The sequence below is a fragment of the Paenibacillus sp. 7516 genome (genome assembly GCF_002272715.1).
GTDB classification, from domain to species: Bacteria; Bacillota; Bacilli; order Paenibacillales; family Paenibacillaceae; genus Paenibacillus; species Paenibacillus illinoisensis_A.
Map to the genome: position 1 here is coordinate 57,672 of NZ_NPBI01000040.1, position 57,671 is coordinate 115,342.

The 57,671-nt window shown below is 49.4% G+C and carries 46 protein-coding genes (2 of these 46 cut by a window edge); 38 read left to right on the forward strand and 8 right to left on the reverse strand.

Annotated elements, in window-relative coordinates:
• Positions 1-364 carry the 3' portion of a mechanosensitive ion channel family protein gene (locus tag CHI14_RS26900; protein ID WP_095293048.1) on the forward strand. 890 nt of this gene lie to the left of the window's left edge, so 364 of the gene's 1,254 nt are visible here — the last part of the coding sequence; its start codon lies beyond the left edge, outside the window; it ends in the stop codon at positions 362-364.
• A 164-nt stretch (positions 365-528) separates the two neighbouring features.
• Positions 529-1,383, forward strand: coding sequence for an aldo/keto reductase (locus tag CHI14_RS26905; RefSeq protein ID WP_095293050.1), 855 nt, complete (start codon positions 529-531; stop codon positions 1,381-1,383).
• A gap of 184 nt (positions 1,384-1,567) precedes the next feature.
• Here CHI14_RS26905 and CHI14_RS26910 read toward each other — a convergent pair whose 3' ends face one another.
• The 5 genes from CHI14_RS26910 to CHI14_RS26930 form a co-directional block, all read right to left on the reverse strand.
• Positions 1,568-2,719: a glycosyltransferase family 2 protein gene (locus tag CHI14_RS26910; RefSeq protein WP_095293052.1), complete on the reverse strand. Its 1,152-nt coding sequence runs from the start codon at positions 2,717-2,719 to the stop codon at positions 1,568-1,570.
• 232 nt (positions 2,720-2,951) lie between these two features.
• Positions 2,952-3,947: a 4-hydroxythreonine-4-phosphate dehydrogenase PdxA gene (gene pdxA / locus CHI14_RS26915; RefSeq protein ID WP_095293054.1), complete on the reverse strand. Its 996-nt coding sequence runs from the start codon at positions 3,945-3,947 to the stop codon at positions 2,952-2,954.
• Positions 3,944-5,239, reverse strand: a complete 1,296-nt coding sequence (locus CHI14_RS26920) for a four-carbon acid sugar kinase family protein (protein ID WP_095293057.1) — start codon at positions 5,237-5,239, stop codon at positions 3,944-3,946. Before CHI14_RS26920 ends, pdxA begins: the two co-directional genes overlap by 4 nt.
• 60 nt (positions 5,240-5,299) lie before the next feature.
• Positions 5,300-6,286, reverse strand: a complete 987-nt coding sequence (locus CHI14_RS26925) for a 2-keto-3-deoxygluconate permease (RefSeq protein ID WP_095293059.1) — start codon at positions 6,284-6,286, stop codon at positions 5,300-5,302.
• A 168-nt stretch (positions 6,287-6,454) separates the two neighbouring features.
• Positions 6,455-8,137, reverse strand: a complete 1,683-nt coding sequence (locus tag CHI14_RS26930; protein ID WP_095293062.1) for a sigma-54-dependent Fis family transcriptional regulator — start codon at positions 8,135-8,137, stop codon at positions 6,455-6,457.
• Between the two features lie 233 nt (positions 8,138-8,370).
• Between CHI14_RS26930 and CHI14_RS26935 the strand changes: the two genes are divergently transcribed.
• The 11 genes from CHI14_RS26935 to CHI14_RS26985 all read left to right on the forward strand — a co-directional run bounded on the left by CHI14_RS26935 (position 8,371) and on the right by CHI14_RS26985 (position 19,762).
• Complete coding sequence (locus CHI14_RS26935; protein ID WP_095293064.1) at positions 8,371-8,583, forward strand: hypothetical protein; 213 nt, start codon at positions 8,371-8,373, stop codon at positions 8,581-8,583.
• Positions 8,584-8,754: 171 nt separating this feature from the next.
• On the forward strand, positions 8,755-9,459 hold the full coding sequence (locus CHI14_RS26940) for a PspA/IM30 family protein (protein ID WP_095293066.1): 705 nt from the start codon (positions 8,755-8,757) through the stop codon (positions 9,457-9,459).
• A 40-nt stretch (positions 9,460-9,499) separates the two neighbouring features.
• Complete coding sequence (locus tag CHI14_RS26945; RefSeq protein ID WP_095293068.1) at positions 9,500-10,531, forward strand: TFIIB-type zinc ribbon-containing protein; 1,032 nt, start codon at positions 9,500-9,502, stop codon at positions 10,529-10,531.
• Positions 10,532-10,572: 41 nt separating this feature from the next.
• The gene (locus tag CHI14_RS26950) at positions 10,573-11,331 is read left to right on the forward strand and encodes a TPM domain-containing protein (protein WP_249281259.1); all 759 of its coding nucleotides are present in this window, start codon (positions 10,573-10,575) and stop codon (positions 11,329-11,331) included.
• Positions 11,332-11,370: 39 nt separating this feature from the next.
• Positions 11,371-12,393 (forward strand): SPFH domain-containing protein, encoded by a 1,023-nt coding sequence (locus CHI14_RS26955; protein ID WP_095293070.1) that lies wholly within the window; start codon positions 11,371-11,373, stop codon positions 12,391-12,393.
• Between the two features lie 197 nt (positions 12,394-12,590).
• On the forward strand, positions 12,591-12,818 hold the full coding sequence (locus CHI14_RS26960) for a DUF896 domain-containing protein (RefSeq protein WP_095293145.1): 228 nt from the start codon (positions 12,591-12,593) through the stop codon (positions 12,816-12,818).
• 103 nt (positions 12,819-12,921) lie between these two features.
• Positions 12,922-13,878, forward strand: a complete 957-nt coding sequence (locus tag CHI14_RS26965) for a ring-cleaving dioxygenase (RefSeq protein ID WP_095293072.1) — start codon at positions 12,922-12,924, stop codon at positions 13,876-13,878.
• 102 nt (positions 13,879-13,980) lie between these two features.
• The gene (locus tag CHI14_RS26970) at positions 13,981-15,069 is read left to right on the forward strand and encodes a low temperature requirement protein A (protein WP_095293075.1); all 1,089 of its coding nucleotides are present in this window, start codon (positions 13,981-13,983) and stop codon (positions 15,067-15,069) included.
• A gap of 424 nt (positions 15,070-15,493) precedes the next feature.
• A complete protein-coding gene (locus tag CHI14_RS26975; protein WP_095293077.1) occupies positions 15,494-18,277 on the forward strand; it encodes a glycoside hydrolase family 3 C-terminal domain-containing protein in 2,784 nt (927 codons plus the stop codon).
• 114 nt (positions 18,278-18,391) lie between these two features.
• Positions 18,392-18,583 (forward strand): hypothetical protein, encoded by a 192-nt coding sequence (locus CHI14_RS26980; protein ID WP_095293079.1) that lies wholly within the window; start codon positions 18,392-18,394, stop codon positions 18,581-18,583.
• A 168-nt stretch (positions 18,584-18,751) separates the two neighbouring features.
• Positions 18,752-19,762, forward strand: a complete 1,011-nt coding sequence (locus tag CHI14_RS26985) for a sialidase family protein (RefSeq protein WP_095293081.1) — start codon at positions 18,752-18,754, stop codon at positions 19,760-19,762.
• Positions 19,763-19,809: 47 nt separating this feature from the next.
• Here the strand turns inward: CHI14_RS26985 and CHI14_RS26990 are convergent, their stop codons facing one another.
• Positions 19,810-20,742 (reverse strand): AraC family transcriptional regulator, encoded by a 933-nt coding sequence (locus tag CHI14_RS26990; RefSeq protein WP_095293083.1) that lies wholly within the window; start codon positions 20,740-20,742, stop codon positions 19,810-19,812.
• A gap of 138 nt (positions 20,743-20,880) precedes the next feature.
• On the opposite strand from CHI14_RS26990, the gene CHI14_RS26995 reads away from it, so the two are divergent.
• The 16 genes from CHI14_RS26995 (at position 20,881) to CHI14_RS27070 (ending at position 43,951) form a co-directional block, all read left to right on the forward strand.
• Positions 20,881-21,612: a copper homeostasis protein CutC gene (locus CHI14_RS26995; RefSeq protein WP_170948285.1), complete on the forward strand. Its 732-nt coding sequence runs from the start codon at positions 20,881-20,883 to the stop codon at positions 21,610-21,612.
• Positions 21,612-23,072, forward strand: coding sequence for an alpha-L-fucosidase (locus CHI14_RS27000; protein ID WP_095293087.1), 1,461 nt, complete (start codon positions 21,612-21,614; stop codon positions 23,070-23,072). The genes CHI14_RS26995 and CHI14_RS27000 overlap by 1 nt, the downstream gene beginning before the upstream one ends.
• Position 23,073: 1 nt before the next feature.
• Positions 23,074-24,831 carry a glycoside hydrolase family 35 protein gene (locus CHI14_RS27005; RefSeq protein WP_095293089.1) on the forward strand — a complete coding sequence of 586 codons (1,758 nt, stop codon included), beginning with the start codon at positions 23,074-23,076 and terminating at the stop codon, positions 24,829-24,831.
• A gap of 106 nt (positions 24,832-24,937) precedes the next feature.
• Positions 24,938-25,804 (forward strand): sugar phosphate isomerase/epimerase family protein, encoded by an 867-nt coding sequence (locus tag CHI14_RS27010; protein ID WP_095293091.1) that lies wholly within the window; start codon positions 24,938-24,940, stop codon positions 25,802-25,804.
• Between the two features lie 248 nt (positions 25,805-26,052).
• Complete coding sequence (locus CHI14_RS27015) at positions 26,053-27,111, forward strand: Gfo/Idh/MocA family protein (protein ID WP_095293093.1); 1,059 nt, start codon at positions 26,053-26,055, stop codon at positions 27,109-27,111.
• A gap of 423 nt (positions 27,112-27,534) precedes the next feature.
• Complete coding sequence (locus CHI14_RS27020) at positions 27,535-28,947, forward strand: alpha-L-fucosidase (RefSeq protein WP_095293095.1); 1,413 nt, start codon at positions 27,535-27,537, stop codon at positions 28,945-28,947.
• Positions 28,948-29,260: 313 nt separating this feature from the next.
• Positions 29,261-30,238 carry an ABC transporter permease gene (locus tag CHI14_RS27025; RefSeq protein ID WP_095293097.1) on the forward strand — a complete coding sequence of 326 codons (978 nt, stop codon included), beginning with the start codon at positions 29,261-29,263 and terminating at the stop codon, positions 30,236-30,238.
• A 15-nt stretch (positions 30,239-30,253) separates the two neighbouring features.
• The gene (locus CHI14_RS27030; RefSeq protein ID WP_095293099.1) at positions 30,254-31,162 is read left to right on the forward strand and encodes a carbohydrate ABC transporter permease; all 909 of its coding nucleotides are present in this window, start codon (positions 30,254-30,256) and stop codon (positions 31,160-31,162) included.
• 128 nt (positions 31,163-31,290) lie between these two features.
• The gene (locus CHI14_RS27035; RefSeq protein WP_095293101.1) at positions 31,291-32,928 is read left to right on the forward strand and encodes a type 2 periplasmic-binding domain-containing protein; all 1,638 of its coding nucleotides are present in this window, start codon (positions 31,291-31,293) and stop codon (positions 32,926-32,928) included.
• Between the two features lie 171 nt (positions 32,929-33,099).
• Positions 33,100-35,313 (forward strand): helix-turn-helix domain-containing protein, encoded by a 2,214-nt coding sequence (locus CHI14_RS27040; RefSeq protein WP_095293103.1) that lies wholly within the window; start codon positions 33,100-33,102, stop codon positions 35,311-35,313.
• Positions 35,314-35,368: 55 nt separating this feature from the next.
• Positions 35,369-37,681: a glycoside hydrolase family 3 N-terminal domain-containing protein gene (locus CHI14_RS27045; RefSeq protein ID WP_095293105.1), complete on the forward strand. Its 2,313-nt coding sequence runs from the start codon at positions 35,369-35,371 to the stop codon at positions 37,679-37,681.
• Positions 37,678-40,776: an alpha-mannosidase gene (locus tag CHI14_RS27050; protein ID WP_095293106.1), complete on the forward strand. Its 3,099-nt coding sequence runs from the start codon at positions 37,678-37,680 to the stop codon at positions 40,774-40,776. The genes CHI14_RS27045 and CHI14_RS27050 overlap by 4 nt, the downstream gene beginning before the upstream one ends.
• Positions 40,777-40,998: 222 nt before the next feature.
• Complete coding sequence (locus CHI14_RS27055; RefSeq protein WP_095293108.1) at positions 40,999-41,874, forward strand: sugar phosphate isomerase/epimerase family protein; 876 nt, start codon at positions 40,999-41,001, stop codon at positions 41,872-41,874.
• 12 nt (positions 41,875-41,886) lie between these two features.
• The gene (locus CHI14_RS27060) at positions 41,887-42,759 is read left to right on the forward strand and encodes a sugar phosphate isomerase/epimerase family protein (protein ID WP_095293109.1); all 873 of its coding nucleotides are present in this window, start codon (positions 41,887-41,889) and stop codon (positions 42,757-42,759) included.
• Between the two features lie 223 nt (positions 42,760-42,982).
• A complete protein-coding gene (locus tag CHI14_RS27065; protein WP_095293111.1) occupies positions 42,983-43,219 on the forward strand; it encodes a DNA-binding protein in 237 nt (78 codons plus the stop codon).
• Positions 43,220-43,522: 303 nt separating this feature from the next.
• A complete protein-coding gene (locus CHI14_RS27070) occupies positions 43,523-43,951 on the forward strand; it encodes a VOC family protein (RefSeq protein ID WP_095293113.1) in 429 nt (142 codons plus the stop codon).
• A 79-nt stretch (positions 43,952-44,030) separates the two neighbouring features.
• Here the strand turns inward: CHI14_RS27070 and CHI14_RS27075 are convergent, their stop codons facing one another.
• Positions 44,031-44,879 (reverse strand): hypothetical protein, encoded by an 849-nt coding sequence (locus CHI14_RS27075; RefSeq protein ID WP_481856458.1) that lies wholly within the window; start codon positions 44,877-44,879, stop codon positions 44,031-44,033.
• 209 nt (positions 44,880-45,088) lie between these two features.
• On the opposite strand from CHI14_RS27075, the gene ytxJ reads away from it, so the two are divergent.
• From ytxJ to CHI14_RS27115, 8 genes are all read left to right on the forward strand, one after another.
• On the forward strand, positions 45,089-45,628 hold the full coding sequence (ytxJ, locus tag CHI14_RS27080; RefSeq protein ID WP_249281256.1) for a bacillithiol system redox-active protein YtxJ: 540 nt from the start codon (positions 45,089-45,091) through the stop codon (positions 45,626-45,628).
• Positions 45,629-45,918: 290 nt separating this feature from the next.
• Complete coding sequence (gene kdpF / locus CHI14_RS30865; protein ID WP_183526548.1) at positions 45,919-45,996, forward strand: K(+)-transporting ATPase subunit F; 78 nt, start codon at positions 45,919-45,921, stop codon at positions 45,994-45,996.
• Between the two features lie 36 nt (positions 45,997-46,032).
• The gene (kdpA, locus tag CHI14_RS27090) at positions 46,033-47,712 is read left to right on the forward strand and encodes a potassium-transporting ATPase subunit KdpA (protein WP_095293116.1); all 1,680 of its coding nucleotides are present in this window, start codon (positions 46,033-46,035) and stop codon (positions 47,710-47,712) included.
• Between the two features lie 186 nt (positions 47,713-47,898).
• On the forward strand, positions 47,899-49,953 hold the full coding sequence (gene kdpB, locus CHI14_RS27095; protein WP_095293147.1) for a potassium-transporting ATPase subunit KdpB: 2,055 nt from the start codon (positions 47,899-47,901) through the stop codon (positions 49,951-49,953).
• Between the two features lie 261 nt (positions 49,954-50,214).
• Positions 50,215-50,775, forward strand: a complete 561-nt coding sequence (gene kdpC, locus CHI14_RS27100) for a potassium-transporting ATPase subunit KdpC (protein ID WP_095293117.1) — start codon at positions 50,215-50,217, stop codon at positions 50,773-50,775.
• Positions 50,776-50,905: 130 nt separating this feature from the next.
• Entirely contained in the window at positions 50,906-53,245 is a 2,340-nt protein-coding gene (locus tag CHI14_RS27105) for a histidine kinase (protein WP_095293118.1), read from the forward strand.
• Positions 53,242-54,834, forward strand: coding sequence for an ATP-binding protein (locus tag CHI14_RS27110; RefSeq protein WP_249281257.1), 1,593 nt, complete (start codon positions 53,242-53,244; stop codon positions 54,832-54,834). Before CHI14_RS27105 ends, CHI14_RS27110 begins: the two co-directional genes overlap by 4 nt.
• A 1-nt stretch (position 54,835) precedes the next feature.
• A complete protein-coding gene (locus tag CHI14_RS27115; RefSeq protein WP_095293119.1) occupies positions 54,836-55,534 on the forward strand; it encodes a response regulator in 699 nt (232 codons plus the stop codon).
• Positions 55,535-55,636: 102 nt separating this feature from the next.
• Here CHI14_RS27115 and melA read toward each other — a convergent pair whose 3' ends face one another.
• On the reverse strand, positions 55,637-56,938 hold the full coding sequence (gene melA, locus CHI14_RS27120) for an alpha-glucosidase/alpha-galactosidase (protein WP_095293120.1): 1,302 nt from the start codon (positions 56,936-56,938) through the stop codon (positions 55,637-55,639).
• 195 nt (positions 56,939-57,133) lie between these two features.
• On the opposite strand from melA, the gene CHI14_RS27125 reads away from it, so the two are divergent.
• Positions 57,134-57,671: the 5' portion of an AraC family transcriptional regulator gene (locus tag CHI14_RS27125; protein ID WP_095293121.1), read on the forward strand. It continues 293 nt past the right edge of the window; 538 of the gene's 831 nt are visible here — the first part of the coding sequence; the start codon lies at positions 57,134-57,136; its stop codon lies off the right edge, out of view.

A 57,671-nucleotide genomic window follows, 5' to 3' on the forward strand; every position in this document is an offset into this window, starting at 1 on the left:
TGAAATTAATGAGTACAACATGGAACACCAGATTAATACAGAAAGCAAAGTGAACGGAAGACAACTGACCAATGTCGGGGTATTCCGGGAATACATCCATCAATATCTGAGGAATCATCCTAAGATTCATCAGGATATGACGCTGATTGTGAGACAGTTAGCGCCGGGAGATAACGGACTGCCACTTGAAATCTATGCCTTCAGCAACGATATCACCTGGGCTGTGTATGAAGCAGTTCAAGCGGATATCTTTGACCACATCTTTGCCGTGGCGCCGACGTTTGGTCTTCGTGCTTTCCAAAATCCAACGGGCCACGATATCGTTCAGCTTAAGGAAAGCCCGCAATTTTCACGTGGCTACTAAAATATGAATACCAAAGGATACTGAGTTCAGCTCATTTGCTTAATGAAGGCCTGCGCCGTCTGGAAAGAATTGATTCAATCGTGTATGGAGGGGTAGAATAAACGAGAGGGACTAGCTAATTTTCATATCGTTTTGTATACCTTTTAGCAAAGGAGAGTCTTCAGATGAATCATCAAATTCCGGAATATACGTTGAATGATGGCTTGAAAGTACCGGCAATTGGGTTTGGCACCTATAGCTTAAAAGGTGCAGAAGGCGTTAAATCCATCGTGTCTGCACTGGATGTAGGCTACCGATTGATTGACACGGCCTATAACTATGAGAACGAGGCGACAGTCGGAAAGGCCATCAAGCAGAGCTCCGTTACGAGAGAAGACCTGCTGATCTCTTCCAAACTGCCTGGGCGTTATCACGATTATAACAAGGCGATCGTAGCCATCGAGGAATCCTTATACAGAGCAGATCTGGATTACTATGACCTATACCTCATTCACTGGCCGAATCCGAAGCAGGATAAGTATGTAGAAGCCTGGCAGGCACTCATTGAGGCGAAGAAACGTGGATATATCCGTTCCATCGGAGTTAGTAACTTTCTGCCTGAACATAATGAGCGTCTGATTAAGGAGACTGGGGTCGCCCCAAGTCTGAACCAGATCGAGCTGCATCCGTTTTTTGACCAAGCTGAGCAGCGGAAGAAGGATTCAGAGCATGGTATTGTCAATGAATCCTGGAGTCCTATTGGCCGCGGTAATGATGCCGTGCAGGATGTGGTGAAGGATGAGAAGATCCTCCGCATAGCGGAAGCTCGTGGCAAAACGGGAACACAGGTCATTTTGCGCTGGCATACCCAGCTGGGTTCCATTCCAATCCCGAAAGCAGGCTCCCTTCAACACCAGAAGGAAAACATCGATATCTTCGATTTTGAGTTGAGCGAGCAGGAGATGGAAGTCATCTCGTCGTTCAATCGTCAAGATGGACGGTTATGGGGACAGGACCCGAGCGAATACGAAGAATTTTAAAGTAAATAATGAAACCGTACTATTCACCATAGAGGTGAGAAGAACGAGTATGTAGGGAAACGACGCCTCCCATCTGCAGAGATGCAGATAGGAGGCTTTTTGTTGTGTTCTTATTTGAAAAGAAGAATTAAATTTAAATTTTCAACCCATCAGTACTTTTTAAGCTTCTAACGTGAGTCCTAACCTACTCCACCAATTTTTCAGACCTTTGTACCATATCTCGTAAAACACGAGCCACTCTGCTTTTCCTGCCTGTTGCTCTTCGCTGTATTTTAGCTAATGATTTTTTGTATGCCTCTGCATCAGATTGGAGTAAGAACTGCTTGGCTGCAATTCGTAGTGTCCTTTTTAACAACCGTGCGGAAGAACGTGTTGTTCTGGACCGGAACCCTCTGCGCAAAACCCTCAGTGTATTCTTGTAGGTTTCTAGGTCAGCGGATGGAGGCACAACGCAAAATAAATTCAGTGCGGAATCATTGAACCCATAGGTTTCCAACATGATTCGCAGATTCTCCGTATTGAGCACATCCCCCCGGAAGTGGGTTGGGTGCTCCTGATGATAGCCTACGACCTCTTTGATGCAATAGAAAGGCACTTTCAAACAGTGCAGCCTGTAACCCAAATCCCAATCTTCAAGCCCATAAAGTACATATCTTTCGTTAAAACCCCCTACTCGATTCAACAGACTACGTCTAACGGCTACACACCGAGTAACAAACACCATCCAGGGAGCTACATCTGTGCTCGCAAATTGTTTGATGACACCCGGCGGCATTTTGGATGGGAAAACCACTCTTGACAAAGCATCTGTATGATGAATGATATCTGCGGGTGTTACCAACGGAATAATTTCATTCGCAGTTTCTAGTTCGGGACGCCATGAGTTTGATGCTGCGAGGACCGCATGACAATGTTCTTTCTCTTCTGGGGAAAAGTCCGGATAGTAGTGGGTATATGAACCATCGAAAGAATGCGGAAAGCCAGAAACCACAGCTCTTGGATTTTTACGATGATACTGCCGCACGGTTCGAATAAACTCGGGTAGTGCCAGAAAGTCAGCATCGCAAAAGATAACATACGACCCTTGGGCATGCTGGAGCCCCAAATTACGGATCGCAGATCTGCCGCGCTGTTCTGTTTGGGATACATAGGTCAACGAATATGAAGCACGATAAGCTTCAACCAGTTCTTTCGTTCCATCCGTTGAACCATCATCAGCGACGATAACTTCAAAAAGATGTTTTGGGTAGGTCTGCGCCTCAAAAGCCGCCAGTGTAAGCGGTAACTGATGGGCCCGGTTATAGGTTGCAATAATGATACTGTAGCGGATCTTCATGCTAATTTCCCCCTCAGGTTTGTTGATGTTTTTTTATGGATAACCGAACAAGATCAAAGAAGTGATATTAGTGTATTCCTGGATTCTGGCGGGGACTGGTCAAACACCCTAAGGTTTCGGAAACAGGCTTGGTCGATCAAAAAAGAAAAAGCAGCGATTCTTCCCGACTGGGGAGAATCGCTGCTTTATTTAACTTCAATAAAGGAATACGTTTGAATACGTTCGGTTACATTTACATTTTTGGGGCAAGCTCAATGGCAGAGCGAATGGCTGCCAGCATGCTTTTGTCATCGGCGATGTTTTTACCAGCGATATCGAAGGCTGTACCGTGGTCAACGGAAGTGCGGATGATTCCGCCTTTTAAGCCAACGGTGATGTTCACGCCTTCTTCGATGCCCATAACTTTAATCGGTGCATGTCCCTGATCATGGTAGCAAGCAACTACGATATCGAAGTCGCCGCGGCCTGCACGGAAGAACAGTGTATCTGCAGGGAGAGGACCAACCACGTTAATGCCTTCCTGCTGCGCACGCTCGATACCTGGCTGAAGTTTTTCTTCTTCTTCACCATTACCGAACAAGCCGTTCTCACCTGCGTGAGGGTTAATGCCGCATACCGCTACACGTGGATTCTCGAAGCCTGCTTTTTTGAGTGTATCGTGTGCCAGCTTAACCACCGTGTAGGTTCTTTCGGGATTGATGCTGGCAATCGCATCGATCAAGCCCATGTGTGTTGTCAGGTGAATAACCCGTAGGTTAGGCGTCGTAAGCATCATGGAGAAATCCTGTGTATCGGTCAGATCGGCCAGAATTTCGGTATGTCCCGGATACAGGTGTCCACCTTGGTGCAAGGCCTCCTTGTTCAGAGGGGCAGTGCAGATGGAGTTGATCTGCTGTTTTTTGGCCAGATCAATGGACTTGGCCAGGAATTGAAAGGCTGCATCTCCCGCTATAGGAGACACCTTTCCATATTCGAGATCGGCAGGGATGAGATCCAGATTAATGACATCCACGGTGCCGAATTCATATTTGGCTTCCGAAGGCTCCTGAATGGCATTGACGTTCAAGCTTGATCCGATGACGGGCAGAACGCGTTTCAATATTTTTGCATCACCAATAACGAGTGGGTTGCAGTTGTCGTAGACCTCCTGATGGCCTAGTGCCTTCATAATAATCTCGGGTCCGATACCTGCTGCATCGCCCATTGTAATTCCAACTGTGGGTTTCATACTGGAATCCCTCCTTTTAATTTTTCAATCGCATGGATGAAGACTTCTGGTGTGCCGAAGCCTCCTGCTTTGGTAATGACATGTAAGTCTTCTATTCCGATAAACTTGGATATTGGAACACCAATCTCAAGTTCGTCCAGCAGCTCGAAGCCGCTAATATTCCACTTCATGCAAATTTGCTTGGCGGTGTCCCCACCGGTCATGGATACACCCTTGAAATTCCCCTCTTCAAGCAATCTGGCACAAATCTCACCCATGGCCCGTACGATTTCGTTGCTGACCTCGGTATGATCCAGACCGCGGGCTTCACCCGTGGCACGTGCCAGTTCAATATCAACCTGCTCTGCCGTGGAATACAAGACAACGTCATGGCCTGCAAGGGACTTGGCTTTTACTTCTTTATATACACGCTCCATTTCCTCTGTCCGATCAGCTGCAGCGGATACGGCTTTGAAGGAGTGGAATGCAACAGAGGAAACGCTGGTCTGATCCAGCAGTTTCTTCAACTGGGCACGCGAGTTTTTATTAACACTGCCTACGACAGTAAGAATGGGCCCGGAATTTCCCGGTATAGTCAGTTCCGTTGATTTACCCTCCAGACTGAAATGTCCGGGAAGATAGTTGGCAATTCCTGCAGAGCCTGCCCATGCAAAGGAATATTCCAGCTCGCTGGTCATTTGCAGGATTTGCTCCAGATGCAGTTCCTCCGTCGAATCCACAAGTACGTAGGGAATGCCGTTTTCTTTGAACTGGGTTAACTTCTTCTGGATATGCTCCTTGCCTGCCTCCAGATCCGATACGCTGATTTCTCCTACTTCATACTTCGTCTGAAGCTTAAGCAGTTCCGGAAGATACGAAACAGTCACAGGTGTTTTGGGATCGTTCGCGATCTCGGTGTCTGCCAGTGGAATTCCGTTCAGGTAGTGTACTCCGCTTAGGATCGTACGATTATTCTTCGGATAACCGGGTGCAATCATCATGAAATCCGGTTTAATCACGTCGTACAGCGCATCAATCTCAATTCCAATGTTACCACGCATGGTGGAATCCATTTTTTTGAAAATGGTATCGAATCCATTTCTCGTCAGAAACTCGGCTGCATTACGAACGCGCTGGTAAGCTTCATCCGAGGCAATGGAACGGCTGTCCGTGTCGAAAACAACAGCATCGTAATGACGAATATTATTCTCGTCCATGTTAAATAATACACTGGTTTTCAAGCCATGACGGGCAAGCTGAACCCCGCTGTCATTGGCACCAGTCAGATCATCTGCAATAATGGCTAATTTCATGCTGTTCTCGCCTCCTTGAGAAAAAGTGAATTCATGTCCGCTCTGGATAAGTTCGTTGCTTTATGTGGTCGGTCTTTGATTGTATTTCTCGACCCCGCCTGATTTCTCCAACCGTTTGGATAGGAAACCGATGAAGATCGGCAATAGAATAGCGGTGGTTACGACACTGGCTGCAATCTGTACGGTAGCAATTTCAGCAATTGGGGCAAATGAAGCATTAGCAGCCACGATAGCAGCAGGTGTACCTACAGCGTTACCGGCTGTTGAACCTTCCGAAGCTCCGACAATAGGATTCCAGCCGATGGCTTTGAAGAGCAGGTAGCCAACCCCGCCAGTGATCAATACTGTAATTACACCCAGCATGATGCCGCTTAGTCCACCTTGAATGATAGACGAGAAGTTGATTCCCATACCGAGTGAAAAGGCGAAGAATGGAACGAGCTTGTCACTGCCTTTATGCAGCCATTCAGCCAAGCTGCGATCCAGGTTACCAATAACCACTCCGACGATCAGTGGAAGCAGTACCGCTACAAAAGCCATCGGGGAGAACATACCATTGGCGAAGCCCATTGCACCGAAAATAGAGAGTGCAACCATGGTAAGAAAAGGTCCGTCGCTGAGTGCGAGGAATGGATAAGCTGCCTTGTCATCCTCTTTGCCGTATTGTCCGGCCAGGGCGATGTACAGTCCGCCGTTGGAATTCGTCATCGCAGCAATAATGGCAAGCGGTGCCAGACCAAGGAATAATCCATTGGAATCCGCGAAGAAAATGGCGATCAAACCTAATATTGCACCAACAGCCCACTTGAACACAAGCAGTGTAATACCTTTACCGACAGATGAACCGGCTGTCTTGAACGTAATTTGTGTTCCGGCAATTAGGAGGAACAAAGCGATCAGCGTGCTTGAACTGTTAACGAACAGGGCTTCGGTAAATCCGCCAATCCGCAAGGCATTGGGGAAGAATGTGTTAATCGTTGCACCAAGTAACAGCGGGACAACCATCATACCGCCAGGAATACGATCTAATGTCGCTTTAATGTTCATAGTAGTAGCTCCTTTAAGTGAGTAATCGTTTTCATGAAGCGCTTGCAGGGACTATCTTAACGCAGATTGTTTATTTTAGCAACAATAATTTGCTGTAAATTTTAAGTAATCATTAAAGTGTTTAATAATGCAACACAATGGGCGATAAAAAAAGCACAAACTTAAAGATTATTCTTTAAGTTTGCGCCAAAGTGTGGCCCGGTTAATCCCCAGGCGATCTGCAGCCTTGGATTGATTATTGTTTTCCTCCTGCAGAACGTGTTGAATAATTTCCTTCTCGATCTCTTTCAGCGTACCGTTCAACCTCATCGTGTTCGATGCAGAATGCTGATTAAGCAGGCGGGACAACGTAGCTGTTGAGATCACATAATCCTGCTCATTCAGGGCAGCCTGTTTGATAAGATGCTTCAGCTGGCTGACTGTCATTTGTGGAACCTGCTCCCGGATTAACTGCAGAGCATCCTCTTTGATCTTCACCGCAGCGGTTCCATACTTATGATAATAGTCGGTAAGGAACTGCTGGATCAGTGGAGCCAGATCCTCCAGCCTGTCCGCAAGACTTGGCATCATCATGGTACTCAGCTCGATATCAAGCGTCCAATAGGGATTCAAGGGTTCTTCTCCCAGAATGAATACACCAATCTGCCTGTTTAGACAGATTTCAATGAATGAGGTCACCTCTTCATCATGGAGCCGCTGTTCGATATGATTTAGCTCCACGTTGCGGACCTTGGAGAGCGGTATTTTATGCAAATGACCGGCAGGTACCTGCGACAGGTCTATTTGCAGCAGAAGTCCACCGCCTGAGTACATCTGATGCATGTGTTTTACCAGAAATGATTTGCCTGAATCCGCATGTCCGAGCAGATAGATGGGTTCGTGATTTTCATATAAAGCCCGAATGTTCTTCAACATCACCTGCATGGCTGGTGATTCGGCAACAATGGGCTCGATGGTTATATCCGTGTAGGTGGTTATGCCGAATTGTGCAAACTGGTAGGGCTGTCCTTTTTCAAGCGTGTAGACTTTATAACCCTTATTATTCAGCGTCGTTTCATGGGCCGTTACCGTCAGCTGATAATCGTCGACCATGAACACATGTTGAACCTGGGATTGCTCAAACTCCAGATTGGTATTTATCAAATGAATGTAATTATCCGTCAGTGGATTCTGCTCGAAATCGGTCAGGTTTTCAAATACAATATCGTTCCGTTCATCTAAAATAAGCAGATTGGGGTGCTCCTGTGTGACCAGGTTGTTCAAAATGACTGAAATGGCTTGGTTCTTGCTCAGATAGCGAAATACCAGCTGGGCATCTTCAAGGGCGCGCAGAATGGCTTCCTTGCCAGACTGAATCAGTAACCCTTCGAGCCCATAGGTTCTGGCGGTGTCTACGGTGATCACATCTCCGACAATCTGACGGTACCCGGATGCTTTCAGCTCCAGCAGCAGCCTGGCGACATCTTCGGAACTGCGAATCGTGTATACCTTGAGGGGCAGGTCCATCAGGTCAATAATGGACTGTGCACCTGAGGTGATATTGGAAAAGCCAACGATGGCCGTTTTGCCGTTAAACTGGCTGGCCAGAGTCAAGGAACGAATCATGTCATATCCCGAGAGCTGCACATCAATGACGGGAATGGTGACGGCTTCCTTGATCAGCTGTGCAGTACCCCCACGGCTAATGATAATTTCGGCCCCGTTTCGTTCGGCTTGTGAAGCCAGTTCGGCTCCCTTTGCCAAGTCTCCCACATCGCATTGAATCGATAATTGAGGAAACCGGGGAATGCATTCTTGTATAATGGTAGTCATGGATTCGTAGGGAGCAATGATATGAACTCGTGTACGCATAGTGTTCCTGCCTTTTATAGAAATCTCATTTAATGGTTCCCTTATTATAGCCAACTTACGAGGGATTGGCATCTTTGCTCTAGAAGCTTAGGTGCAGGATGGCAGAGTAGCGATTAGCCATGCTGTTTGCTGAACTGCGACCTTGTGATAATTATCACGGAAGTTCGGAATCCATTTTTTCAAAATAATACATAAGCATCAACGATGGAAAGGGAAGAAAGGAGCGTCATTCGATGTCAGCATTTCGTGAAGCGGTAGAGCAGGATCATATCATTCAATGCGTGGTTAATGAGTTTATGTGCAGGGTGCTCTGGAGCGAAGGTCGTCCATGTCTGGAGTATCAGCACGAAGAGGACCTGAAGCATATTACGGCATATGTTGAGGCAAACTTTGGTGTAGAACTGCTGGATGTATTCTTTACCGCGGTAGAGAGTCTTCCCGCCTGATCCGGATAGCCATACTGTTAAAAATGGATAGTGCAGCGTAAGAGCAACCATCAGCAGGAGCTGATGGTTTTTCATTTGGGAAATGTCAGCCAATCCAGGGAAATGAAACCTCGTTCTTGGAATTCATGTATTATAGGGTGTATGTAAACTTTTCGGAGGAGGAACACAGGAATGGGAATCTTATCGAGGTTTAGGGACGTGATGAAGGCCAATGTGAACAGCTTGCTGGCTCGGACGGAAGATCCGGAGAAGACCGTGAATGAATATATGCGGAGTTTGAGCAGTGATCTGGGCCAGGTGAAAGCGGAGACGGCGGCAGTTCTGTCAGAGGAGAGCAGGGCGAAGCGAGCTTTGGACGAATGCAGCGCTGAGGTTAAGAAATTGCAGCGGTATGCAGAGAAGTCGGCAGAATCAGGCGATGAAGATAAGGCCCGGAGTTTTCTGGAGAAGAAAGTGAAGCAGACGGAGAAATGGAACGAATTACAGGCAGCGTATGAGCGTGCCTCCGCGAAAGCCAAAATGATGAAGCATATGAATGAGAAATTGGTAGCAGACCTGGGACAATTGGAAGCCAGACATACCGAGCTGAAGGGCAGAATGGCAGAGGCGAAATCTCAGCAGCAGGCCAATGAACGCAATGCTTCAGCAGGAAAAGCAAACGCGGCTTTTCAGGCGATGGAAGAGAAGGCCAATCAGGCTTTGAATGAAGCAGAGGCACTTGCCGAGCTCCGGGCAGGGAAGCAGGAAGATGATCTGGATGAACTTATTGCGCAGCTCGAGAGAGAAATGAACGCGGAAGCGGGTAATAGTGACAATACAGCTCCCAGTGCGGAGGAAGAACTCGCAGCAATCCAGGAGAAGCTGAAGAATAATTAGGATGGATACGATACTATTTCGTTAATATTGAGGTGAGCAGATGCCAGTTATTGAATACAAGTGTCCCAACTGTGGCAGTGGTATGGTTTTTGACAGCGCGACAGGTTCATTATCCTGCCCGAGCTGTGGGCGACAGGACAACATTGAGCAAATCCCTGATCCGCTCAAGAAACAGGTGTTCACGGAAAATGAAGTGAAGCAATATCACTGTAACAGCTGCGGCGCGGATATCGTCACAGAACCGGAGACGAGTGCAACCACGTGCAGCTTCTGCGGGGCAGCTGTTGTGCTGAGCGATCGGCTGACGGGGGATCTGGCACCCGTCAAGGTTATTCCTTTTTCCATCAGCAAGGAGCAGGCCAAGCAGGCATTCAAAAAGTGGTGCCGGAATGGCCTGCTGACTCCGAGCGGATTCATGAGTGCAGACCGGATTCAGAATATTACCGGGATGTATGTGCCGTTCTGGTTATATGAGTTACATAACAAAATCGAAGTTCACGGCCGCGGAACCAAGGTGAGAACCTACACGCAAGGCGACTACCATTATACGGAGACACAGCATTTTGATATTTACCGGAAAATCCGGCTCAACTATGTGAATCTGCCCATTGACGCTTCGGAGAAAATGAAGGATGAGCTGATGGATAAGCTGGAGCCGTTTCCCTATAACCAGCTGAAAGAGTTCAAGACCCCGTATCTTGCGGGATACATTGCAGAGAAATACAGCTATACCGATGAAGAGTTATATCCGCGGGCCAAGGAGAAGACCCGATCTTATATTGATTCGTATATCGCTTCAACCGTATCCGGTTATAACAGTGTAAGTTACACGGACAAACAAATTGATACGACACTTAAAAATGCAGACTATGTGCTGCTTCCTGTATGGATGGTCTATTACGATTTCAATCGTGCCCAATATACCTTTGCCATGAATGGTCAAACGGGAAAAGTGGTCGGCAAACCTCCCATTAGCAAAGCCAAAGTGGCCGGATGGTTCGCAGGTGTTTCCGCTGTGTCCTTGTTGTCCTTGAAACTGATCTCCTGGATGATGGGAGGTGGGTTCCTGTGAAACAGGTCAAACAGCTTGCAATGGTAACCGCCCTGGTAATGATGGTGTTTAGTTTGACATTCTCCTTTTTGACTGTTCAGACTGCCTCGGCAGCCGAGGGTAAAAATCTCATCTATGATGAGGCCAATCTGCTGAGTGAGCAGGAGAAAAGTGAATTGAACGCACTGGCGAATGAGTATGGAGCCGAGAGGCAGACGGATTTTGTTATTTTTACTTCCAATAATGAAGAGCACAAGAGTGAAGAATTGTTAACGGAGGATTTCTACGACGAGCGAGCGCCCGGTTACGATAAGGCACACGGAAACACGGTCATTTTGACACTCGACATGTACAATCGAAAAATGTATTTGGCTGGCTTTTACAAAGGAGAAGAGTATATCGACAACGGGAGGGCTGATAAAATTACAGCCAAAATTGCCCCGGATGTAACCGATGGGAATTATAGACTGGCTTTTGAGAAGTATCTGGACCTGTCCTATAAATACATGGGAATTAAACCGGGTGTGAACCCGGATAACATTCTATTCAAAACCTGGTTTCAGCTCGCTGCATCCGTGGCGATCGGAGGAATCGTAGTTGGGGTGATGGCCTTTCGTTCAGGAGGAAGAGTCACCGTCAATCGAGCGACATATGAGGATTCCAGTGCCTCCAGTGTAATTGATCGTCAGGATCGGTATATCCGCACAACGGTCACCAAACAAAAAATAGAAAGAAACAATAACAACGGCGGCGGAGGCGGCGGTGGTGGAGGTACCACCCGAGGCGGCCATTCACATAGCGGAAGCAGCAGATCGTTTTAACATTTGTATTAGTACCACATAGAAGGGATGGGAACGAATATGGGATTTTTCAAAAATCAATTTTCGAATGTAGTGGAATGGGAAGAATTCAGAGATGACATGATTTTCTGGAAGTGGAGCAACAGGGAGATCAAAAAGGGCAGTAAGCTGATTATCCGTTCGGGTCAGGATGCGATCTTTTTGAACAACGGCAAGGTTGAGGGAATCTTTGAAGATGAAGGCTCATTTAATATTGATTCCGAGATCATTCCGTTTCTGTCTACATTAAAAGGGTTTAAATTCGGGTTCAACAGCGGCATGCGGGTCGAAGTGCTGTTCGTGAATACAAAAGAATTTACCGTTCGGTGGGGAACGCAAAGCCCTGTACTGATTCCGACACCTCAGCTTCCGGGCGGAATGCCGATTCGAGCCAACGGTACGTTCAACTTCAAAGTGAGTGACTACGTCACGCTCATTGATAAAATTGCCGGCATCAAGCAGAGCTATCTGGTCGAGGATGTCAAAATCCGCATGACTTCTGTACTGGATCAGCTGCTTATGAAGTGGATCAGCCGTGAAGGCAAGGATATGTTCAACCTGCAGGCGAACGCGTCGGAGATTGCACAAGGCATACAAGAAGACCTGGATATGCAAATGATGGACATCGGAATTGGCATTACCGGATTTCAGGTGATGAGTTTCAATTACCCGCAAGAGATTCAGGATATGATCACGAAGACCGCTTCGCATGAGATGATCGGTAATCTGCAGAAATACCAGCAGGTTAGCATGACGGATGGCATCGCATCCGGCAAGGTGAAAGGCGGCGGCGCCGCATCGGATATGGCGGGCATGATGATGGGCATGAATATGGCTAACGAAATGATGAAGAACATGAACCAGAATCAAGCCCAGAATCAAAATAATAACAATAAAAGTTCAGGCCAAAATACGGATCAACCATCCGCGCCCAAGGAAGGATCTTCTTCCGAGGGGGCCAAGAAGCCGAACTTCTGTCCGAACTGTGGTGCCAAAAATGAAGGAGCCAACTTCTGTCCCAACTGTGGTCAAAAGCTGGTTTAACATATTGGAATTTAGGAAGGGCTCACATCGGAGTGGAAACTCTGCATGGAGCCTTTTTTCTTTTGCAATTTCATTTTGATAAAAGTGTTGACAATATCTCAAAAATGATTTATCTTTAATTTAAGATATTTAATTCAAAGGAACATAACACCTAAGAATAATATCTAAATCCAATTACAAGGAGAGAGATCAAGATGATGATTCCAACATTGACCAGAATAAATGAACTTTCCAGAAAAGCTAAAGAGGCAGAACTGACAGAGATGGAGAAAGCGGAACAAATTCGTCTGCGCCAGGAATACCTGCAAATCTTTCGCGGTTCGATCAATGATATTCTGCTGAATGTCACCATCTATGATCCGAACGGCGATGACGTTACTCCGGACAAATTGAAACAGGAACAAGCAAGCCAAAACAACAACTAAATTCAATCGATCATATATCTTAAAATAAAGATAATACAAATTACAATAACTATAAAAACTAAAACCACCATACCCAATTCGAAAATCCAAGGAGGAATTTTTAATGAAACTTCAAACTGCAGGTATCCACCATATTACGGCTTTTGCGGGAGATCCACAGGCCAATGTCGACTTTTACGCTGGGGTTCTGGGACTTCGTCTCGTGAAAAAAACAATCAACTTCGATGCACCAGACGTGTATCATCTGTACTTCGGGGATGAAAAAGGCAGCCCGGGCACCATTATTACCTTCTTCCCATCTGCCGGATCACCTCGAGGCAAAATTGGCGGCGGCCAAGTTGGTATTACCTCTTATGTCATTCCTCCTGGGACTATTGGCTTCTGGCAGGATCGGCTGGAACGTTATAACATTGAGGTTACCAAAACAAGTCGCTTCAATGAAGAGCTACTTCAATTCGAAGACAGCGAAGGTTTGCGGCTTGAGCTTGTTGAACGGGAAGAGGGTGCTGCCAGCACATGGGAGCATGAAGGAATTCCGGCAAACAAAGCGATCAAAGGCTTCGGCGGTGCTGTATTGTTCAGTGTGAATCCGCAGAGAACAATGGATGCGCTGGAGAACATTCTGGGATTCGTCAAAGTGGATGAAAACGAAGCGTATGCCCGTTTCCGTTCCAGCGGAGATATCGGCAACGTCGTGGACGTTCCGGTTACCCGTATACCTCTGGGTGTAGGCGGCTCTGGCACAGTACACCACATTGCGTGGCGTGCCAAAGATTTTGAAGAGCATGAGGCATGGAGAGGGGCCGTATACCAATATGGCTACCAACCAACCCCAGTCCGCGACCGTCAATATTTCAATGCTATCTACTTCAGAGAAGCAGGCGGAATCCTGTTTGAGATTGCAACAGATCCACCGGGATTTGCCAAAGATGAACCTGCTGATGCACTCGGAGAAAAATTGATGCTGCCAGAGTGGTTCGAACAGTATCGTGAACAGATCGAAGGCAATTTGCAGCCGATCGTGGTAAGAACGTTGGAACCTGCAACAGCTGCTCAGTAATGGACAATATAAACCATAGCGGCCAGAACGATGTTCCGGCCGCGAATGGATTAACTTTTACATAAGGCAAATGAAGACTTGAACCCAAAGGAGCATCGAAGGATGATGGAGAAAAAGGTTACCTGGCTGGAGCTGTTTTACGATTTGCTCTTCGTGGCAGCCGTATCCAAAGCAGGACATGTCCTGCTGCATGCCGAACACGGCGTTATTTCGTTTGAATATCTAATGAAATTTGTATTGATCTTCATCCCCGTCTGGTGGGCATGGGTGGGACAGACCCTATTCATTAATCGATACGGTCAGGATGTCCTCAGCCATCGTATCTTTCTCATCCTTCAGCTTCTGTCGGTTCTCGTGATGACGGCAAGTCTTTCGACCCACTTTGATCAATATTACCTGTCATTCTTCGTAGGATATATCGGTTCGAGGGCATTTACCGCGATTCAGTATCTTACGGTTCACAAGTCCAAAAGCACACATCAACAACAGGCCGCCCGTTATCTGGGTATCTGCTTTATCATCGGTATTCTGATCTCCTCAGGTTCTCTGTTCTTCGATTCCTGGGTGCGTTACGTCGTCCTGTATGCGGGGATTGCCGTAGATATCGTACTTCCGCTGATTGGACGCAAAAATCTGGTGAAGGTACCGATCCAGACGCATCACCTGCTCGAACGCTTTGCACTCTTTACACTTATCCTGCTCGGTGAGTCGGTAGTTAGTATTATTGCTGTACTGCAGGCCGATCACTGGGATCTGAGATCCATCCTGTTTGCCGCCTTTACTTCCATATTCGTCATTGCGATGTGGTGGCAGTATTTCGATAACGTGGAGAAAAAGGTCAGCAAGGAGATTCAGGCGGCCGGGCAAGCGATCATCTATGGCCATCTGTTCATCTACATTTCAATGAGCATGATCGCCGCTTCAATTCAGCTGTTGTACCTGAATGAACTTAACTATGTATTCATGCTGGGATTTGGCTTCGGATCTGTACTGCTCTACTTCCTGTCGACCTCGCTCGTGTTCCATCGTTACCGACATGCACACTCAAGACTTCGTCCGATTCATCTGGTAACGATGGTTGGCGTACTGGCTGCATTCGTTATTGTGGATCTGATCTATCAGGTTCCGAACTACGTTATCGTGGGTGAAGATATGTTATTCTTCCTTCTATATGCGAAGCTGACGACTTGAATAGAGGTTTGTAACGAATTTATAAGTCACGGACGGATTGCGTTCGTGGCTTTTTGGTTTAATTATTCCAAAATGTCATGTCCACAATGTGAAAAAGCGGTTTCGTGAGTTATTTTCTTCTATAGAATCTGTTAATATGGGACTATGTACAAGTGAATCTACCAAATCACTGAATATCTCATTTATAAGATGGGCTTGATGTAACAAGTACAAGAGAACGGAGAGGGCAGAAATAACCTGGAGAAGCGAAGCGTTCGCCTTTATCACCGGATTTCTCCCTTAAAAAAAGGGAGTCAGGAAATCTGGGGATAAGAGTGATCGGATGGTTGTTCTGCAATCGAAGTGGTCTAATGTAGGATGTTCTAAGTTCATTTTATACATGACGATTCATGGATTATGGGGAGAACAATCAGGAGGGAAATCATTGAGTACACATCAAATCGGAGTTCCATTGGAAGGGTTTGCAGAATTTAGCCGCACGGTTGCCGCAGAAGGCGCGGTACTATTGAGAAACGAAGGTCAGGTACTTCCTCTTCGTGACAACGAAAACGTTTCAGTTTTTGGGCGAATTCAAGTTAACTACTATCGTAGCGGCACAGGTTCAGGCGGAAGCGTGCATGTAGCATATACAACGAACCTGCTGGATGGGCTTCGCGGCAAGAAGAATATCACTGTTAATGAAGAGCTGGCAGCAGTTTATGAAAAGTGGATTGAGGAAAATCCATTTGATGATGGCGGTAAAGTATGGGCAGCTGAGCCTTGGAACCAGAAGGAAATGCCTCTGACCGATGAATTGGTTGCACAGGCAAGAAGCAAGTCCGGCAAAGCCATCGTGGTCATTGGACGTACTGCTGGGGAAGATCAGGATAATGCAGATGCACCAGGCAGCTACCAGCTGACCGAAGATGAGAAAGCCATGCTGAAGCAGGTTACAGCGCATTTTGAACATACCATTGTGGTGCTGAATGTCTCCAATATTATCGATATGAGCTGGTTGAACGAAACGTATATACATCCGATTCAGGGCGTCATCTACTCCTGGCATGGTGGTATGGAGGGTGGTAACGCGATTGCCGATGTACTGGCGGGTGACGTTACACCGAGCGGTAAACTGACGGATACGATTGCGTATTCTATCGAAGATTACCCTTCAACAAGCAACTATGGCAATGAGTTCAAGAACCTGTATCAGGAAGATATTTATGTGGGTTATCGTTATTTCGAAACGTTTCGACCTGAAAAGGTGCAATTTGAATTCGGTTACGGCCTGTCTTATACGACGTTTGCCATTCAACCGCAAGATGCTCGCACGATTTCCGCAGAAGGCCAAACCTTCATTGAAGTTCGTGTAAACGTGACCAACTCGGGCACGACATATGCGGGCAAAGAGGTTGTGCAGGTGTACTATGAAGCACCACAAGGCAAGTTGGGACAACCTGTGAAGGCTCTGGCAGCCTTCGGCAAAACAGGACTGCTCCAGCCTGGAGAATCGGAACTGCTGACAGTAAGCTTCCCGGTACATAGCATGGCATCCTACGATGATGCAGGCGTCACAGGATATGCATCGGCTTACGTTCTCGAAGAAGGCACGTATCGTTTGCATGTCGGTACAAGTGTAAAACAAGCAGACCACATCGAAATTGACGGTCAGGAAGGGTACATCGTAGAAACGATTCAAATGGTAGAGCAGCTGCAAGAGGCGATGGCCCCAACCGAAGATTTCACCCGGATGAAGCCAGGTGTTCGCAAGGCGGATGGGTCGTACGAGCTCATTTACGTGAACGTGCCGAAGCGTCAGGTTTCCATGGCAGACCGGATTGAGCAAAATCTCCCGCAAACGCTGGAGCAAACGGGTAACCAAGGTTACAAATTGAGCGATGTCAAAAACGGAAAAGTCAGTCTGGAAGCCTTCATCGCCCAATTAAGCGATCAGGATCTGGCTGCGATCGTACGAGGCGAAGGTATGAGCAGTCCGCTTGTTACCTCGGGTACAGCGTCCGCATTCGGTGGTGTCAGTGACAGCCTGTTTAACTACGGCATTCCTGTAGCGTGCACTGCGGATGGCCCGTCCGGCATTCGTATGGATAGTGGGGAGAAAGCTACACAAGTCTCGATCGGCACGCTGCTGGCAGCAACATGGAATACGGATCTGGTTGAAGAGCTGTACGTCATGGAAGGTCAGGAGCTGCTAAGAAATCAGGTGGATACCCTGCTCGGACCTGGACTTAATATTCGCCGAAGCCCGCTCAACGGTCGTAACTTCGAGTACTTCTCCGAAGACCCGCTGATCTCGGGTGTGTTTGCGGCAGCATGCACCAAAGGTATTATGAAGGGCGGATCCAATGCGACCCTGAAGCACTTTGCCTGCAACAATCAGGAGAAACACCGCAGCAAGGTTGATGCCGTAGTCTCGGAGCGTGCCCTGCGTGAGATTTACCTGAAAGGGTTCGAAATTGCCGTGAAACAAGGCGGCGCCAATTCCATCATGACCTCCTATAACCCGATCAACGGACACTGGGCTGCATCCAACTACGATCTGAACACGACCATTCTTCGCGGAGAGTGGAATTTCGACGGGATCGTTATGACAGACTGGTGGGCCATTATGAACGATGTGGTCGAAGGCGGAGAGGCTGACCGCAAATATACAAACTGGATGATCCGTGCGCAGAACGATCTGTACATGGTTGTGCCGAACTATGGCGCAGAGATCAACGGCTGGGATGATAACACGATTGAGTCCCTGGCAAATGGAACTCTGACACGCGGAGAGCTCCAGCGCTCGGCGATCAATATTTGCAAGTTCATCATGAATGCACCGGTTTCCTCGAGAAAACACGAAATCGTGGAGAACGTGGCATCCTTCCAGGCCAATGCATCTCTTGCTTCGGACCAGGCCCAGGCTCTGGCTGAGAATGCACAGGTGAAGCCTGCTGTAAGCGAGCCAGTCTATATGAAAGTGGACGAGGCAGGACAATATCGGATTATCGTACAGATCATGTCCCCTGAGCCGGAACTGGCCCAAAGTGCATGTAATGTGCTTTTGAATGACCAGTTGATGACGACCATTCAGACCAATGGTACAGAAGGCAAATGGATCAGACAGAAGCTTGTAAAAGTAGAGCTGGAAGCAGGGCTGTATGAGTTGAAGCTGGACTTCACCAAACCGGGTCTGCAGATTGACTGGATTGAGTTCAAACAGGTCTAGCACAGGCATACAGGCATCCCGTGATGGGCATGTTGTCACTGGACAGGCTGACTGTTATGATGTTGTTAGGAGATCCTGGAATTCTGAACAATCTGGTCAGGAGTGTTGCGAAGGATGAGAAGGTATAATTATTGGAGTCCAATCCTGCTGATTGCAGTAGCGTTGATTGTAAGAAGCCTGGTAACCAACCTGGGTATGCTGTTCGGCATGTCGCAGGAATCAGCAAGTAGTATCGCCATGATTGCCATGGTGATTGCCGCACTTATTATGTTTAATCGAATGACGAAGGCTCGTCGCAAAAAATAAAAAAGCCTGGATGACCGAAAAGGAAATCAAGGCAAGATAGACACCCTCCGGGGTGTCTTTTTTTGTATTGACGTGCTTAACCTAACGTTTTAGACTAGACCTAAATAGTAATAACGAGTTTAAATAACAAAAATAACAAAATGTGATCATCCAAAGGAGAAACCATTGATGAAGATCATTGCCGACAAGCAGTATGTCTTTCATGAAGGTCAGCCTTTTCAGAGCAGTCATGCTTCCACCGTTGCTGTTTTAACGGATGGGGTGATACTCGCCGCTTGGTTTGCAGGCAGTCATGAGAAGGCAAGTGATGTCGCAATCTGGATGGCAAGGCAGGAAGATGGATCATGGTCCGCTCCGCGCAAAGTTGCAGATGAGGAAGGCATTGCTCACTGGAACCCTGTGCTGTTCGTACTGGGTGATTCGCTAATGTTATTTTACAAGGTAGGGCACGAGATTACAGATTGGCATACCCGCGTCATTCGCTCGGAGGACGGTGGGCATGCGTGGAGCGTGCCCCAAGAACTGGTGCCTGGAGATCGGGGTGGACGCGGTCCGGTCCGCAACAAGCCTATTCAACTGGAGGATGGGGCGATTTTGGCTCCAGCTTCCATTGAACGACCTGACTCTGAGATTCCAGGACACCAGATCTGGGAGTCGTTTGTCGATATCTCGACAGATCATGGGAGCACATGGACGAAGAGTGCTGATGTACCGATGGATCTGTCCACCTATGTTGGGACAGAGCACTGGTTTGCCAAAGGGCTGATCCAGCCCACGTTGTGGTCTTCCGGCGAGAAACGTGTGCATATGCTGCTGCGCAGCACTGAGGGGTTTATTTATCGCAGTGATTCGGATGATGGTGGATGGACCTGGTGTGAGGCTTACCAGACGGAGCTGCCAAACAACAATAGCGGAATTGATGTCACGTTGATGGAAGACGGTTTGCTTGCGCTTGTCTACAATCCGGTCAACGGGTATGCGACGGATAGTCCGCGAACTCCTTTGGTTGTTGCTTTTTCGGTCGATAACGGCTGGACTTGGGGTGATGAATTCGTATTGGAGAACGAACCGGGGGAATATTCCTATCCGGCCATCATGTCCAAGGGGAAGGAACTGTATGTTACCTATACATGGAAAAGGGATCGGATTGCGTTTTGGAAGCTGACCGTTAATCGATAGCGAGGAATAAGGACCGCAAATGCGCAAATGATGCGCTTTGACGGTCCTTATGTCATGGGGCGTGGACGGAACTGGTTCGGTGAGAGTCCGGTACCCCGTCTGAATTGCCTGGAGAAGTGGCTGACAGAGTGATAGCCAAGTTCATCTGCGATATCCTCGATGGTCTTGTTGGTACTGACGAGCAGTTGTTTGGCATGGTTAAGCTTCTTCTCTGTGACATATTGCCGAGGGGAGATGCCGTATATTTCTTTGAATATTTTGGTGCACTGGCTGCGGCTCAGGTTCAGCTCTTCGGCCATCTGTGTGATGGAACCTTCACTCGAAATAATGGTTTGCAGCTGCTCTTCGATGCGATGTGCAGTATCAGCCTTATGCATGGTTACCTCCGGTATGGCGTCCGGGATAGAATCAGATTCTCCGGATTGCAGCAGGATGATCTCCTGAATGATCAGGAGGATGTAGGCTTGCAGTGCCATTTTCTGAACTGAGGTCAGGGTGATTCTGGTTTCTGAGCCATTTGAAGCAGATAGGGAAGTCGAGGACAGACTGTGCTGCATCTCCCGTTCAATCTTGGTTACATAGGCAGGCAGTTCAGTGGTAGCTGCCTTGCTGTGGGGAATCAGGCGATATTCCTGCTGGCTCAGCGTTCTTCGCAGCTCGGAATCATCAATGTCGAAGTGAATATTAAAAAAGTCAAAGCGTGAATGATGGATCGGTTCCATGTCTCTTGCGGGCTCGTTGGTATGGGCGTTCTCCATCTGGTGTCTGGCACCTGCACGGATGAAGAACCAGTCTCCTGGACCAAGCAGAATTTCATCCGCACCGATCAGCATTCTGCCTTCTCCGCACTGGCAATACAGAACTTCATATAAATGATGATGGTGCTTTGGATAGACCCAGCCGGGTGATTTTCTGCCAAAATGACAACCCGTAACCTGCAGTGTGCTTGTCATATTGGGAAAGATCACATCCGTATCCATGGAATCACCGCCTTGAACTTGTTGTCACAGATTATACCACTCGGCAAGTAGGCACAAAAGGTCAAAAAACCGGACGCTTTGTGAATGGTGAGAAGCCTCAAGGACTTATATATTGGAAGGAACGAAGGGAGTTATCCAATGAAGAGACAGCCCATATTGGAAGTGATTGCAGTAGATGCAGCAGACGCCAGGGCAGCCGAGCAGGGTGGAGCAGACCGAATTGAACTGGTCTCTGCCATGTCTGAAGGAGGCCTTACCCCCAGCGTTGGCATTATCGAGCAAGTGGTGTCCCAAGTTTCCATTCCGGTATATGTCATGATTCGTCCGCATAGCTGCTCGTTCTGCTATAGCGCCGAGGACATCCGTATTATGACCCAGGAGGTACGCATGGCTAGAGAACTTGGAGCATCTGGCATTGTGGTCGGTGCCTTGTCGGAAGCCGGAGAAGTTGATCTTGCAGCCATGGAGTCCTGTCTAGCCGAAGCACACGGACTTGGTGTTACATTTCATCGGGCCATAGATGTGAGCGCATGTCTGACAGGAACACTCCATTCCATCAGCACGCTGGGACCGGTAGAACGTGTACTGACATCTGGAGGAAAACGGACAGCACCTGAAGCCATTTCTGAATTGAAACAGCTCCATGAACTGGGGCAGGCGTTGGATGTAACGGTAATGGCAGGCTCAGGGGTAACCTTGGATAGGATTAGGGACTTGGTAAGGCAAACGGGTATTACGGAAATACATATGGGTTCAGGTGTCCGATATGAAGGCAGTTTTCATAAGCCCATTCATCCGCAGATGGTTGAAGAAGCCAAACGACATCTGTTAAGTGCATTCCAATCCACGAATGACGGGAGTGATACATGATGAGTCATGGACTTCAAGCAGCCGATTGGGTCAAGACTGCAGCACAAGTCAGTCCTTCCAAGCGTCAGCTGGAATGGCAGGAGATGGAGTTCTACGCCTTTATTCATTTTACGGTAAATACATTCACGGATCGCGAATGGGGGACTGGCGAAGAAAGCCCAGCAATTTTCAATCCTTCGGAACTCAGCGCAGAGCAATGGGTAGAGACGTGTAAGGCGGCAGGTATGAAGGGATTGATCCTGACATGCAAGCATCATGACGGGTTTTGTTTGTGGCCAAGTCAGTTTACCGAGCATACAGTTGCAGCCAGTCCGTGGAGAAGCGGCACAGGTGATCTGGTAAAAGAAGTGGCCGATGCCTGTCGTGAGGGCGGCTTGAAGTTCGGGGTGTATCTGTCCCCTTGGGATCGTCATGAGGCATCATACGGGGATTCAGAGAGGTATAACGAGTTTTTCCTCCATCAGCTGCGCGAGCTGCTCACCAATTATGGCGATATCTTCTGTGTGTGGTTTGACGGAGCATGCGGCGAAGGTGCGAATGGCAAAAGGCAGGTCTACGACTGGGACGCTTACTATGCGCTTATTCGGGAACTCCAGCCGGAAGCTGTGATCTCGGTATGCGGCCCGGATGTCCGCTGGTGCGGCAACGAGGCTGGTCATACACGGGATTCGGAATGGAGTGTTGTGCCGGCGCATATGCAGGATAATGAGAAGATTCAGGAGCAATCCCAGCAGGTGGATGATGGGGAGTTTGCCAGAAGGATCAATACGCAGGACAGTGATTTGGGAAGCAGAGAGGTCATCCGTGACCTAGGTGACGAGCTGACCTGGTACCCTGCCGAGGTGAATACATCCATTCGCCCAGGGTGGTTCTATCATGCAAGCGAAGATACTCAGGTCAAAACGCTAGAAGAGCTGCTTACCGTTTACTACGGCGCAGTAGGGGGCAACGCCAGTTTTCTGCTCAACCTGCCGCCGGATACGCGTGGCCTTATTCACGAACGGGATGTCGAACGGCTGCAGGAGTTGGGAGATGTTCTGCGTACCACGTTTCAGGAAAACCTGGCATGGCATGCACAGGCTGAAGCATCGGAGACGATGGATGAACAACATGAAGTCTTGCAAGTGCTGAATGAACGGCGGAATACGTATTGGTGTCCGCGCGAAGGAACGGAGCAGGCGTGGATTGAGGTGGATTTGCTGACGGAGACAGCATTTGACCGGGTTGTGCTGATGGAACATATCCAGATAGGTCAACGGATTGAGCGTTTTACACTGGAGGTTAGCAGGCCAGACGGTAGCTGGGATGAGATATATACCGGAACGGTTGTAGGGTACAAACGAATTTGTCGCTTTCCGAGGGTCACATCGAGAAGGGTTCGACTAACCATTCATCAATCCAGGTGGTACCCTACGTTGTCCAGGCTGGGTGTATATCTGAGCGAGCGGGGAGAGGTGTAGCATGGCGGTTCTGACCTATCAAGGTTCACAATTCATGTATGATAACAAGCCTGTTCAAATTTGTTCAGGAGCCATCCATTATTTCAGGGTAGTCCCCGAATATTGGGAAGATCGACTGTTGAAGCTGAAAGCTTGCGGTTTGAATACCGTGGAGACATACGTGCCATGGAATTTTCATGAACCACAGCCAGGACAATATCGTTTTGAAGGCATGGCGGATCTGGAGCGTTTTATTCAAATTGCAGGAGATGTGGGTCTGTATGTGATTGTCCGTCCGAGCCCTTATATATGTGCCGAATGGGAATTCGGAGGATTGCCTTCCTGGCTGCTGGCTGATGATGCCATCCGTCTACGATGTAATGATGAGCAGTTTCTGGCGAATGTGGACCGTTATTATGATGTGCTTTTGCCCAAATTGCAACCGTTCCTCAGCACCCAAGGCGGACCGATCATCGCGATGCAGATTGAAAACGAATACGGCAGCTTTGGAAATGATGCGGGTTATCTGAAATATTTGCGTGATGGCATGGTGCGGCGTGGTATCGATGTCCTGCTCTTTACCTCGGACGGACCGACAGACCACATGCTGCAGGCTGGATCAGTGCCGGGGCACCTGGCTACCGTCAATTTTGGCTCAGGGACGCAAGGGGCGTTTGCCAAGCTGCGCACATACCAAGCCGAAGAACCACTGATGTGTATGGAATACTGGAATGGTTGGTTTGATCATTGGGGAGAGTCACATCACACTCGTGATGCAGAGGATGTAGCTGGTGTATTCGAGGAGATGCTGCGAGAAGGTGCTTCAGTTAACTTTTATATGTTCCATGGCGGAACAAACTTCGGTTTCTACAACGGGGCCAATTGTCAGCAAAAGAATCAATACGAACCTACCATTACAAGTTATGATTACGATTCTCTGCTCAGTGAATCAGGAGAGCCGACAGCAAAATTCCATGCGGTACGTGATCTTATTGCCCGGTACAGCGGCCGCGATATGGGAGAGCTTGTACTGCCTGAATCAAAGGGTACCTTTGCCTACGGGCGAGTGAAGTTGACGGAACAGGCCGAACTGCTGAAACAGGTGGACCGAATCTCGGTCCCGGTTCAGCGAACCAATCCGGAACCGATGGAAAAGCTCGGACAGGATTATGGATTTATTTTGTACCAAACCCGAATTTCCGGGCCCAGAGAGCGACAGGAGCTGGTGGTTCAAGAGGTGCATGATCGTGCGCTGGTGTTTGTGGATGGTCAATTCCAGGGCGTGCTGGAACGCGGGAACGATGCATTGTCAGTATCCTTTGAAGTGCCTGAAGAGGGTGCGGACATTTCGATCCTTGTTGAAAACATGGGGCGAATCAACTATGGACCTTACCTGAGAGATCCGAAGGGCATTACAGAGGGAGTGCGTCATGGTTTTCAATTTCTATTCGATTGGACGATTCATTGTCTGCCACTGACGGATCTGTCCGAATTGCAATTCGGCGAAATATCTTCTGATATTGAGAATCCGGCATTTTACCGGGGGAACTTTCAAGTAAACGAAGCACAGGATACCTTTCTGCGACTAGACCAATGGACCAAGGGTGTTGTTTATGTAAACGGCTTCAATCTGGGACGATATTGGGATAAAGGGCCGCAAAAAACCTTGTACGTCCCTGCGCCGCTGCTGCGTCAAGGTATAAATGAAATCATCGTGTTTGAGCTGCATAAGACGACTGATCAGGCAGTAACTTTTGTAAATAAGGCAGATTTGGGCTAGGAAAAGGAAAAAAGCATAGCAAACGATTATTGGGAATTGTCGAGCCATCCGGAAAAAGGTATACGTTGGGTATGGTCATCGACTACAAGAGAGGATGAGGTGAAGTATGAAAGTTGGACTTAGTACCTACAGTCTGCAGCAGGCACTTGATCGCAAGGAATTGACCGTGCCGGATGCCATCCGATTTATTGCCGAGCAGGGCGGCGAGCATGTGGAGATTGTACCGATGGGATTCAGTCTGATCGACAATCCGGAGTTGATTGATGAAATTAAACATACGGCAGAAGAGGTCGGAATCGACATTTCCAATTATGCGATTGGCGCAAACTTCGCTGTACAGGAGGACGCCGATGCGCTGGAGCAAGAGATACAAAATGTGATGCGGCATGTGGATGTGGCTGCTGCGCTGGGTGTTAAGCTCATGCGTCATGATGTAGCTTTTCGTCCGGCTGAAGAAGGGACTGTAGCGCAGTTTGAGACGGACCTGCCGGTACTGGTGCAGGCCTGTCAGCGAATTGCCGATTATGCGGCAGGCTTCGGAATTACAACGAGTGTGGAGAATCACGGGTACTATGTGCAATCCAGCGAGCGGATTCAGCGGTTGCTGCATGAAACGGCACGGGGAAATTTCAAAACCACGCTGGATGTCGGCAATTTCCTCTGTGTAGATGAAGATCCGGTGAGTGCAGTGAAAAACAACATTCCCTATGCGTCGATTGTGCACGCCAAGGACTTCTACTGGAGATCTTCGTACCGCAATCCCGGTGAAGGCTGGTTCCGAACCTCGCACGGCAATTACCTGCGCGGTGCTATTGTAGGCCATGGCGATATCGACATGCCTGAGGTGTTCCGTGTACTGAAGCAATCCGGGTATGACGGATATATTTCGGTTGAATTCGAGGGTATGGAAAATTGCCAAACCGCCTCACGCATTGCGATGGATAACGTTCGCCGCCTATGGGAAGAGGCATAGGGCTGAGTACTTGTTTTAAATAAATTGATATTAAGCATGGCCTAATCGTTAAAATTTGCGGAAGTAGTGTAGGGGCGAATTCGATTCTGGAGAAGCGGAGCGTGCGCCTTTATCACCGGATTTCACCTTTGAAAGAAAGGGATTAAAGAAATCTGGGGATAAGAGCGATCGGAAGAACGAATCGCAACCGGAACGTCTACTCTGCGGAACGACAATCATTAGATTTTATTTATGGAGGGATCAGCACAATGTCCAAATTGAAAGTCGCCGTCATCGGTGCCGGATCAATATCCGATTGCCACCTGCAAGCCTATGCCAGTAACCCAGACGTTGAAATATACGCCATATGTGACCTGAATGAAGCACGTGCCGCAGACATGGCGAAAAAATATGATGCAACTCATGTATTCACCGACTACAAGGAACTGCTGGCTTTGCCCGAGATTCATTCCGTCAGCATCTGTACATGGAACGATTCACACGCAGAGATCAGCATTGCCGCACTGGACGCGGGTAAAAACGTGCTGTGTGAGAAGCCGCTATGCCAAACCGTAGAAGATGCCCTCGAAGTAGAGAAAGCCGTTCATCGCAGCGGCAAGCTGCTGCAGGTCGGTTTTGTACGCCGCTATAGCGACAATGCGCAGATTCTGAAGAAGTTCATCGATGCGGGTGAGCTGGGCGAGATCTATTATGCCAAAGCATCCAGCCTGCGTCGCCTCGGTAACCCGGGCGGCTGGTTCTCGGATATTAATCGTTCCGGCGGCGGTCCGCTGATTGATATTGGTGTGCATGTCATCGATATTTGCTGGTACCTGATGGGCAGACCAAAGGTGAAATCCGTTTCTGCCAACGTGTCCAATCGACTCGGCAATCGTGCCCATATCAAGAATCTGTCTTTTTACAAAGCCGCAGACTATGACGCTGACCAGAACACGGTTGAGGACATGGCGAATGCCCTGATTCGTTTCGAAAATGGGGCAAGTCTGCTTGTGGATGTCAGCTTCACACTTCATGCCAAAGCGGATGAAACCTCGGTTAAACTGTACGGCGACAAGGGCGGAGCCGAACTGGAGCCCGAAATCTCGATCATTGGCGAGAAATTTAATACCATTTTGAACATGACCCCACAGGTGGATTTCAAATCATTCGATTTTATGGGCTCGTTCCGTAATGAAATCAACCATTTTATTGACAGCACACAGGGCCGCAAGGAAACGCTTAGTCCGGTAGAGGACGGCGTGGAAGTGATGAAAATGCTCTGTGCCATCTACGAGTCAGCACGCGAGGGACGCGAAATTTTACTGTAACTGGCTCCGTGATCGGAAGAAGATATCACACTCCAAGTAGTTAATGTTCCCCATGTCCTCACTTGTAAAATTAAACATTTACGCCAAAGCGGAGAGGGTAGAACCAATCTGAAGAGGCACAATAAAAACCTTTCTAAAAAAAGAAGGCTGCTTCGTAATTGTAATCCGAAGATGATACCGCACTCGAAGTGACGAGACTGAACATGCCCTTATTTGTTGAACTGAACGTTTAAGCCAAAACGGAGAGGGCAGAACCAATCTGGAGAAGCGAAGCGCTCGCGTTTATCCCCGGATTTTCCCTTTGGGAAAAGGGAATCCAAAAAATCCGGGGATAACAGCGATCGGAAGATGGTTCTGCAATCGGAGTGCCAGGGCTTAACCTGTGTAGTTTATCTTATATCTAATCCAAAGGAGATGAACGGGATGAGCGAAACCAAAGACGTGGTGCTGGAACAGGAAGAACAGGTCGTTGAAGCCGGGGTACACAATTTTAGCAAAGAGGAAGAATGGGTCAAACCGGAAGATCCGCTGCTCCTTGAGCGGCTGGAGTGGTTCAAGGACCAGAAGCTGGGGCTGATGATGCACTGGGGTCCCTATTCCCAGCTTGGACTCGTGGAGTCCTGGGCACTGAGCGATGAGGATGGCGATTGGTCGCGCGATGACATCGACTGGACGGACGACATGGAGCATTTCAAGCGGGAATATTTCGATCTGAACAAAACCTTTAACCCGATCCGTTTCCAACCCGAAGAATGGGCACAGATGGCGGCAGACAATGGCTTCAAATACTTCCTGTTCACGACGAAGCACCACGACGGTTTCTGCATGTGGGACACCCATACGACCGATTATCGGATCACGGGCAAGGATACCCCGTTTCATACCCATAAATATGCGGACATCTGTAGAGCACTGTTTGACGCATTCCGGGCCAAAGGGCTGGGGATCTCGGCGTATTTCTCCAAAGCGGACTGGCATACGCCGTATTATTGGGCACCCGGAATGGAGCGCGGAAGCCACATGTGGCGTGGACCATCGTACGATCCCCACAAGTACCCTTGGCTGTGGGAGAAATTCGTGGAATTCACACATGAGCAGATCATGGAGCTGCTGACGAATTACGGGCGGATCGAATGCCTGTGGCTGGATGCCGGTTGGGTACGCGAGGGTCGCCACGGCCAGGATATCCGGCTGGGAGAAGTTGTGGAGCGGGCACGTCAAACAACGCAGCCATGGCTTCTGTCAGCAGACCGCACGGTGGGTGGACCGTACGAGAATATTGTTACCCCAGAGCAGACCATCCCGGAACACCCAATGAATATCCCTTGGGAGAGCTGCATTACGGTGGGTAATTCCTTCGCTTTTGGTTTCGATGACCAGTATAAATCGGGAAGACAGCTGGCGCATATTTTGCTGGAAGTGGTATCCAAGGGCGGCAACCTGGCGCTGAATGTTGGACCGCAGCCGGATGGTCGTCTTCCCAAAGGGGCAGTGAGGGGCATCAAGGCACTTGGTGAATGGCTCAATACCCATGGTGAAGGGATCTATGGAACCCGGATCTGCGGACCTTATTTTACGAAGGATTGGGCCTTTACGCAGAAGGAAGATATCAACACCGTGTACGCCTTCCGTTTATACAGAAACGAGAACGAAGCAGTAGAATCACAAGTCATCATCCCTTATTTGGAGAAAGTAGAGCGAGTCGAACTCGTGGGCACCAATGACGTAATTTCGTATCAGCAGACGGAGAATGGACTTGTTGTCGATCTGCCACCATCTGCTGTTTCTGGGGCAACACCGATCACGCATACGTTCAAATTGTTAACACGTGGGTAGATGGCATGTGAATTCCGGGGGAGCAATCAGGGCCTCCGGGATTTTTGTATTCAAGCATAAGGAGGTGGGATTTCGCATAATAAAGGCGCAAAAATGCTTGTGCCACAAGGGTTTATGGAATATGGAGAGGTGGGAGAAAATTACGAATTGATCAAAAAACCAGGTTCCATGTACTATCGAATTAAGAAAGCGCTACCTGATACTATTACTAACACGGTTAGCGCCAAAATATCAATTTGATCGAATAATAGGATGTTTAAGAGAAGTGAATGTAATGTATTATTACACTTGAGGTGTAGAAGGAGTGACGCAAATGAGTCGAGCTACGGAAAGCATACCCGCCAACCTGGAACTCCAGCAAAGGAACCATGTGGAGCCCAAAAGGCAGCATCCATTCATCAAAAGCCTCAAGAAGCATTGGGAGCTCTATCTGCTCGTTCTGCCTCCCGTGTTGTATCTGTTGATCTTCAAGTACATTCCCATGGTTGGGGTCCAGATCGCCTTTAAGGATTTTAGTGTAGTCAAAGGGATCTGGGGAAGTCCTTGGGTCGGATTCAAACACTTCGAAGCATTCTTCGAATCCCCCAACTTCTGGCTCCTGATCAAAAATACGATCGGCATCAGCTTTTACTCCCTGATCGCCGGATTCCCCATTCCGATCCTGCTTGCGCTGGCGCTGAATGAGATCCGAACGGGTTACTTTAAGAAGACCGTCCAGATGGTCACTTACGCTCCGCATTTTATCTCCACGGTTGTGATGGTATCCATTATTATTCTGATGCTGTCCCCGCATGTGGGCGTGGTAGACAAGCTGTTCACCCTGCTCGGCTTCCCGATGACCAACTTCATGGGCATTCCGGAATACTTCAAATCCATCTATGTCTGGTCCGGCGTATGGCAGGGCATGGGATATTCATCCATCATATACATCGCCGCTCTTGCTGGTGTTGATCCATCACTGTATGAGGCAGCGAAGATGGACGGGGCTTCAAGGCTTCGGAAAATATGGCATATCGACCTTCCAACGCTCGTTCCAGTCACCGTTATCATGCTGATTCTGAGTTTGGGCAGCATTATGGGTGTCGGCTTTGAAAAAATATATCTGATGCAGAATCCGCTCAACACAAGCGCATCGGAGGTCATCTCCACGTACGTGTACAAGGTCGGTCTGATCGGAGCAAATTTCAGCTTCTCCTCGGCAGTAGGATTGTTCAACTCCATTATCAATTTGATCCTGCTGATCATCGTCAACGGCATTTCCCGCAAAGTATCCCAGAACAGCTTGTGGTAAAGGAGGAGCTCATCCATGTTCAACCTGTTTAATCGTAACCGGATCAAGGATCCGCTCGGTGACCGCATCTTCATGACACTCAACTATATCTTTCTGTTCGCCATACTGTTAACGGTATTTTACCCCCTCTTGTATATCATCAGTTCTTCATTCAGCTCGTCACGAGCCGTTACATCCGGTCAAGTGTGGCTGTTCCCGGTAGACTTTAACATCAAAGCATACATCTCCATTTTCAAAAGCCAGCAGCTCATGCTCGGTTTCTACAACACGATCATCTACACCGTGGTCGGCACATTCATTAACGTGGCACTGACCGTCATGCTGGCTTATCCCTTGTCACGCAAGTCGTTCTATGGACGAGGAGCCATTATCATTTTCATGATGATTACAATGTTCTTCGATGGTGGTTTGATTCCGACCTACCTCCTGATGAAGGACCTGCACCTGCTCGATACACGCTGGGCGATGTGGCTGCCAGGGGCGCTCGCGGTGTTCCAGGTCATCGTAGCGAGAACCTTCTTCCAGTCTTCCATCCCGGAAGAACTCGGAGAGGCGGCGGAAATGGACGGCTGCCGGGATATCCGGTATTTGATCAGCGTCGTACTTCCGTTGTCGAAGCCCATCCTGGCTGTTATGACACTCATGTATGCCGTAGGTCACTGGAATGCGTATTTTGATGCTCTGATCTATCTGCGTTCCGAAAAGTTGTTCCCGCTGCAATACGTTCTGCGCAATCTGCTCATCCTGAATGCGGCTGATCCGGCAATGCTCGCCAATACCAGTCAACAGATGCGGGATCAGGGCTTCGAGCAGGTATTGAAATATGCACTTATCGTTGTTGCAAGTATTCCAATTTTGATCATGTATCCGTTTGTACAGAAGCATTTTGTCAAAGGGGTCATGGTTGGTTCCCTTAAGGGATAATTCACAGAAATGATGCCCGGCTGGCCTCTTGAAAGGAGGTGGAAGGAACACGCCGGCTTCCGGGATCGGTTTTATACGAGTGCAGTAAACGAGTTGTATGCCGTTTTGAACAAAAAGGAGGAGTCAGATTGAGAAAATCTTGGATTTCGATGTTGTTTCTGGTCTTTGCTTCGATGGCTTTGTTGTCCGCATGTGGTTCATCCGAAGAATCGGGTGCAGGTAGCGACGGTAGCAGCGAGAGCGGTGGCCCTGTAACGATGACTTTCTTTGCCCCGCAAGGCAAAGCGTCCATGGAAGAGAATGAGTTCACCCAATTTATCGAAGACAAGTTCGACGTTACCCTGAAATGGGATCTGGCCCCGACAGACGCATTGCAGGACCGCAGACAATTGCTGCTCGCCAGTGGTGATTATCCCGAAGTGTTCCTTCACGGCAAGTTCACCACCTCAGATCTTCAGAACTATGGAAAACAAGGGGTGTTCCTTCCGCTGCAGGATCTGATTAAGGAATATGGTCCAAATCTGACCAAGATCATGGAAGAGAAGCCATATTTCAAAGAAGCCATTACAGCTCCGGACGGCAACATCTATGCCCTGCCGATTTTCAACGAATGTTACCACTGTACGTACGCACAGAAATACTGGATCAACACGGAATGGCTCGATAACCTGGGCCTGAAAATGCCAACAACGACGGATGAACTGTACACGGTGCTGAAGGCGTTCAAGGAGCAGGACCCCAACGGTAACGGCAAGGCTGATGAGATTCCTCTCACTGGCGCACCGAACAAGTATGTATGGAACGGCAACATTGATGCCTACCTGATGAACAGCTTTATTTACAACGATAACGACAAATACCTCATCGTGAATGATGGCAAGGTTGATTTTGCAGCAAACAAGGATGAGTGGAAAAAAGGGCTGGAGTACATGCACAAGCTGTATGCAGAAGGCCTGATTGATCCGGCTTCCTTCACGCAAAACGATCAGGCGATCGGACAGCTGGGAAATAAGGAAGGCGACGAAGTGGTCGGCTCCATTACGACGGCACTGGTCAGCTATCTTGTGAACACCTATGACAAAGATATTACACGTCACCAGCACTGGGAGATCGTTCCTCCATTGAAAGGACCAGATGGCGTACAGACAACAGGTGCTACACAGAGCGTAGGCGAATTTGAGTTTGCTATCACCAACAAAGCAACAGAAGCACAGCAGATTGCGGCGATCAAAATTGTGGATTACATGTTCAGTGAAGAAGGTGCCCTGTACGCGGAATATGGCCCGACCGAAGGCAAGGGATGGAAGAAGGCTGATGCAGATGAGAAAAACATCAATGGTGAGCCTGCCAAGTACAGCTACTACAACCTGCCTGAACGTGACCCGAACGTTGTCGTTAACGAAAGCTGGTCGCAGATCGGAGCTCATGACTTGTCCAATACGTTCCGTAACCTGTTTGCCGAAGGTCAAAATCCATTAGAGGCAGAAGGCTACGGTACAAGGCTGGCTCAAGCGACCAATGTGTATGAACCATATGCACCAAAAGAAGTATATCCGTCAAATGTATTTATTCGTCCGGAGGATACCGAATCGGCAGCACAACTTACCACGGCTATTAAGGATTATGTGCAGACCAATATGGCGCAGTTCATTATCGGCAGCAAAAGCATCGATAAGGAATGGGATTCATATGTCAAAGGCTTCGATGGACTGGGACTCAGCAATTACCTTGAGATCTACCAGCGTGCAATAGAGAAGGATCAATAATAGTTGAGGAATTCAAGATCGAGACTGTCCCGAAGTCACCCGTGACCGGGACAGTTTTATCCTTTGACAACCCCACTTCCTCCGATATAATACGGATTATTTATAGGTAGTTAACGACCAGAGCGAGTGGTTGTCGTCACATGTATAAACAGTGGTGGGGGGACCTTGGGGATGAACAACAATTGGTTTAGACGTTTGCTGCTTTCGTATCTGCCTGTGTTCTTTATTGTGACAACGATTCTATTTATTATCTTCTTCCAGATTTTCAATGAACAGAACCGCAAGGAAGCGCTAAAGGCCAATGAATTTCTGGCTTCACAAGTGACGCAGTATTTGGATAATTCCCTGCGCTCGATAGACTTCAAGGTGCTGCGCGAGATTTTGACCAATCCGAATCTGAAAAATTATTACGCGGTAACCGGAAGTGATGATGTCTATGCCGGCATCCAGGCAGTTCAGGTTATCGACGAATTGAAAATAGAATATCCGCTGATCGACTCCATTTATATGGTCCGTTACAGGGATGACAAGGTATTCAGCAATGGCAAACCCCTGCCCATCGAGGAGTTCCCGGATGCGGCATTTATAGAAGACAGCCGGGCTGCAGAAACGCAGAAATGGGTCGGCGGAAGAACCTTCAGGGCCTTTCCCACAGAGGAAGGAAAACAGGTGATTACGCTGATCCGCGGCGTTGGCAATGGGAGTGGCCTGATTGTAGTGAATGTTGATCTGCAGACGCTGCAGAAGTCCATTATGCAGATGTACGATCCGGAGTTCACCTTCGTCAACATCTACAATCGGTCAGGCGGCAATCTGTGGGACAGCGGTGTGACAGAAGAGCATGCAGTCAAAGCCTCTTCCGGCGAGGTTTTCTCCGAGTTTACTTCAAGCTACAGCGGTTGGAAGGTACAAACGGGGCTGAACAACGGCAAAGTCGTTAAATTTGCCCTGAAATTCTACAATATCTGGTTTGTGTTTGCCGTGGCTGTTGTCCTCATTGGTGTAGCGTGGGTGATCTATGTAACTCGAAGGAATTATAAGCCGATTCAGCAGATCGTCACGTTAATTGAGACGGTTGCTTCACAGAAACAGCCAGGCATGGGCCATTCCAAGGAGAACGAATTCCGATTTATCCAAGCCACGCTGGAACAAATGATTGACCAGACGAAGCAGTATCAGGAGGAGTACGAAGAGAATCTGATTTTGAAGAAGAAATACTTCTTTCAGGAACTGCTGGAGGGAACGAGAGAGTTTACTGCCGATGAACTCTCGGCCGAGATGAACAGGTTCAGTCTGCCGCAATTGGACGACAGATGGACCGTAATGGTCGTTGAGATCGACCGCTATTCCCGCTTCATTGAAGAATATCATGTGCAGGACCAGTCCCTTCTGAAATTTGTATTGTCCAGCATTCTGCAGGAGAGCGCCCGCAAGGAAGATACGGAGGTATGGGCGGAGTGGATCTCCGACCATCGCCTGTATGCCATCTTATGGTTGCCGGACACACCGCAGCCGGAAGAGAGTGAACGCAGACTGTTGGAAGGCTATCTGGATCAGGTCGAGCAGTATCTGAACTTCACGGTAACCATTGGAATTGGGCGGGTGGCTGTTGATCTGCGTGGTCTCAGAGCATCCTTCAAGGAAGCGGTCCATGCACTCGATTACAAAGCGGTGCTGGGTGTGAACCGGATTATTCCATATGGTGATGTACCCGGCTCAACCAATGATGTGTATGAGTTCTTGAAGACCATATCGCTGTTGGTGCAGGCCATGCGGCTGTCTGATGACGATTGGGATAAGCATTTTGACAAACTGTTTGAGCAGATTCATGCCTCGATGCTATCCCGTCAGGAAATCATGAACACGATCCAGCTGCTGTTCCAGCATGTGAACCGGGAATTCGCAGAGCTGCCTCGTGAGTACCACGAGCTGTGGGCAGAGGTCATGGGTCATCTGCTTCGGAATTTGGAGGATTGGGAAACGTCCGAAGATCTGCAGGAATTGTGCAAGGATGGCTTCCAAAAACTTGCCGGACAGATGCAGGCGCTCCGTTGTTCCAAGAAACACCGGACGCATATTCTGGAGATTCGCAAGTATATCGAAGAGAACTATAACAATCCGGATCTGTCTTTGAATTATTTGAGTGACCTGTTCGATATTAATCCGAAATATTTAAGCAAGCTTTTCAAGGATGAGATTGGTGAGAAATTTGTGGATTTGCTGATCAGTCAGCGGATTGAGAAGGCCAAACAGTTGATGCAGGAGACGGATAAGGCCATTCAGGAGATCAGCGAGGAAGTCGGATACACGAATTACAACTCCTTCAACCGGGCCTTCAAAAATGTGGTAGGTGTCGCACCGAGTGATTACCGAAAAGCCATTTGATCGCAAGTGGAACACAACCAGCAAGCCAAGCCAAATGCATAAGGAGAATGTGCACATGGATTATAGAGATGCTTCGTTACCGATCCCCGAGCGGGTACAGAATTTGCTTGAACAGATGACTACGGAAGAGAAAATTGGCCAGCTGATCCAGCCGATGGGCTGGAAGACATACAAGAAAGAGTCGGATGGCACCGTACAAGTGACGGAGGAATTCAAAGAAAATATCGTGCAAGGTGGCGTCGGTTCTCTATACGGCGTGCTGCGTGCCGATCCGTGGACCGAGGTAACACTGGAAACCGGGCTGACCCCGGGTGAGGGAGCGGCTGCCACCAATGAAATTCAGCGCTATGCGATTGAAAACTCGCGTCTGGGTATTCCCATTTTGTTCGGGGAGGAATGTTCGCATGGCCATATGGCGATCGGGGCAACGGTATTTCCGGTGCCGCTGGCCGTAGGAAGCACGTGGAACACGGAATTGTATCGGAAGATGTGTGAGGCGATTGCGGTAGAGACTCGCAGCCAGGGCGGAGCAGCAACCTATTCGCCTGTGCTGGATGTGGTGCGGGACCCGAGATGGGGGCGGACCGAGGAGTGTTTTGCCGAAGACCCGTATCTAATTGGTGAGTTGGCTGTGGAAGCGATCAGGGGATTGCAGGGGGACCGTCTCGATTCGGACCGGACCATTATGGCGACGCTGAAGCATTTTGCGGGATATGGAAGCTCGGAAGGAGGGCGTAATGCCGCTCCTGTGCATATGGGTCCGCGCGAGCTGCACGAGGTAGACCTGCTGCCTTTCAAAAAGGCAGTGGAGGCCGGTGCCTGCTCTGTGATGACTGCGTACAACGAGATTGACGGTGTACCGTGCACTTCCAGCACGTATCTGTTGAATGATCTCCTGCGCGAGCAGTGGGGCTTTGAGGGGTTTGTCATCACCGATTTTGGTGCCATTCAGATGCTGGTTAGCGGACACAACACAGCGGAGAACGGGGAGCAGGCCGTAGCTCAGTCCCTTCAAGCGGGTGTGGACATGGAGATGTCCGGATTCATGTATCGTAAACATCTGGCGAAGGCACTGGAGCAGGGATTGATTCATCATCAGGATCTGGATACAGCGGTATGGCGAATTCTGGAGATGAAGTTTAGATTGGGGCTGTTTGAACAGCCTTATGTCGACCCAGACTTTGCGGAGCGAGTGATTGGTTGCGAAGAGCATGTGGAGCTGGCAAGGAAGGCAGCCCAGGAAGGGATTGTTTTGCTCAAAAATGAGGGGAATCTCCTTCCGCTCAGCAAGACGAATCCGAAGATCGCGGTACTGGGTCCGAATGCCAATCATACGTACAACCAGCTGGGAGACTACACCTCACCACAACCAAGTGGACAGATTGTTACGGTGCTGGAAGGTATACGCCGCAAGGTTGGTGCTCAGGCAGATCAAATCCTGTACGCGCCTGGCTGCCGGATCAAAGGCGATTCCAGGGAGGGCTTTGCACAAGCACTCGCTTGTGCTGAACAGGCCGACGTCATTGTGATGGTTATGGGCGGATCAAGCGCTCGCGACTTCGGGGAAGGCACGATTGATCTGCGGACGGGTGCATCGGTTGTAACGGATAATCCCTGGAATGATATGGAATGTGGTGAGGGTATCGACCGTTCATCGCTGAATCTGATGGGTGTGCAACTGGAGTTGGTGCAGGAGGTATATAAGCTGGGCAAACCCGTGGTTGTCGTATATATAAACGGGCGACCTATTGCAGAACCGTGGATCGACGAGCATGTGCATGCCATTTTGGAGGCCTGGTACCCGGGTCAGGAGGGCGGCAATGCGGTTGCAGACATCCTGTTTGGAGATGTGAATCCGTCCGGGCGTCTGACGATCTCCATTCCCAAACATGTCGGACAGCTTCCCGTCGTTTACAATGCCAGACGTACGCGGGGGAAGAGATATTTGGAGATGGATCTGGAGCCGCAATATCCGTTTGGCTTCGGACTCAGCTATACCGAATTCGAGTATGACCATGTGAGAGTTGTGCCTGAAATGATTGAACCGAATGGTGAGGCTGAGGTTCAGGTGGAGGTCACGAATACGGGTAAGGTAGCCGGAGCTGAGGTTGTGCAATTCTATATAACGGACGAAGCTGCTTCCGTTACACGGCCGGAAATGTCACTTAAGGGATTTCGCAAGATCCATCTGGAGCCCGGACAGACCCAAACGGTTACTTTTGCCGTGAATGCAGAGCACCTGGAGCTCATGGACTCCCGCCATCAGTGGGTGGTTGAGCCGGGCAAGTTCCGTCTGATGGTTGGCAGCAGCTCTAAGAAGTGGAAGGCATGCGATTTACAAGTGCAAAGTGAGGTGGGACCGGTATGATTCGGATAAGCCGATTTATAGAGGATATGTCACAGCAGCAATGGTTAGCGAAGGTGGAGCTGCCCGAATGGCAGATGCAGAAGGCCAGATATATTCGGCCTGGAGAATACCGGATGGAGCGGGAAGAAGCCGCTGTCCAATCTGTGGATCCCCTTCCTAGTAAACACGGAACGACTTATTTTATGAGCAAGCTCATTGAAATCCCTGGCGATTGGGAGGATCATGTCATTGCTTTGACTTTTGAAGCGGGTGGTGAAGGATTGCTGAAGGTGAACGGCAAGCCGTATCACGGACTGGATCGCAATCACTGGCTGGTCCCGCTTCCCCGAAGCCGGGTTGGGGCATCACCCCTGCTGGAGATTGAGCTGTATGATCCCATTCCGGAGCCGCATGATCCACTGAATCGCCAGGCGGTCATACAACCGCCGATTCGGGGAATACGTACAGCCCTCGTACATATCAATCGTCCTCTGCAAAGCCTCATGTACAGTGTGACAGTGCTTGCGGAATCGCTAAAGGCGTTGCCTGAAAAAGATCTGAAGCGTATCCGGCTGGTCCGGGCCATTCACCAAGTCATGGATGAGATGTACAACGAGCCGAAGCGGTGGGTTGAGCCAGCGTGGGTGCAGCGCTTCGAACAATCGCTTGCACAATCCGTACAGGAACAGGACCCGGAAGAAGAACGGGATGGATTCATGCATCTTGTAGGGCAGTCACATATTGATATCGCCTGGCTCTGGCCTGTACGGGAAACCGTGCGCAAGTCCAGTCGTACCTTCTCCACGATGTGTACCTTAATGGACGAACATCCAGGGTTCGTGTATTCACAGAGCCAGCCTCAGCTATACGCCTTCGTGAAGGAGCATTATCCGGATCTGTACGAACGGATCAAGGCTCGCATTGCCGAGGGTCGATGGGAACTCGTCGGTGGCATGTGGGTAGAGCCAGACTTGAATATCCCGAGCGGCGAGTCCCTGGTGCGACAGATTCTGTATGGACAGAACTTCTACCAGGAGGAGTTCGGCAAGCGCTCAAGCATCGAATGGCTGCCGGACACTTTCGGCTACTGTGCGTCCCTGCCGCAAATACTTCAGCTTGCGAATGTTCCCTATTTCATGACCACCAAGCTCAACTGGAATGACACCAATGCGTTTCCTTACGACCTGTTCGACTGGGTAGGCATAGACGGTACCTCAGTACTGGCGTATCTCAATCACGGGGTGAATGAGCATACGCGTCCCAAGGATGTGGATGAACACTGGCAATCCTATAAACAGAAGGATCTGCATCCGGAGCAAATGCTGCTCTATGGACATGGAGACGGTGGGGGCGGGGTTACACATGAGATGGTTGAGTTCGCGGAACGTGCCCAGTTCATGGTCGGTCAGCCAATTAGCACATTCAGCACGGCTAAGGCCTTTTTTGAAGAGATTTCAGCCAGCAATCCAGCGTTGCCGAAATGGCATGGCGACCTGTATCTGGAACTGCATCGCGGAACATATACGACTCATGCGCGAAATAAACGCAGCAATCGCAAGGCTGAGGTGCTGTATCGGGATGCAGAAATCTGGGGGCAGTTTGCAGGGACTGGAGCAGATCAGATCAAGAGAAACCTGGACGACGGATGGAAACTGATGATGCTTAATCAGTTCCATGATATTATCCCTGGCACATCCATTCCGGAAGCTTACGTTACGTCTGCAGAAGAGTACACGAGGGTGGTTGAGCTGGGCACGTCAGCTCTGAATAATTCACTCGGCAGCCTCGCAGAGCGCATTGCAACGGATGGATGGGAAGGCATACCGTATGTCATATTTAACAGTTTGGGCTGGGAGCGCGGAGAAGTGGTGACCCTTAGCGGAGGTGCTGAACTCAGCGGCATGGCAGCGTTTGACCAGAACGGTGATCGGATGGATTGTGATCTGGTGGAAAAGGAAGACGCGCGAACCCTGTCTATCGTTATCCCATCGATCCCTGCGTTTGGTTATACGACGATATGGCTTCGCCCAGACAAGCATTCTGCTCCGGCTGCATGTATGGAGGACTCTTTCCCTTCCAGCTGGGATACCCCGTTTTATATGGTTGAATTCAACGAGATCGGCGAGATTACCAGATGGTACGACAAATCTGGGGGTCGGGAGTTGTTGAAGCCAGGGGATAAGGCAAATGAGCTGCAATTTTTCCATGACAAGCCGACCTACTGGGATGCATGGGACATTGATCCGAGGTTCGAATCTCAGCCTGCAGGCAAGGTTCAGCTAATCTCAAAGGAGATTGTACAGCGGGGTGCAGCCAAGGATGTGCTGCGGATTCGCTGGAAGTTGAATGAATCTGACATCAGCCAGGATATCGTATTTTATCGTCATCAGCGCCGGGTGGATTTCCAGACAAAGGTCAGCTGGAACGAGAGTCATAAGCTGCTCAAGGTTGCCTTTCCGGTGGATCTGGTGGCTGCGAAAGCAACGTATGAAATCCCGTTTGGTGCGCTGGAACGGCCGACACATAACAACACCAGCTGGGAACAGGCACAGTTTGAGGTCTGCGGGCATCGCTGGGCGGATATCTCCGAGGGCAATAGCGGAGTAAGTCTGCTGAATGACTGCAAATATGGATACGACATCAAGGATCGGACAATTCGCCTGTCTCTGCTGCGTGCTCCGAAGTGGCCGGATGAACATGCCGATCAGGGCGAGCATGAATTTACGTATTCAGTACTGCCCCACCAGGGAGATTGGCGGGAAGCTGGGGTCGTACGTCAGGCGATGGAGCTGAATCATCCGGTTCAGGCCGTTGCCGCAGGCAGGCATGCGGGCGTCCTACCTGCGGAGCACGCCTGGATTGATTATCAGAGCAAGCATGTCATCCTGGATACCGTTAAGGCCTCGGAAGATGGTACGGGTACGATACTTCGTTTCTATGAATCGTCAGGTGGCCGGGAAACGGTACAGGCCCAGTGGAATGACCAGAATGTGGAGGCATCGATCGTCAACCTGTTGGAGGATGAAATCGGTCCACTGGCTTCTCAGAAGGGCGCATTCGAGCTGACATTTAGACCCTATGAGATCAAATCGGTGAGACTCAGTCCTATTGATTAAGGATTAGCAGGCATAGCCTGGAAAGCTTGGAACTTACACGTTAAATGACGTAAAAGGATATAAAAAAGGTGCTGGATTGATATGTGACGGCGACTCATACTTTAGTTATGATGAGGAAGAGTCGAGCAAGAGTCGCTTCTCTATCATTGACGTTCATATCATCTGATTATCGGCTCAGACAGTATCCTGTTTTGAAAATACCAATTCACGGGAGGACATGACATGACATTAACGAACAAGATCGGTGTAATCGTGGATAGCTTCGGCGTAGGTGTGCGTGAAGGGTTGAAAAAGGCCAAGGATGTGGGTGCTGAAGGGGTGCAAATCTATGCGGTCAAGGGAGAGATGGATCCGGAAAATCTGTCTCCCGCGGCACGTAAGGAGCTAAAAAGCTATATTGATTCCCTGGGTCTTGAAATTTCAGCCCTGGTCGGCGACCTGGGCGGTCACGGATTTCAGGTGAAGGAAGATAACCTATGGAAAGTCGAGAAGTCCAAGCGAATCGTGGATCTGGCACTTGATCTGGGTACCAATATTGTGACGACCCACATTGGCATTGTCCCGCATGACCCTGCCTCAGAGGTATACGCTACGCTGCACGCAGCATGCGAAGAGCTTGGTCAGTATGCCAAAAGTGCAGGGGCGTACTTTGCAATTGAGACAGGACCGGAGACGGCAGCTGATCTTAAAGGATTCTTGGATACCCTCTCAACGAACGGGGTTTCGGTCAATTTTGACCCGGCTAACATGGTGATGGTGACGGGTGATGACCCGGCTCAGGGTGTGCGTCTGCTGAAGGACTACATCGTACATACCCATGTGAAGGATGGCGTACGCCTGAAGGAAGTCGACCCAAGGGATGTATACGGTGCAGTGGGCTATGCGCCTATGGATCATGAGAAAATCGCCGAAATGGTATCCTCGGGTACCTTTTTCCGCGAGGTGCCGCTCGGAGAAGGCGGAGTGGATTTTAACAGCTATTTCGCTGCCCTTCAGGAGATTGGTTATACAGGGTACCTGACGATTGAGCGCGAAGTCGGCGATCAGCCTGAACAGGATATCCGCAAGGCGGTTGAATTTATCAAACAATACCGTTAGGGAGCTGAGAAGATGAAAGTGGGCCTGAGTACGTATAGCTTGTTGAACGATTTGAAGTCGGGCGAGATGACGGTTCTGGACGTGATCGACTGGATTGCGGCAAATGGCGGCGAGCATATGGAAATGGTCCCGTACGGCTACACGGTGGAAGATAACCCGGAGCTGGCTGATGCGATTCGGGAGCGTGCTGCTTCCGCAGGCATTGAGCTGTCCAATTATTCGATGCCAGCCAATTTTGTACAGGAGACGGAAGAGGCCTTTGAGGAAGAAATGGCCCGGGTCAAAAGGCATGTCGTTGTCGTGCACCGAATGGGTGTCAAACATATGCGTCATGACGTGACGGCCTTTACCTTGCCGAAAGAAAACATGACCATTGCCTGGTTTGAGCAGCATCTGCCGCTTATGGTTCGGGGGAGCCAGATTATCGCGGACTATGCCGCACAGTTCGGTATTACAACCACGATTGAGAACCATGGGTTCAGTGTGCAGGCAAGCGATCGTGTGCAACGAGTGCTGCAGGCTGTAGACCGCCCCAATTTCAAAACTACGCTGGACATTGGCAACTTTATGTGTGTGGATGAGCATCCGATAATCGGTGTCATGAAGAACTTGCCATACGCCTCCCTGGTTCATTTCAAGGACTTTTATTTCCGTCCATATGATGAACATCCGGGTGGTGGGGATTGGTTCACCACAACTCATGGCAATTTTCTGCGCGGTGCCATTGTGGGGCATGGAGATATCCCGATCCGGAAAATTGTGAAGCTGATCAAGGATTTTGGTTACGATGGCAACATCACGGTGGAATTCGAAGGCATGGAAGAGTGCAAGTCCGCCTCCCGAATTGCGATGGATAACCTGCGCCGATTTTGGGAAGAAGCATAAGGCAATCATGCGGTTTTATATTTCGGGCCACTTTATTTTAAAGTGGCTTTTTTGGCTCTTTTACAGAATTGTATTCGTGCAGACCGACCTGCGAGTGTCCTCTCAATATGCTAACATATATTGGTTCTGTGCAAGGATCAAGTGACGAGGATCACAAGTGTGGTATACTTAATCTATTCAGCCTGGAAATATACTGGCTATGGATAGGAGAGATCACTGATCTATGCAGGTATTTGAGGACTGGAATCAGAAAGTGAAGAAGACATTTAACGCCACCAACCCCGAGGTTGTATTGACCGTTTCTGAAGCAGGCACGTTGCTTGGTTTATCGAAAGATCAAATGAAACTGTACGTAGACAAAAATAAGTTAACCAAGGTGCCCATTATGCGAAGCGTGCATCGGTATTTGTTGCTGGAGAGCGAGATTGCCGACATCGTTAAGAAGAACAAATCCATATAGTCCTTACATCAGCCATCTTACCGACATGAGTTCGGGAGGTGGTTATTTTTGTTTATACGGGCTGAGGGGTTTCACCGGATTCGTCCTTCATGTATTCTGCTGATGATCTGTACGTTTGTACCGGGAATATTGACTGTGTTGACCCATTATATCAGAACAGTCCGGGGATAAGATCCGACCGGAAAGGGTATTGCTTTAAAGAAGGAAATACCTGCTTGTCAAAAGGACAACCTGTCCTATATACTCATGTCGCAAGCGGCAGGAATGGTTATCAAAACATGAGCTTAAGGAGATGAAGAACGCATGGCAATTAGTTTGAATGTATATCTTGTAACGGATGGAAACGGAAAGGAAGCAGTCGCGTTCTATAAAGAGGTTTTTAACGCAGAAGTGTTGGCCATTCAGACATTTGGTGAAGGTCCATCAAGTCCGGATCATCCGATTCCGTCAGAAGCCAAGGATCGCATCATGCATGCTTCTCTGCAGATCGGGGGCTCTGTGCTCATGCTGTCGGATACGTTCCCGGGCATGCCTCATGTCATTGGTAACAACATCAGTGTTACCGTGAATACGGATACCGCAGATGAAGCCAAGCACATTTTTAACAAGCTCGAAGATGGCGGAGAGGTGAAAATGCCAATCCAGGAGACATTCTGGAGCCCGGCATACGGCATGGTTACGGACAAGTATGGCGTGCAGTTCCAAATTAGCTGTACACCTGGCCAAGCATAACCATTTGTCTTCGCTCTATTCATAAAAAAGCAAAGACCCCCACTGCCTGAGTTCATCACGGGCTGGAGGTCTTTTTGGCTTAGACTTGCTTTTGAATCTTGGAAGGATTGTTGATCTTATAGGGCACCGGATTTCGAGTGAGCTTCTTCTTAATGATCTTTGCTTCAAAAGTAAGGACATCCCCGACTTCAAGCTCCTGCTTCTTCATCGTGGCACTATGGCTGGACCAGGCTTCACCAAGTTCAACGTGATCAGGCTCGGTGATGGCCACCCCTTCATAAACGATAACTTCATCATCATTGTCGGAGAAATGGTTTGGAACCGTTGTAAATTCCTTCACGACTGCCGTCATTTTCACTTTGCCTTCAGGCAGGTCAATCTTGACCGATTTCGCCTTGCTTGCCGTCTTCGCCTTCGGTTTCGCTTCACTGCTTGTCCCGCCTTGTGGGCCAACATATTCCTCTACGAGTCCATCCGGATCGCCTTTTAGTCCGGAATGGCTTTCACCGGTGTCGATGTCGATGTCCATGTCATTCAGATCAGATGGAATACCGTCCGAATCGGATATGGTATCCACGTCGACTGAAGCAGTAACAGCATGAGCTGTGTCCTCAGTCCGGGAACCGTTCAATGGCTCATTCGCCTTATCTGTTTCTGCTGCCGTCACGGGTCTCACATTGTAGCTCGACGCTTGCATCTCTTTCAGATAAGAGGGATGAATGCAGTGTTTCTGTTCATTATCCAGTTGGATGACGGCTGCCATATGATCTACATAACCAATGATGGTACAGGGCGTGTTCAGTCCGTTTCCTTTATAGTAGAACGTTTTGAGTTTGGTTGCTTTACCCGAAAGCAGGCCCCACTCCTGGCATTTTTCAATGAGTTCCTCATCGTTGTCCAGGGGAATGTAATGCTGGGGCTCTATCATAAAAGCATATGTCATTTCGTGATTCCGCCTTTCCATTGTTTCTCCATTCATCGTTTCCAATTTACAATCAGTGTATCACAAGTATATACCCGGAGATGCATTTTATAAAAGTCGACCCAAGGCATGCCTATGGTATAATTTGAGGAGAATCCAGGACTGAAAATTGTTATAGAACCTTATTATACATATCCTCTGAAAGGATGATCACCATGGAGAAAAAAGTGAACCCCCAAGCTCTATGGCTTGGATTAGGCCTAGCACTTGGAGTGAGTATTGGTACGGCAACGGATCAGCTCGCCCTCGGCATAGCTTTTGGCGTGGCCCTTGGCGTCGTGATTGGATCAGTGGTAAACAAACGGGCGATTGCCGGAACGGAAGATATGTTGAAGGAACATGTCCGTGAACTCCGCAGACAGGAAGACTGGGAAGAGGCACTTCAATCTTCGGAGGATCATCCTGTACTCATCCTGAAGCACAGCACCACCTGCCCGATCAGCGCGAGAGCGTACCGCGAGTTTATGGCATTTGTTGGCTCCAATGCGTCCGATCCCAAGCAGCAGATGGACTATCATATTGTCAAAGTCATCGAGAATCGCTCGCTCTCCCGCCGAATTGCGGAGGAAACAGAGGTACATCATGAATCACCACAGGTGCTGCTCCTGGATCAAGGGCAGGTCATCAAGCATACATCGCACGGCAAAATCACGAAGAAGAGACTGCTGCAATGGGCGCAGAATCCGTTTGGATAAAGATCAAATTACCGATAGACCCGTTTTCTTTCAGCCAATGGCGAAGGAACGGGTCTATTTTTACGTTTTTTTTACACCCTGGCAGGGATTTCTTTACCCCCTTTTTACAGCGTTCAGGTATAAGATTTTACACGTAGCAGGTTGAAAGAACGGTAGTGAGAGGGAGGAAGGGCATATGGTGAATGATGCTGCGATGATCGGATTGGTTGTGCTGCTGTTCGTGGTGTTCTGGGGTTTCATTAAGTTCTGCGAGAGAGCCTAGGGCTATAGCCAGAGAGGGGAAGGTGCATATGACCGTTATAGGAGTGATTGTGCTGGCACTGATGGTCTATCTGGGCTATGTGCTGGTGAAGCCGGAGAAATTCTGAATCATTTGGATCGCAGATTAGGGAGGAACTATGGATATGGGTAGCGGTTTATTACAAGTGGCGGTCACGCTGCTGATCATTATACTGCTGGTTAAACCGGTGGGTAGTTATCTGGTCAACGTATTCGATGGCAAGCGGACAGGACTGGACCGGATCTTTGGCGGACCTGAACGACTGCTCTATCGATTAATGGGAGTTCGGGAGAATGAGTCGATGGGCTGGAAAAAGTACCTTTCTGCTGTGCTCATTTCCAACTTCGTCATGTTGATATTGATGTTTCTGGTGCTGCGGCTGCAGCAGTTTCTGCCGCTCAACCCGGATGGCATCAGCAATATGCCTGCAGCGCAGGCGTTTAATACAGCAGCATCCTTCATGACCAACACCAACTGGCAGTCTTATACGGGCGAGAATGCCCTGTCGTATCTGTCACAGATGCTGGCCGTGACGTTCCCGATGTTTACATCGGCGGCAACGGGCTTCGCTGTAGCCATTGCGTTCATCCGCGGACTGGTTGGCCGGAGGGATGAACTGGGGAACTTCTATGTCGACCTGGTACGGTCGATTACAAGAATCTTTTTGCCGCTGAGCTTCATTGTGGCCTTATTCCTGGTCTTTCAGGGTGTGCCACAGACGCTGGCAGGGGCGGTGAACGCGACCACGCTGGAAGGCGGAGAGCAGACGATCACCCGTGGATTGGTTGCTTCGCTCGAGTCGATCAAACACATTGGTACGAATGGCGGCGGCTGGTTTGGAACCAATGCAGCTCATCCATTCGAGAATCCAACGGCACTGGCGAATCTGGTCCACATTGTCTGCATGATGCTGCTGCCCACTGCACTGGTGTATGCCTTCGGGCTGATGGTAAACAACCGGAAGCAAGGCTGGGCGTTGTTTGCAGCGATGAGCTTTCTGTTTCTTGTGATGCTCACCACTGTTTTTGTATCAGAGTACCGCGGTGTACCTGCGCTGGATGCCGCCGGCATTCAAGGGAATATGGAGGGGAAAGAGGTCAGGTTTGGGATAGCCGAATCGGCGTTATTCACGGCAGTGACTACAGCTGCGACAACGGGATCCGTCAACAATATGCATGAGTCGCTCACGCCGCTCGGCGGAATGGTGGCACTTGCTGAAATGATGCTCAATAACGTATTTGGCGGTAAAGGGGTAGGCCTGCTTAACGGATTGCTGTACGTCATTCTGGCCGTGTTTATCTCTGGACTGATGGTAGGACGGACACCTGAATTTCTGGGCAAAAAAATTGAAGGGAAAGAAGTAAAGCTCGCATCGATTGCGCTGCTGATTCATCCCTTGATTATTCTGGCTCCTACTGCACTGGCGCTTATGCGGCCCGAAGCGGTTGCCTCGATTTCGAATTCAGGCATGCATGGCCTGACCGAAGTGCTTTATGCTTTTGCATCGGGTGCTGCCAATAATGGGTCCGCCTTTGCCGGACTGAATGCCAATACGGACTTTTACAATATCGCCATTGGTGTGGTGATGCTCCTGGGAAGGTACATCTCCATGATTGCCATGCTCGCGATTGCAGGATCCCTGGCAACGAAACGAGTAGTTCCGGTAACAACGGGTACACTTCGTACTCATACCCCTTTATTTGCAGGGATTCTGGTGATGATGATTGTGGTGGTCGGAGCGCTCACCTTCTTCCCATCACTGGCGCTTGGGCCGATCGCTGAGCATTTGGCGATGCTCCGGTAACGGGCAGACAGTCTATGAAACGGAATACGGGAAGTGCAGCAAGGACGTTAAGCATGGAGGTGCACGAAATTAATGGGTGCTATAGAGCGAAAGAAGGAACACATGGTGGAAGGAACAAGTAACCAAGTAATCGCAGAAACAGACAAAGAAACGCATAGACCAAGCGGAAAGGGTGGGGGAAAAGAGATGAATCCCCGCCACCAAGGTCCAAGCAAAAGGAGATTAAGTGGGGACATCGTACGGCAGGCCTCTCTGGACGCCTTTAAGAAACTGAATCCGATGGTCATGATCAAAAATCCCGTCATGTTTATTGTGGAAGTTGGCACGTTCATCACGCTGCTCTTATGTATCGATCCGAATCTTTTTGCTGTATCGGAAGCGGGACGGGGGTACAACATGGCGGTGTTCCTCATCCTGTTGTTCACGCTGTTGTTTGCCAATTTTGCTGAAGCACTCGCCGAAGGCCGGGGCAAAGCCCAGGCAGATACCCTGCGCAAGACGAAATCGGATACGACCGCCAAATTGATGCAAAAGGATGGGACTATTCGGCAAGTATCATCGACTCAGTTGAAAAAGGGAGATATTGTCCGCGTGGAAGCAGGAGAACTGATCCCCACGGACGGCGAGATTATTGAAGGATTGGCCTCCATAGACGAATCAGCCATCACGGGTGAATCGGCACCGGTCATCAAGGAAGCAGGCGGAGATTTTTCCTCTGTAACGGGAGGTACACGAGTTACTTCCGACTATATCGTAATGCGGGTACAGACCGATCCGGGAGAATCCTTCCTTGACCGGATGATCTCTCTGGTTGAAGGTGCGCAGCGCCAGAAAACACCAAACGAAATCGCGCTGACCACGCTGCTGGCCGTATTGACCCTGATTTTCCTGATCGTCATTCTGACGATGGTTCCGATGGCGAGTTACCTGGGCATTCGTCTTGATTTGGCGACACTGATCGCTTTGCTGGTTTGCCTTATTCCTACAACAATAGGCGGCCTGCTGTCCGCGATCGGGATTGCCGGAATGGACCGGGTCACGCAGTTCAACGTGCTTGCGATGTCAGGGAAAGCGGTGGAAGCGGCGGGGGATATTGATACGCTGATTCTCGACAAAACCGGAACGATTACGTACGGAAATCGCATGGCCTCCGAGTTCATTCCCGTTCAGGGTGTGACCGTGCAGGAGATGACCCGGGCAGCGCTGCAGGCTTCGGTTCGTGATGAGACGCCGGAAGGACGGTCGGTGGTGGAGCTTGCAGGCAAGCAGGGAGAGCGCTGGCCGGAGCAGGAATATGCAGATGCGGAAAGTGTGGAGTTTACCGCCGAGACCCGTATGTCGGGTCTCAATCTTGGCAGCGGAATGCAGATTCGCAAGGGCGCAGTAGATGCCATCAAGCATCATATTGCCTCCCGGGGTGCACGAATTCCTGCCGATCTGGATGACATCGCCAATCGCATTGCCAAGGCCGGAGGCACTCCCCTTGCCGTTGCGATCGATGACCGGATCTACGGTGTAATCTATCTGAAGGATACAGTGAAGCCAGGTCTGAAGGAGAAGTTTGCCGAGATGCGGTCCATGGGCATCAAAACGATCATGTGTACAGGCGACAATCCACTTACGGCAGCCACGATTGCGCTGGAGGCGGGCGTGGATGACTTTATTGCTGAAGCGAAGCCAGAAGACAAGATCGCCGCGATCAAAAAAGAGCAGCAGGCAGGCAAACTTGTCGCCATGACGGGTGACGGTACCAATGATGCGCCTGCCCTGGCGCAGGCCGATGTGGGCCTGGCGATGAATTCGGGTACCATGGCGGCCAAGGAAGCGGCCAACATGATTGACCTGGATTCCGACCCGACCAAGCTGCTGTCGGTGGTCTCCATTGGGAAGCAGCTGCTGATCACACGCGGCGCACTGACCACCTTTTCGATATCGAATGATATTGCAAAATATTTTGCCATTATCCCGGCGATGTTTATTATCGCCATGCCGCAGCTTCAATCGCTGAATATTATGAATCTGGCTTCACCGCAATCGGCCATTCTATCGGCATTGATTTTCAACGCAATCATCATCCCGCTGCTCATTCCGATTGCGATGAAGGGCGTGAAGTACCGGGCCATGTCTGCCGAGCGGCTGCTCGGACGCAATGTGTTGATCTATGGTGTGGGTGGTGTAATCGTGCCCTTTATCGGGATTAAGCTGATTGACCTGATTCTTTCGGGGCTTCATCTGGTGTGACATCAACCCATATAAATTGGACTCCCTTTTACACAAAAACGGAGAGGGCGGAACAAATCTGGAGAAGCGAAGCGTTCGCCTAAAAGCTTTCTGCAAGAAAGCTGCATCGGAAGCCTAAGCGATCCACGGATTTTCTCCGTTAGGAGAATAGTTCAAAAAATTCGGGGATAACAGCGATCGGAAGGTTGTTCTGACCACGTAGTGAGATAGTGTAACAAATTGATTCAAATTGACAAATAACGAATTCAGGATGTGACTGATATGAAGACCATACTGCCTGCCATCCGCTTGTCTGTTGTTCTTATGCTGATCTGCGGCATCGTGTATCCGATGGTGACGACTGCTGCGGCACAGCTGCTGTTTCCAGCAGAAGCGAATGGTAGCCTGATTACTCAAAACGGGAAAGTGATCGGTTCATCCCTGCTGGCACAGGAAGTAAAATCACCAGCCATGTTTCAACCCCGTGCATCCAACGCGAGTTATGACCCGACGGCGTCGGCAGGCTCTAATCGGGCTGTAGCCTCGGCGGAGTATATTGGTGAGATGAAAGATAAGATTGCGCAGCTTAGACAGGAAAATCCGGCACTGCAGCAGATTCCTGCCGATCTGGTGACTGGTTCGGGCTCAGGTCTGGATCCTGACCTTTCGCCAGAAGCAGCAAAAGCACAGATTCCCCGAATTAGTCAGGCAACGGGCCTTGGTGAGCAGCAGCTCCTAGAACTTGTGGAAGCGCATGTTCAAGGGCGTCAGCTCGGCATATTCGGCGAGCCGCGTGTCAATGTGACTGCACTGAATCTGGCGCTGACAGCAGAGCTGAATTAGCTTGCAGGAATGTATCTGAGCTCAAGTCAAAAGCGACATGGATTGCCTTATCTATCATTGGCCTTCTTTCGGATTTCGGAAGGGGCTTTCTCCATTTTAGATAATAGGAATGGAAAGGGGACATCAACGGATGCATGATAGCTTCAAGCGCAGATCAGCCGAGGACATCCTGAAGATGATTACGAAGCTGCAGCAGGGCACGCTCACCATCTATATCGGTCCGGTCAGCGGTTCAGGCAAAACCTATCATATGTTAAGGGAAGGGAATACGCTGCGCCAGCAAGGCATTGATGTCGTGATCTGCGCGGTATCGACCATGCAAAGACCCGAAACCGTTGAACAGCTCGGCGAGCTTGAACGGATTCCAAGTATTCACTGGTGCCGTCAGAGAGATGGCATGGAGATGAAGGATCTCAATATAGATGCTCTGCTGGAGCGCAATCCGGAAGTGGTGCTCGTTGATGGACTGGCGCATAGAAATCGCGAGGGAGCTCTGCATGCTACGAGGCTGGAGGATATTCAGTATCTGCTGAAACACAACATCAGTGTCATCACAACGGTGAACGTCTACGAGCTGGAAGGGTATACCGAACTGGCCCGTAAACTCACAGGGTTTGCGGCAGAGTATACCGTTCCTGCGGGGACACTTGAATTAGCTGACGAAGTGAAGCTGATCGATGTGACACCGGAAACGGTTCTGACCCGGCTTGCTGAAGGACATTTGAAGGGTTATGAGAGAGAGGCTTTGTTTAGACAAGGCAACCTGGGCATTTTACGGGAACTGGCGCTGAAACTCGTTGCTGAAGGAGTCAATGAATCCCTGCGCGAATACCGTGAAGAGATGGGTATTACCATGACAACAGGCATCATGGAACGGGTGCTGGTATCGACCCAATATCACTGGAATGGATCCATTTATATTCGAAGAGGGCAGCAGATTGCGAAGAGACTGAATGGTGATTTATGTGTGGTTACTTTCCGTGACAAGAAGAAGACATTGACCAAGGAAGCCACGGTATTTCGCCGAAACATGATCAAGCTGGTGGAGAAATTCGGAGGAGCATTCGAGGAATTGCCTATGACGCATCGTCGCAGGATTCCATCCACCTTGGCACGTTATGCTGCCAGGCAGCAGATTACGCGTATTGTGATGGGACACTCACGTCATACCCGCTGGCAGGAATTATGGCAAGGTTCAGTCATCAACTCGCTCCTGCACAAGCTGCAGGGGGTAGATCTGTTCCTGCTTGCAGACCGAACCGAACTGGATGGAGAACGATTACTTCCCGCGAAATTGCCAGATACCGGCAGCACAACCTATCGCAGATTAAGCGATCAAGAAGTGAAGAAACAGATCGGCCAGATTCAGCGAGGCAAATTCAAAGTATACATCGGTGCAGCCCCGGGCGTAGGCAAAACCTATATGATGCTGCGGGAAGGCAACGATCTGCTCCGTAAAGGCATTGATGTCCGAATCGGCTTGCTGGAGACGCACAATCGGGCCGAGACCATGGAACAGATCGGACAGCTGCTTGTCATTCCACGGGATCGTCGGACATATCAGGGAGTGGCATTGGAGGAAATGGATACGGAGGCTATTCTCCGTCTTTGCCCGGAAGTTGTGTTGGTGGATGAACTGGCCCATACCAATGTACCCGGAAGCTTAAGGAAAAAACGTTACGAAGACGTGCTTCATCTGCTGGATGCAGGTATCTCGGTAATCACGACCGTTAACGTACAGCATCTGGAAAGCCTAAACGATGCCGTAGAGCACATTACGGGAATTCGGGTCCGGGAGACGGTGCCGGATCAGATTCTGCAAATGGCAGATGAAGTGCAGTTAATCGATGTTGCACCTCAGGCCTTGCGGCAGCGCATGCGGGAAGGTAAAATCTATGCAGCAGCCAAGGTGGAGCAGGCACTTGCGAATTTCTTCCGCATTGGCAATCTGATTGCATTGCGGGAACTTGCTCTGCGTGAACTGGCCGATGATGTGGATGAACGGCTGGAAGCGAAGGAGCAGAAAAGTGCGCTTCGGGGCCCTTGGCGAAGACAGGAAGCAGTCTTTGTCTGTGTAAGCAGTGACAAACATGCGGAGCGGTTAATTCGCCGTGGTTTTCGCACGGCATATCGGTTGAAGGCCGTATGGCATGTACATCATGTACATGTAGGCAGGGCAATGAGTGACGAAGTAAAGAATCAGCTGGAGGCCCTGGAACAGCTAACCGTCAGGCTGGGTGGTGAATTTCATGTTCATCACAGTGAAAATTTGAGGGAAGTATCAAGTATTTTGGCAAGCAAGGCAGCAGAGGAAAAAGCAACGCAGCTGGTGGTTGGTCAAGCGAAGAGGCTCTGGTGGCTAAATAGCTATCGTGGTGCCGGATCGGTGGTCAATCGATTGGTACGGCTGTCCAGACATATGGATGTATTAATAGTTGCAGATTATGATTATGATCCAAGCGGGATGTGAACAGTACTGTGCTTGAACGAAACACAGAAGAGAAGGGGATTTCTCGGCTGCACCGGATTCCCCAATATGTATGGGTAACCATTGGTATTACCTTGTTAACCCCACTGCTTCATGTCATCGGCATGAGTAGTGATCTGGTTAACGTCTCACTCATTTACCTGTTTCCCATTTTGGTGAGCGCCGTTTACTGGGGATTGGGCCCTGCAATCTACGCAGCGAGTCTTAGCGTAATCATGTTTGACTTCTTTTTTGTGCCTCCGCATCTCAGTTTTACCGTTGCGGATTTGCGATATATTTTTTCCTTTATTGTGTATTTGGCCGTAGCGTTGTTAACAGCCACACTTTCCAGCCGCTTGCGTCAGCAGCTGGAGATGGTGAGAAAGCGGGAAGCCACCACCAATTCATTGTATGCGCTTAGCCGCCAGCTGACGGCAGTTACAGATCTGGATACACTGGTCCACCATATTGCCAAGCAAGTATCACACACACTGGGTACCCAGGCTGCCGTATATTTGCCTGATGCTCATGGTGAGCTGAAAGTAACGGCATCTGCTGATGACCAGGAAACCGCAGTCTGGGGTGGAGAGGAATCAGAGATCGCGATTGCCAAGTGGGTGTACAGGAGTGGCGAAACTGCGGGGAGAGGTACTACCAGCCTGCGGGAATCCTCCGGCCTATACGTTCCCTTGCGTACGGAAGATCAGATACACGGCGTGCTTGCCGTTTGTATGGAGGCCAGCGATATTAAGGAGTTGCGGGAACAGCTGCAATTGCTGGAGGCCTGTGGAGGGCTGGCAGCCAGTGCAATTGCTCGCGTCAAACTGGCAGAGGAGGCAAGAGTGGCACAGATGACTGCCGAATCAGAGCGCATTCGTACGGCTTTGCTGGACTCTGTGTCCCACGAACTGCGGACGCCCTTAACGACGATCATTGGATCCGCTACAGGATTGATCGAGAATGACGCCATATTTACCCCGGAGGATCGGAAAGAGTTGACGGGCAATATTCGGGATGGTGCCATGCGCATGAACCGGCTGGTGACCAATTTGCTGGGCATGGTGAAGCTGGAGAGCGGTATGCTGCAGCTGCGCAGGAAATGGTGTGACGTCGGGGACATGATCAGCGTGGTGTTAATGCAAGTAAGGGAATTCAGCAAGAATCGCAGCATTCGTGTGGATTTGCCGGATCAACCGTTATTTATCAGTGGAGATGAAGTACTGCTGGAACAGGTACTGATCAATGTTGTCAGCAATGCCATTAAATATTCTCCTGACTATAGCGAGATTGTCCTCTCTGTTACGAAGGATGAGAGAAATGCCAGGCTGACCATTGTGGTAGCGGACAATGGCGTGGGTATTCCCGATGCCGACAAGGAGCGGATATTTGAGAAGTTTTATCGGTCGGAATCCTCTCGTCATGTGACGGGTACAGGACTGGGACTGGCCATATGCAAAGGGATCGTTGAAGTTCACGGAGGAACGATTGGAGCAGATCCCAATCCGGGAGGCGGAACACGAATGAGCATCTGTTTGCCCATGGAAGCGACGGAAGCATTATTTCCCTATAGAGGACAAGGAGAGGTTGAGTAACATGACGGCATCGCAAGGGGCACGCATATTGGTTGTAGATGATGAACCACAGATTCGCAAACTGCTGAAGGTGACCCTGCAGGCTCATCAATTCGAAATTCATGAATGTGGAGATGGCGACGAGGCTGTCGTTCAGGCAAGCATCGTTCATCCGGATCTGATCATACTCGATCTGGGTCTGCCGGGGATGTCCGGGATGGACGTGCTGCATCGTCTCCGCGAATGGTCCCAGGTGCCCGTTATTGTGCTGACGGCGAAGGAGCGCGAAGAAGACAAGATTGCTGCGCTTGACGGTGGGGCCGATGACTATGTAACGAAGCCGTTTGGCATGGGTGAACTGGTTGCCCGGATTCGGGTTGCACTCCGCCATGTGGCGAAGACAACCGATGAACCTGTGCTGCGTTTTGGGTCTCTCACTATAGATCTGGCACAAAGGCAGGTGGATCTGGACGGCTTGCCGATCAAATTAACACCCACAGAGTACGATATGCTCAAGGTTCTGGCCTCCAACGCCGGAAAGATCATTACCCAGCGCCAGCTGCTGCAGCAGGTATGGGGTGGGCATCATCACGAATCCGACAGTCACTATCTGAGGGTCTACGTGGGTCATCTGCGCAAAAAATTAAAAGAAGACCCTACGCAGCCAAAATTCATCCAGACCGAGCCCGGAATTGGTTATCGCTTTTTGCTTCAGGATTAGTTTGAAAATGGATCAAGAATCCCATAAAAAAGCGCCGGAGCCTCCTGGATTTACAGAGGTTTCGGCGCTTTTCTAACAATTAAATAAAAACGATCTTTTGCTTTAGGATGTATACTTCGGCAGCCAATCCCCATGAGCCTCGATCAGTTCATCGCACATGGCAACGATGTCATCAATGGACAGCTCGGCAGCAGTGTGCGGATCCAGCATGGCGGCATGATAGATATGTTCCTTCTTGCCCGTCATGGCAGCTTCAATCGTCAGCAGTTGGGTGTTGATGTTGGTGCGGTTCAGTGCCGCCAGCTGTGGAGGCAGGTCGCCAATGTAAGTTGGGCTGATTCCGGATCCGTCCACGAGACATGGAACCTCGACACAGGCCTCACGAGGCAGGTTGGTAATTAGGCCAGTATTCATTACATTACCGCCAATTTTGTATGGGCGGTTCGTTTCCATCGCTTCCATGATGTGTGAAGCGTATTCACGGCTGCGCGTATGTTCAATATGTTCACTGGCAAACAGCTTCTCACGCATTTCCTTCCATCCTTCAATCTGGTTCACGCAGCGGCGCGGATATTCATCCAGCGGGATGTTGAAGCGTTCGATCAATTCTGGATAATTCCGTTTGATAAAGTATGGATGGTACTCAGCATTGTGCTCGGAAGACTCCGTTACGTAGTATCCAAAACGATTCATCAGCTCGAAACGCACCATATCATGATGCTGCTCCTTCTGCTTCTCCCTCGCCAGGCGTTTAATCTCCGGATACAGATCCTGACCATCTCTCGTCACTTCCAGCAGCCAGGCCATATGGTTAATTCCTGCAACTTTTGCAACTACACCTGTCTGATCCATTCCCAGCGCCTCAAACAGGTGAGGCACGCATACCTGCACACTGTGGCACAGACCTACCGTTTTGATTCCGCCATGCACGTTCATGACATTGGTCAGTACGGCCATCGGGTTGGTGTAGTTCAGGAACCAGGCGTTAGGACATACTTCCTGCATGTCCCGGGCAAAGTCGAGCATGACGGGAATGGTACGCAAATTACGGAAGATACCGCCAATGCCGAGGGTGTCAGCAATAGTCTGACGCAGTCCGTATTTCTTCGGTATTTCGAAGTCCGTAATTGTACATGGATCATATCCGCCCACTTGAATGGCGTTAATGACATATTTGGCACCGCGCAGCGCTTCTTTGCGGTCTGTGTATTTTTTTATGGAACAACGGCTTCCAAGAGAACGGCCCATACTGGTCAGCAGTCGCTCCGAATCATTCAGCCGCTCGGCATCGATATCATACAAGGCCAATTCAAAATCCTGCAGTGCTTCGGTCATCATGACGTCACCTAATACATTTTTGACAAAAACGGTGCTGCCTGCACCGAGAAACGTAATTTTGTTCATCTCAAGTCCAGCCTCCCTGAATAATGGTGTACCCCAACTATAGGCCGATCCGGCTTATATAACTATGGTTCAACCTCTCTCATACATGGCATAATCCCATTTTTGGTCCCGCTTTCAGCTGATATTTAACCAATATACCTGTTATAATCTGAAGTAAGATAAATATTGATATGGAAGAAGGGAAGGAGTGAGAAGGTGAGCCCAATCGAGATGAACGTGGTGCCCATGGACTGGACACAGATGGAGCTGGTGCTGCTTTTTTTCGGCTGGGAGGATTGTGATCCGTCTCATTATTGGGGTCCGGGGGTACGAGATTCCTATGTGGTTCATTACATTCATGAGGGACGGGGAACCGTTCATATGGAAGATAAGGAGTACCATTTGACGCAGGGTCAGGGCTTCGCCATTCTGCCGGATACCATCATTCATTATGAGGCCGATGCGAAGGAGCCTTGGACATACTCCTGGTTCGGTTTTAAGGGCGTACATGCCAAGACTTTCATGCAGCGGGCTAACCTGAGTCCAGAATGCCCTGTATTTGAAGCCAAGGATCCAAAGGTAATGGATGGTTTGTATGCAGAGATGACTCAAGCCTCCTCGCGCAATGGTGGAGATGTATTCAGCCAGAGTCTGCTGTACCGATTAATTGCCGAACTGATCTCCTCCTCCCCTGATGAGCGTAAGCCGCAGAGGCCCCTTTCCACCAAGGATGAATACATCAGACAAGCGGTCC

What these genes read in the sequence shown, in the direction of transcription:
- CHI14_RS27070 (WP_095293113.1), top strand. Translation starts at nt 43,523, where the DNA reads ATGGCAATTAGTTTGAATGTATATCTTGTAACGGATGGAAACGGAAAG.
- CHI14_RS26945 (WP_095293068.1), top strand. Translation starts at nt 9,500, where the DNA reads ATGCCAGTTATTGAATACAAGTGTCCCAACTGTGGCAGTGGTATGGTT.
- kdpF (WP_183526548.1), top strand. Translation starts at nt 45,919, where the DNA reads ATGACCGTTATAGGAGTGATTGTGCTGGCACTGATGGTCTATCTGGGC.
- CHI14_RS26965 (WP_095293072.1), top strand. Translation starts at nt 12,922, where the DNA reads ATGAAACTTCAAACTGCAGGTATCCACCATATTACGGCTTTTGCGGGA.
- CHI14_RS27075 (WP_481856458.1), bottom strand. Translation starts at nt 44,879, where the DNA reads ATGATAGAGCCCCAGCATTACATTCCCCTGGACAACGATGAGGAACTC.
- CHI14_RS26925 (WP_095293059.1), bottom strand. Translation starts at nt 6,286, where the DNA reads ATGAACATTAAAGCGACATTAGATCGTATTCCTGGCGGTATGATGGTT.
- CHI14_RS27105 (WP_095293118.1), top strand. Translation starts at nt 50,906, where the DNA reads ATGCATGATAGCTTCAAGCGCAGATCAGCCGAGGACATCCTGAAGATG.
- CHI14_RS26950 (WP_249281259.1), top strand. Translation starts at nt 10,573, where the DNA reads ATGGTGTTTAGTTTGACATTCTCCTTTTTGACTGTTCAGACTGCCTCG.
- CHI14_RS27050 (WP_095293106.1), top strand. Translation starts at nt 37,678, where the DNA reads ATGATTCGGATAAGCCGATTTATAGAGGATATGTCACAGCAGCAATGG.
- CHI14_RS27030 (WP_095293099.1), top strand. Translation starts at nt 30,254, where the DNA reads ATGTTCAACCTGTTTAATCGTAACCGGATCAAGGATCCGCTCGGTGAC.
- CHI14_RS27025 (WP_095293097.1), top strand. Translation starts at nt 29,261, where the DNA reads ATGAGTCGAGCTACGGAAAGCATACCCGCCAACCTGGAACTCCAGCAA.
- CHI14_RS27065 (WP_095293111.1), top strand. Translation starts at nt 42,983, where the DNA reads ATGCAGGTATTTGAGGACTGGAATCAGAAAGTGAAGAAGACATTTAAC.
- pdxA (WP_095293054.1), bottom strand. Translation starts at nt 3,947, where the DNA reads ATGAAACCCACAGTTGGAATTACAATGGGCGATGCAGCAGGTATCGGA.
- CHI14_RS27055 (WP_095293108.1), top strand. Translation starts at nt 40,999, where the DNA reads ATGACATTAACGAACAAGATCGGTGTAATCGTGGATAGCTTCGGCGTA.
- CHI14_RS27020 (WP_095293095.1), top strand. Translation starts at nt 27,535, where the DNA reads ATGAGCGAAACCAAAGACGTGGTGCTGGAACAGGAAGAACAGGTCGTT.
- melA (WP_095293120.1), bottom strand. Translation starts at nt 56,938, where the DNA reads ATGAACAAAATTACGTTTCTCGGTGCAGGCAGCACCGTTTTTGTCAAA.
- CHI14_RS26935 (WP_095293064.1), top strand. Translation starts at nt 8,371, where the DNA reads ATGTCAGCATTTCGTGAAGCGGTAGAGCAGGATCATATCATTCAATGC.
- CHI14_RS26940 (WP_095293066.1), top strand. Translation starts at nt 8,755, where the DNA reads ATGGGAATCTTATCGAGGTTTAGGGACGTGATGAAGGCCAATGTGAAC.
- CHI14_RS26985 (WP_095293081.1), top strand. Translation starts at nt 18,752, where the DNA reads ATGAAGATCATTGCCGACAAGCAGTATGTCTTTCATGAAGGTCAGCCT.
- kdpC (WP_095293117.1), top strand. Translation starts at nt 50,215, where the DNA reads ATGAAGACCATACTGCCTGCCATCCGCTTGTCTGTTGTTCTTATGCTG.
- CHI14_RS26960 (WP_095293145.1), top strand. Translation starts at nt 12,591, where the DNA reads ATGATTCCAACATTGACCAGAATAAATGAACTTTCCAGAAAAGCTAAA.
- CHI14_RS27000 (WP_095293087.1), top strand. Translation starts at nt 21,612, where the DNA reads ATGAGTCATGGACTTCAAGCAGCCGATTGGGTCAAGACTGCAGCACAA.
- CHI14_RS26905 (WP_095293050.1), top strand. Translation starts at nt 529, where the DNA reads ATGAATCATCAAATTCCGGAATATACGTTGAATGATGGCTTGAAAGTA.
- CHI14_RS26910 (WP_095293052.1), bottom strand. Translation starts at nt 2,719, where the DNA reads ATGAAGATCCGCTACAGTATCATTATTGCAACCTATAACCGGGCCCAT.
- kdpB (WP_095293147.1), top strand. Translation starts at nt 47,899, where the DNA reads ATGAATCCCCGCCACCAAGGTCCAAGCAAAAGGAGATTAAGTGGGGAC.
- CHI14_RS26990 (WP_095293083.1), bottom strand. Translation starts at nt 20,742, where the DNA reads ATGGATACGGATGTGATCTTTCCCAATATGACAAGCACACTGCAGGTT.
- CHI14_RS27115 (WP_095293119.1), top strand. Translation starts at nt 54,836, where the DNA reads ATGACGGCATCGCAAGGGGCACGCATATTGGTTGTAGATGATGAACCA.
- CHI14_RS27060 (WP_095293109.1), top strand. Translation starts at nt 41,887, where the DNA reads ATGAAAGTGGGCCTGAGTACGTATAGCTTGTTGAACGATTTGAAGTCG.
- CHI14_RS26995 (WP_170948285.1), top strand. Translation starts at nt 20,881, where the DNA reads ATGAAGAGACAGCCCATATTGGAAGTGATTGCAGTAGATGCAGCAGAC.
- CHI14_RS27015 (WP_095293093.1), top strand. Translation starts at nt 26,053, where the DNA reads ATGTCCAAATTGAAAGTCGCCGTCATCGGTGCCGGATCAATATCCGAT.
- ytxJ (WP_249281256.1), top strand. Translation starts at nt 45,089, where the DNA reads ATGGAGAAAAAAGTGAACCCCCAAGCTCTATGGCTTGGATTAGGCCTA.
- CHI14_RS26980 (WP_095293079.1), top strand. Translation starts at nt 18,392, where the DNA reads ATGAGAAGGTATAATTATTGGAGTCCAATCCTGCTGATTGCAGTAGCG.
- CHI14_RS26930 (WP_095293062.1), bottom strand. Translation starts at nt 8,137, where the DNA reads ATGCGTACACGAGTTCATATCATTGCTCCCTACGAATCCATGACTACC.
- CHI14_RS26970 (WP_095293075.1), top strand. Translation starts at nt 13,981, where the DNA reads ATGATGGAGAAAAAGGTTACCTGGCTGGAGCTGTTTTACGATTTGCTC.
- CHI14_RS26955 (WP_095293070.1), top strand. Translation starts at nt 11,371, where the DNA reads ATGGGATTTTTCAAAAATCAATTTTCGAATGTAGTGGAATGGGAAGAA.
- CHI14_RS27010 (WP_095293091.1), top strand. Translation starts at nt 24,938, where the DNA reads ATGAAAGTTGGACTTAGTACCTACAGTCTGCAGCAGGCACTTGATCGC.
- CHI14_RS27005 (WP_095293089.1), top strand. Translation starts at nt 23,074, where the DNA reads ATGGCGGTTCTGACCTATCAAGGTTCACAATTCATGTATGATAACAAG.
- kdpA (WP_095293116.1), top strand. Translation starts at nt 46,033, where the DNA reads ATGGGTAGCGGTTTATTACAAGTGGCGGTCACGCTGCTGATCATTATA.
- CHI14_RS26920 (WP_095293057.1), bottom strand. Translation starts at nt 5,239, where the DNA reads ATGAAATTAGCCATTATTGCAGATGATCTGACTGGTGCCAATGACAGC.
- CHI14_RS27045 (WP_095293105.1), top strand. Translation starts at nt 35,369, where the DNA reads ATGGATTATAGAGATGCTTCGTTACCGATCCCCGAGCGGGTACAGAAT.
- CHI14_RS27040 (WP_095293103.1), top strand. Translation starts at nt 33,100, where the DNA reads ATGAACAACAATTGGTTTAGACGTTTGCTGCTTTCGTATCTGCCTGTG.